This window comes from Corynebacterium sp. KPL2895 (genome assembly GCF_040225815.1).
GTDB classification, from domain to species: Bacteria; Actinomycetota; Actinomycetes; order Mycobacteriales; family Mycobacteriaceae; genus Corynebacterium; species Corynebacterium rhinophilum.
The window spans coordinates 56,410-112,930 of the sequence record NZ_JBEHFY010000005.1; the positions used below are offsets into that span (position 1 = coordinate 56,410).

Here is a 56,521-nt window from a genome sequence, read left to right on the forward strand (position 1 = left end):
GGCTCTGGGGCAGGCGGAATTGGCGGAAAATTCTGTAGAAAACCGTATGGCGGAGGTTCAGCAAGCAGGCATCCAGATGGCCGGCCACTCCCGCTTGGAGCAGATCCGTAGCGAGATGAACTCCACGAAGTCCGTAGAAGCTAACCACACTCAGGCCATCGAGAGCAATAAGGCCTCTGGTTCCGCTGCGGATCAGGCCGCTCAGCCGACGTCGAATGATGACGCCGTCCAGGCCCGCCTGCGCGAGCTACGCGGAGAGTAACTCCCTCACCCCTCGCTCTTCATTACGCAAACTGCGCAAAAGCCTCCGATCTTTCCTTTCCCGCTCCGAGCGGTGGGGGAAGGCGGAGGCTTTTGGCGCTAGTCGGGCGTGTGCCTTTGTTGCCTTAGTCTCCGACGCCGCGGGCCTGGAGGGCCTCGCCAATGGCCTGAGCGCGCCGAATAGAGCGGATGATGACGGGCGTGACAAACGCCGAGGGGGAAAACCCAGCCCCGCGCGCCTTCCGTGCATCGAGAACCTCATAGACCGTTTCGAACATGAGGGGGATGAGGCGGATTGTCAGGGACATCGCCAAGCTGATGTTCTCTACTGGGACGCCGAATCGTTTAAGCGGCTGGAGGGATTCCTCCAGGGACTCCATGATCGCGTCGACCGTTGAGGTAAGAGTTAATAAGAAGGCCAGAATCATGGCGGCCAAGATGTTGAGGAACATCACGGCGGCGTAGCCAAAATCTTTCGCCCACCACTGGAACCCGGCAAGAGGAATGAGGATTATCAGGGGCGGCCAGAGCTGGCTCCACGCAATCCGTGGGGGAATGCGGGCAACGATATACGTCAACGCTGCGGCAATTACCGCGCCGCCAGCCCACGGCAAAGAGTCGAAAAAGATGCTGGTAACCAGGATAAATACCAACAGGATGAGTATTTTCCAACTGGGCTTCATCCGGTGGATTACCGTCGTGCCCGGAACATACACGGAAAGCGGAATATTGGTTTTGCGGCGAGTCATTAGTTGGTGACTTTCTAGAGTGGCCGTTGCGCCATGAGGTCTCGGTAAAAATCGATGACCTCTTGGGGAGCTCCATCGGCGGCAACCTTGTGGTCATCGATGCAGATGACGCGGTCAAAATCCGTGAGAAATTCCAGATCGTGAGTAACCACGATGAGCTGCTGGTCGAGCTGTGCGAACTCGCGCTTAATGCGGTCGCGATTGCGAAGGTCGAGCAGCGTCGTTGGCTCATCGGCGATGATGAGCACCGGGTCAATGACCAGTACGGCGGCTAAGGCGAGTAATTGTTTCTGTCCACCAGATAGCGTGTGCGGGGAACGTTCGGCGAAGTCTAGAAGCCCGAACCGCTCTAGGGCGGCATCGACTCGCGCAGTGCGCTCGGCCTTAGATAACTTGAAACGGCGCAGCGAAAAAGCGATGTCATCGCGCACGTTGGACATGACGATCTGATTTTCTGCATCAGAAAAGACGAAACCCACCTTTTCGCGCACCTTTTTGCCCTGCTCGCTGGGACTTATGCCGTCGACGGTGACGGTACCCGCGGAGGGCTCACCCAGGCCATTGATTAGCCGGGTCAGCGTGGACTTTCCGCCACCATTTTGACCGATGATGCCGATCCTCTGCTCGCTTAAAGTGAGGTTGATGTCATCGAGGACCACCGTCTCATCAAAGGTTACTGTCACCGAGGAAAAGTCGATGGTGGGCACTAGGAGGCCTTCTTACCCATCAGGTCGGGGAATGCGGAGTGAACACCGACGGCGATGATGATGGCCACGATGAGCTTTGCAGTGTCAACGAGGACGAACGGGCCTTGCGCCGCGATGGCCGGGCCGACGTCCAATCCGGAGCGAAGCATCAAGCCGATCGCGCCACAGGTGTACTGCACCAGGAGGCCTGCGATGGCCGCGATAGCGAGAACAATGGTCATGCCGCCCTTTCCGCGTGGGGCGCGGTAAGCAATGGCGCCTGCGACGATTGGGGAGAGCACGTATCCGACGATGTATCCCACGGTGGGGCCGGCGAGCGCGCGGAGCGTGGTGCCACCGCCTGCCAAAACGGGCAATGCCAAACCAAGAAAGAGGAATAGGAGCCCAACGTAGCCGCCGCGTTTGCCGCCTAAGATGAGTCCGGCCAAAATGAGCGCGGCGTTTTGCAAGACGATGGGGACGCCGGCGGTGCCTACGGGGATAGAAACGAAGGCTAAAACGATAACGAGGGCGGTAAATACCGCAACATAGGCAATGGTGGTTGCCACGGAGTTATTCTGCATGGGAAAAGATTAGCATCTTGGGTAAAGGCGCTGTAGACATGCATATTTGAACGTTGTTCAAGTACAACATTTTTAGGGTCCTGGTAAAGGCTTTGGAAAAATTTCCATGGTGGTGGGTAGGATTGCGCGCATGCGATTGACGGAGTACCACCAATTGGTTGTGGATGAATTTGGCGAATCAAAAGGGGCGTGGATTAGCCATTCGCATGTTTTATCTGCGCTCAATGGAACGCCGGATGAACTTATCGAACGTGGCGTCGATCCCCGCCGTGTATGGATAGGGCTGTGCGATGACTTCGATGTCCCCCAAGAGCGCCGTCTCGGCGTAGATTACCCAACCTTATAGGGACTGAGAAAAGCTGAAAATGCGTGTCCATTTTCGATATTCGAACAGATGTATGTACTCTAGTTGGAGTGTCGGTGTGGGCGACTACAGTGGGATTGCAATGAGGGCGGAACCATTTAGGGCTCTGCAGCAGTCTAATTAAGTGTTCACGCAGTGTCGTACGAGATAAGGATTTATAACAATGGCAACGAAAAAGAAATCATCCTCAGCCGCAACCAAGGGAGATGACCGCCAGAAGGCGCTAGATGCAGCTATGGCCATGATCGAAAAGGATTATGGCAAAGGCGCCGTTATGCGCTTGGGCGATGATGACCGCCCGCCCATCAAGGCCATTTCTTCCGGCAACACGGCAATCGACGTGGCACTGGGTATTGGCGGCTTTCCCCGCGGGCGAATTGTGGAAATCTATGGCCCAGAGTCCTCTGGTAAGACGACGGTGGCACTGCACGCAATTGCCTCGGCGCAAAAAGACGGCGGCATTGCAGCGTTTATCGATGCCGAGCACGCCCTCGACCCCCAATATGCACGCCTGCTAGGTGTCGACACCGATAACCTCCTCGTATCCCAGCCTGATACTGGTGAGCAGGCCCTAGAAATAGCAGATATGCTGGTGCGCTCCGGCGCCATCGACATTATCGTTGTGGACTCCGTGGCGGCGTTGACCCCAAAGGCGGAAATTGAAGGCGAGATGGGCGATAGCCACGTGGGCCTGCAAGCTCGCCTTATGTCCCAGGCCTTGCGCAAGATGACCGGTGCGCTATACAACTCCGGTACCACCGCAATCTTCATCAACCAGCTGCGCGAAAAGATCGGTGTGATGTTCGGTTCCCCGGAGACCACCACCGGTGGTAAGGCGCTGAAGTTCTATTCCTCCGTGCGCTGCGATATCCGCCGTATCCAGACCCTGAAGGATGGCCAAGACGCCATTGGCAACCGCACAAAGCTCAAGGTGGTAAAGAATAAGGTCTCCCCACCATTCAAGATCGCCGAGTTCGACATCATGTACGGCGAGGGTATCTCTCGGGAGTCTTCCATCATTGATCTCGGCGTAGAAAACGGCTTCATCCGCAAGTCCGGCTCCTGGTTTACTTACGAAGGCGATCAATTGGGCCAAGGTAAGGAGAAGGCCCGCTCCTTCCTTAAGGACAACCCAGACCTTGCCAATGAGATCGAAAAGAAGATCTTCCAGAAGCTCGGCATTGGGGAAGAGGCGGCAAATGGTGAAGAAGCTACCGCCATGGATGTCCCCGGCTCCGATGACCCATTGACGGATGAATCCGTAGATTTGGTCCCGAACGTCGACTTCGATGACGACTAATCCTGTCCACCTGCAATCCCATCGCTTTTAACCCGCGCTATGAATCAACCCGCCCCTGAAAAGTTAGAGCAACTCCGCCAGGCCCTTGCCGCCTATGAAAAAGGAGAAGCCGGGGGCGGGCTTTTTGATCGGGAGGCGGAGGAGGCAAAATCCAAGGTTCGTTCCCGCGCCTTGGGTTTGCTGGATCAACGTTCGCGATCCCGTCAGGAATTGTATGACCGTCTAGTACAAGCCGAATTCGACCCCGAGGTGGTTGAAGATGTCCTCGATGACTTAGCGCATGCGGGCCTCATTAACGATGCTGCCTTTGCCGCCGAATGGGTGCGGCAGCGGCACAAGCGGAGGGGGAAATCGCGCAGCGTCCTCGACCGCGAGCTCCGAGACAAGGGCGTAAGCCAAGCGGATAGAGACGAAGCCCTCGAGCAGATAGATGCCGCCGATGAAGAAGCTATGGCCCGAGCCTTGGCGGAAAAGAAGGCGCGCAGCCTGAAATCCGTTCCTGCAGATAGGAAGGAACGGGATAAGGAGCTGCGCAGAATCGTAGGCGTATTGGCGCGCCGTGGGTTCAACGAGGGAATGTCTTTGAACATTGCCATTAGCGCCCTCGAGGAGCGTTGCGAGGAGCTGTCTTCTCCTTAAATCCGTACGCCTAGTGGGACACTAACCTAGGCACTCGCGCGCGCATCCCCACGCACAGCGGGTGCGCACCCTAACGCAGTGCACCACGCCCTGGTCTCATCTTCCAGTCTTCATGGGCGCCTAGCAGCGACGGTTATGAGTTGTTCTGGGTGATGGCTAGACTATGCCGACGTGGAGCAGACAATTCCTGAAACCCGTACCTATGAAGTCCGAACCTTCGGCTGTCAGATGAATGTGCACGATTCTGAGCGCATCTCTGGCCTGCTTGAGGAAGCTGGCTACGCGGCCGCCGACGAGGCCACGGAGCCGGATCTCATCGTCTTTAATACGTGCGCAGTCCGCGAAAACGCCGACAAGCGCCTGTACGGCACGCTGGGCGCATTGAAGAAGACGAAGGAGAACCACCCAGGCATGCAAATTGCCGTGGGCGGTTGCCTTGCGCAAAAGGATAAGGACACTGTCCTTGACAACGCACCGTGGGTGGATGCCGTCTTCGGCACCCACAATATGGCGGCATTGCCAACCCTCCTCGAGCGCGCCCGCCATAACGAGGAAGCCCAGGTAGAAATCGTCGATTCGCTAGAGGCGTTCCCCTCGGTTTTGCCCGCTAAGCGCGAATCCGCCTACGCGGGTTGGGTGTCGGTGTCCGTAGGCTGCAATAACACCTGTACTTTCTGCATCGTTCCCTCCCTGCGCGGTAAGGAAGAGGACCGCCGGCCGGGCGATATCCTGGCCGAGGTACAAGCGCTGGTGGACCAGGGCGTCTCTGAGGTCACCCTGCTGGGCCAAAACGTCAACGCCTATGGCGTGAATTTCGCCGATCCAGAAATGCCGCGCGATCGCTTCGCTTTCTCGAAGCTGCTGCGCGAGGTGGGGAAGATCGATGGCCTCGAGCGTCTGCGGTTTACCTCCCCGCACCCGGCAGAATTTACCTCAGATGTTATCGACGCCATGGCGGAAACCCCGGCGGTGTGCCCGCAGCTGCATATGCCGCTGCAGTCCGGATCGGATAAGGTCTTGAAGGACATGCGCCGTTCCTACCGCACGAAGAAGTTCTTGCGCATTCTCGATGAGGTTCGCGAGAAGATTCCAAACGCGGCGATTACTACCGATATCATCGTCGGCTTCCCGGGCGAGACCGAAGAGGATTTCCAGGACACCATGGAGTTGGTTCGCCGCGCTCGCTTCGCCTCGGCGTTTACCTTCCAGTATTCCCCGCGCCCTGGCACCCCCGCGGCAGAGATGGAAAACCAAGTGCCCAAGGAAGTCGTCCAGGATCGCTTCGAGCGGCTCGTTGCGCTGCAGGATAGCATCCAGGCAGAAGAGAATCAGAAGCTCGTGGGCACTGAGGTGGAGCTCTTGGTCCAGGCTGAAGGCGGGCGCAAGAACGATGAGACCCACCGCATGTCGGGTCGCGCTCGCGATGGGCGCCTCGTGCACTTTAGCCCCATCGACGACAACGGCGCGGATATCTCCGCCGAGATTCGCCCAGGCGACGTCGTGCGCACCAAGGTCACCGGTGCAGGCTCGTTCTTCTTGCTTGCCGATGCCGCAGTAGCCACCCACACCCGCACCAAGGCCGGCGACATGTCGGCGGCGGGCCAAACCCCCACTACCGCTCCCATTGGGGTGGGGTTGGGACTGCCGGGCATCGGCAAGCCCGCCGGCGCTGCCACAGCGGATTCCTGCGGCTGCTAACCGGGGGAGTAGGCTAGGGTGCCATGACAGAGCGAAATACCACCAGCGCCGCCCAGGAGGCGGCACAGGCGGAGCGCCGAGCAGCACAAACCATGGATCTGCGTGGGCAGCAGCTGACGCTGTTGATCGCTGTGGCGGCCTATATTGTCTACCTCATCGTTCCTTATGCCGGCTCTGCCCACGGGTGGCAGGTTCTGAGTTTTGGCACCACCGATGACGGGGTGAAGATCTCGCTGATGGAAACCGTCTCCGCGTGGCTCGCGCTACTCGGCGTGGGCGTGCTGACGACGGCGACCTTGCTGACCCGCCGCGCCACCCTCGGGCTGATTGCGTGGATGATGGTGACGGTTTCTTTCTTCGTCAACCTGTGGGGCTTTTGGTACCGCGGCTCCACCGCAGACGGCCCGGCCATTGGCATGTGGGTGGGCATGCTGGCCACCTTCCTGGCCTTCTTGGGCTTTAGCCTCGTCGCCCTGCGCCGCAGCCCGGAGCAACGCGCGGCCGAGGAGAAGGTCCGCGCCTCGGCGGGCCAGCTGGATGAGGTAGGCAAAATCCAGTCCGATATTGCGTCCCCACAGCCGCAGGAGATGCTTATCGATGACCGCCGCAAGAAAGCCGCCGAGCGCCACCGTCACCAGCAGGAGGGCTAAAGGTGCAGCTCCCAGGCTGAGGATTGGGAGATTTCCCGCGCCCCGAGCCGTGCATATAGCGCGTTCATAGCTGCGTCACCGGCGGCGACGGAACAATAGCAGCGGCGCACCTGCGGCCACGCTCGGTGGACCTCGTGCAGGGCGGTGAGTTTTGCCAATTGTGCTAAGCCTTGCCGGCGGTGGTCGCGGTCGGTGACGGTGAGGGTCCATTCGCAGACCTCCGGATCCGCAGCCTCATGGCGCGCCAGTTCCGTGAGCGCCACGATGTCGCCGGCGTCATCAATGAGCGCTACGAGCAACGTATGTCCGCGCCGCGAACGCAGGCGTTGGTGCGCCTCCTCCAATCGCTGCCGAGACCACACGATGGGTTCGGTGGACAGGGTGCCGGTATCGGCATCTGCGGAGGCGACCGTTAAAAGGCGCATGACATCGTCGATGTGTTCTTCCGGAATGGCATAGTCCTGCCATACCGCGGCCGAAAGCCCAGGCGGAAAGAGGGCAGCAGCCGACTGTTCTGGAATATCGATGGTTAGTTGCCGCTCACTATGGCGCTGCGTAAAGCCCAGGGATTGATAGACCTCCGCCATCGCGTCGTACTCCGGCGAAGTCTCCGGCGGGTGCAGCAGACCCACGTGCGCGACGCTGCGGCCGAGCTGTTGGGTGATCTTTAAGGCGGTATCTCCCATCCAGGTAGCCACCTTCTGCCCCTTGGCATCAAGGGGTTCTCCGGGCAGTGGCAGATCGCAGAGGACGCACTCGATTTCCGCGGCATTGCGCTCTTCTAAAAGCGGCAGGCTAATGTGGATAAATCCTACATAGTCCAGCTCGGGGCTCGGTGCGGTGGCGGGGATTTGGGGCAGGCCAAGCTCGGAGACAGGACCGAGCGTCGCCGGCGCATCGACCACGGCGAAAAGGTAGGTCTGCGATTCGCCCGAACCTTGCAGGCGGTGCACCACGCGGCTAGGCGAGGTCGAGGCCGCCGCATCCCCACTGGCTTCCTGCGCCGCCAGGTTTGCCCAGAAAACAAAGGATCGGATGCAATCCGCCGGTTCAGCCTCGGATACCTGGGTGGGGCGCGCAATCTGAACGAGGTGCACTATTTATCGTTGACGGCATTGGCAGCGGCATCGGCAAATTCCTGCCATTGCTCCGCCTGCGCGCGCAGCTCCGCGGCCTTCTTCTCTTTGCCCTTAGCTTCCGCGGCCGCGGACTGGGCCTTGAAGTCTTCCACCTTGGCCTGGAACTGGGCCACGCGAGCCTGCGCTTCAGGGTCGGTGCGCCGCCATTCGGATTCTTCCGCCTGGGTGACGCGCTTTTCTAGCTGCTCGATCTTGGATTCGTACTCGCGCACCTGATTGCGGGGCACAAAGCCGATTTCCTCCCACTTTTCCTGCAGCTCGCGCAGCTTAGCCTTGGCCTTGTCCATGCTTTGCGATGGGTCAATCAGGCTATCGTATTCCGCAAGCAGCGCGTCCTTTGCCTTGGCGTTTTCGGCGAACTCGCGGTCCCGCTCGTCGTTGACGGCATTGCGGGCATCAAAGAAGCGGTCCTGTGCCGCGCGGAACTTTGCCCACAGCTGGTCATCGACCTCGCGTGGGGCGCGGCCAGCCGCCTTCCACTCCGCCATGAGATCGCGGTAGGCGCGGGCGCTAGGGCCCCAGTCGGTGGAGTCCTGGATGGCTTCAGCGCGCTCGACGAGTTCTTCCTTCTTCTTTCGCGCCGCCGCGCGGGCGCGATCGAGTTCTGCAAAGTGCGAACCGCGGCGCCTATTGAAGGCATCGCGGGCGCGAGAGTAGCGTTTCCACAGGCCGTCATCGGTCTTCTTATCGATGCCCTTAATCTGCTTCCACTCTTCCAAAATGGCGCGGATGCGGTCACCGGCGGCCTTCCATTCGGTGGAATTTTCGGCAATCTCTTCCGCCTCGGCGGCGAGTTTTTCCTTCGCCGCAATGGCATCCAGTCGGCGCTTTTCCTTATCCGCCTGCGCCTGCTCCCCGGCCACAACGGAGTGATCGATAACCGCGCCCAGGCGGCGATCCAATGCGGCGATATCGCCAATAACCGCAGCGGTAGGCAGGGTCTCGCGCAATTCCGCGGCCGTCTGCTTGATTCCTGCGGCTTCGCTGGGGTTGGCGCGCAGGCGAGCCTCCAAAAGCTCGATCTCGGTGGCTAGATCGTCATAGCGGGCGCCGAAGTGCTCGAGGCCCTCTTGCGCAGAGCCTGCCTGCCATTCCCCAATCTTGCGCTCGCCCTCGGGGGCGGAAACGAAGACGGACCCATCGGCATCGACGCGCCCCCACTTGGCTGGATCGTTCTTGCTCGGAGATTGAACGGGCACGGGCTTGGCTGTAGGGCGGGGGCCCTTCTTGGGCATGGAACCTGGAGTAGGGGTGGGAGACATGGAAAGCCCTCCTAGACATATATCGCCGCGCGTCACGGCTGCCGGATGAAATCACTGGTTACATTACCGCGAAAAATCGCTGTGTGCCTAGAATCTATTTAATTACCTCCTCTTGGGTAGATAGTATGGAGGAATAATGTTCAATCTCATGGTTATGCCCGCCTCGCCGGCGCTGGCAGTCGAGCTAGCTCCCAACGACGCCGCCTCGCGGGCACTGCTCGCGGCGGCGCGCACGCTCGCGGTTGAAGCCGCTGCCGCCGGCATTAACGAGGCAGAAATTATCGGATCCCGCTCTCCACGCTGGCATACCAGCCATACCGGAAGCCTGCGCGCATGGGGTGCTCACCAGGTGCACGTGGGCGCCGGAAGCTACCTGCCAGAGATCATGGCCCACTACGTCTTATCCACGGTCCCACAGATAACGGTCCGCGATAGCCGCGATCGCCTGGGCGCGCCAGACCCTAAGGTCCTGAGCGTTGTGGTCGCAGACGGCAGCGCAGGTCTTACCGAGAGGGCACCGCTGGCCCTTATCCCCGGCGCGCAGGAGGCGCATCGGTGGTGCGAGGAGGTGCTGATGGGGGCATCGGCAAGCAGCAATGCCGAGTGGCTTCAGCAACGTGGCGTGGAAGAGCCGGAGCTCTGGTTGGAGCTTGCTGGCTGCACGCCCAAGCGCGCGCAGGTGCGGGCGACGGATGCCACCCTCGGAGTAGGCCGCTACGTGGCTGGTTGGGAGGTAATATGCGCCCCATCGCAGTAGTTGGCCCCACCGCCTCCGGCAAATCTGCGCTCGGGCTGGCCCTAGCCCATGAACTGGGTGGGGAAGTGGTCAATGTCGATTCCATGCAGCTATACCGCGGCATGGATATCGGCACCGCAAAGCTTTCCCCCGCAGAGCGCGAAGGCATTCCGCACCACCAGCTCGATGTCTGGGACGTGACGGAAACCGCCTCCGTGGCGCGCTATCAGCAGGCGGCCTTGCGCGATATCGAGGACATCATGTCCCGCGGTAAGACGCCCATCCTCGTCGGCGGATCCATGCTCTATGCCCAGGCGTTGGTGGATGATTGGCAATTCCCGCCCACCGACCCGCAGGTCCGTGCCAAATACGAGGCCCGCCGCGCCGATATCGGAACCGACGCACTCCACGCCGAGCTGGCACGCGTCGATCCGGCCGCAGCCGCCATTATTGAGGACAAAGACCCCCGGCGCACCGTCCGGGCACTCGAGGTCATCGAGCTGACCGGCAAGCCCTTTAAGGCCAGCCAGCCGCCGAAGAATGGCCCGCCTCGGTGGGGAACCAAGCTGCTGGGGCTGCGCACAGATAGCGAGTGGTTGAACCCGCGCATCGAAAAGCGCACGCGCCTCATGTTTGAGCAAGGCCTCGTCGAAGAAGTAGAGCGCCTGCAGGACAAGGGGCTTGTGGCCGATTCCACCGCCGGCCGCGCGATTGGTTATGCGCAGGTGCTACAAGCCCAGCGCGGCGAGCTGACGTGGGAGGATGCGGTAGAACGCACGATTACTGGCACCCGCCGGTACGTGCGCCGCCAGCGTTCCTGGTTCAACCGCGATAAGCGCATTACCTGGCTCGATGCCGCGGGCGATACTACCGCCGAGGCTTTGCACGCGCTTCGGCGCTAGGGTAGAAGGCATGAAATTTGCCAAAGGCCATGGAACTGAAAATGACTTCGTCATCGTAGAAGACTTCGACGCCGACGTGCCGATTGCACCGGAGCGCGTGGTGGCGCTGTGTGACCGCCGGGCGGGCATCGGCGGCGATGGCCTGTTGCGCGTTGTGCGCGCCGGCGCCCTCGTGGACGCGGGCGAGTTGGCGGCACTTCCGGACGGGGTGGATTCCGCCGACTGGTTTATGGATTACCGCAACGCCGATGGGTCCGTGGCGGAAATGTGCGGCAATGGCACCCGCGTCTTTGCCCACTGGCTGCGCTCGCACGACTTGGTTAGCGAGGACGCATTCACCATCGGCACCCGGGCGGGCGCCAAGCAAGTAACGGTGCATTCCTGCGATGCCACTGCCGCTAGCGTCACCGTGGAGATGGGGCCCGCGCGCGTGACCGGGGTATCTACCGCGTCCGTGGGCGGTGAGTCCTACGCCGGCCTCGGGGTGGATATGGGCAACCCGCACCTCGCCGCCGTCATTCCAGGCCTCGAACCGGAAGCATTGGCCGCCAAGGACCTCACGGCGCCGGTCTACGACGAGTCCTTCTTTCCCGGCGGGGTGAATTTTGAGCTGGTGACCCCGCTGCGGGAGGGGCACGTGCATATGCGCGTCTTCGAGCGCGGGGTTGGGGAGACGCAGTCGTGCGGTACGGGCACGGTCGCGGCAGCTACCGCCGCGCTTGCCGATGCCGCCCAAGCCCTCGGCACCGTCCATGTCCACGTTCCCGGCGGCGAGGTCACCGTCGAGGTCTATGATGGCGGCACGCGCTTGACGGGCCCGTCCGCCATCGTCGCGACGGGCGAAACGAGCCTGTAAGGGCCTTAGTTTTCGTCGTCGATCTGCCGCGTGCGGTAATCCGGGCCGAGCCGGAAGGCCGCGCGGCGGGCCGCCAGCCAGGATTCTTTCAGCTCGCGGGCGCGCTCATCGGTGACGCGGAGGAGGGCTTCCAAGTCCTGCGTGCGCATGCCGTGGGCGTGGACGCGGATATTGAGCCGGCGGAGGAAGCGGCGCGCCCCAGCCAATTCGTAGTGGAACGCATCGATGGCGGGGTGGGAACAGTCGAGGTCCAGCAGTGCTGGCCGGTACAGCGTGCGATCCGCAAGCGGCTCGGCCTCCGTGGACGTTTCGAATTCCTCGAATTCGGCGATGACGTCCTGGATATCGTCCGCCGAAAGCGAAATGGAGCTGCGCAGGGCCTTTCTTTCCGCGGTATCGGGGCGCGTGCGCAGCATGAACCAGCCCGCGCCCACCAGCATGGCGGCGATGATGAGGCCGGGCAGTTTTAGCGTTACAACGATCGCGATCGCGCAAAGGACAAGCAGGATAAAGACAAGTATCCTCCGGTTTTGCGGATCGCTAAGGAAAGGCATGGCCTAAAAATCTAGTGTCCGCCGCAGCCGCAACCGCCGGATCCACAACCGCATCCGCCATCGCCGCAGCCGCCGGACGGCATGTCAATAGCGGCGGTGAGCAGGGCCGTACCGGAGATCACGGAATCCTTGGCCGGCAATTCGCCACGGTCCGCCGGCAGGCAGAGATCGAAGGGGAAAAGCCCGTCCATGACGAGGTGCGCGAACTTTTCGCCGGTGAGTTCATTGGTGCGCCATTCGGCTTCCATCACCCGGGCGGCAAAGGTGGCGGCGGGCGTGGGGGCCTGCGCGCCGGAGCCAGAGGCGATGACGCGTGCGCCTTCGGAGTCAAAAAGGGCGGGGTACTCACCGGTCTTGGCCTCGTAGGCAGAAGGGGAGTCGTAGGTGGTGATATCAAGCCCCATTGCGGTCAGCGATACCTGCTGCCAGTCCTGGCGCGGTTCTTCTACCAACAGTGGACCCTGCGCGAGATTCGCCGTGACCTGGGCCAGCGGCGTGCCGAATGGATCGATGATGTCCATGATCGCTAGCACGTCATTAAACATCTCTACGTGGGCAAAACCCTGCGTGACCGCATCGAAACCGATAAAGGTGGCGTAGGGCTCTACCGCCAAGATATTAAGCTGGGCGCCCGAAGGATCACCGTATTGGATGAGCTGGCCACCTCGGACCTCACCGGTTACGGCAAGGCGGTCCGTGGCGATGGCTGCCTCGACCGCGTCCTGCCAGCGTTCGAAATCCAAGCCGATGGCCTGCATTTCGGTATTCTTTTTCTGGGTAGTAGTCGTTGGCCTAGGCTGCGTCGTTTCCATAGCCACCATTGTATCGCTTTGTCCAGTACGCCCGGAAACCGCAATTCCCGTTTAGCCGCCTAACGTGCCAAAATAGATAGCAATATGAACAAATTTTCCCCGCAGAATTCTGATAGCTCCGCGAGCAAGGACGAACTTCTCGCCCAGGCCTTCCGCGACCACGCGGATACCACGCAGGAAACCACGCCGACCAGCGGCGATTTAGATTTGGCCGAGCGCAACGCCTTCCGCCGCGTTACCCGCGAGACCTCCATCCGCGCCGAGGACACCACCGATGGCTACGAGGTGGAATACCGAAAACTGCGCCTCGAGCGCGTTATCCTCGTGGGCGTGTGGACCGAAGGCACCGTAGCGGAGGTCGAAGCCACGATGGATGAGCTGGCGGCCCTAACCGAGACCGCCGGCGCCGACGTAGTCGAAATGATCTACCAAAAGCGCGATAAACCCGACCCGGGCACCTTCATCGGCTCGGGCAAGGTCAAAGAGCTCCACGATATCGTCGAGGCCACTGGGGCCGATACCGTCGTCTGCGATGGTGAGCTAAACCCCGGCCAGCTCACGGCGCTCGAGCGGGCGCTAAATACCAAGGTCATCGACCGCACCATGCTCATCTTGGACATCTTTGCCCAGCACGCAAAGTCCAAGGAAGGCAAGGCGCAGGTCTCGCTAGCACAGCTGGAATACCTCTATACCCACACCCGCGGTTGGGGTGGCAACCTTTCGCGCCAGGCCGGTGGCCGCGCCGGTTCTAATGGCGGCGTGGGCCTGCGCGGTCCCGGTGAAACCAAGATCGAAACCGACCGCCGGCGCATCCGCACCGAGATGGCGCGCCTGCGCAAGGAATTGCGCGGGATGAAAACCGCCCGCGAGGTCAAGCGCTCTCGGCGCCAGTCCTCCACGATCGCTCAGATCGCCATCGCAGGCTACACCAACGCCGGCAAATCTTCGCTCATTAATGCCATGACGAACGCGGGCGTGCTTGTTGAAGACGCGCTTTTTGCCACCTTGGATCCCACCACGCGCCGCGCCTCGCTTGCCGATGGCCGCCAGGTCGTCTTCACCGATACCGTCGGCTTCGTCCGCCACCTGCCCACCCAGCTGGTGGAGGCCTTCAAATCCACCCTGGAAGAGGTGCTCGCCGCCGATATCATGCTGCACGTCGTCGACGGATCGGACCCGTTCCCGCTCAAGCAAATCGAGGCGGTCAATAAAGTCATCTACGATATCGTCAGCGAGACTGGTGAGCAGGCCCCGCCGGAAATCATCGTGATCAACAAGATCGACCAGGCCGATCCGCTCGTGCTCGCGGAGCTGCGCCACGTCCTGGATCATGAGGACGTCGTCTATGTTTCGGCGCGCACGGGGGAGGGCATCGACGAGCTGAGCGCGCGCGTGGAGCTCTTCCTCAACTCCCGCGATAGCCACGTTAAGCTGCAGGTTCCCTTCACCCGCGGCGATGTCGTCTCCCGCGTGCACGCCGAGGGCACCGTGCGCAGCGAGGAATATACCGAAAATGGCACGCTTGTCGATGTCCGCCTGCCCGCCACCACCGCCCGCGAGCTCGCCGAATTCATCGTGGAGGAAGATTCCTAAAATTCGTGCTCCATGGCCCATAATGGTGGTTCGTGAGCATACTAGGTTGGACCGTCCACGGCGACGGTAAGAAGATTGCACCAGGCGCCGTGGTCGCGCCCGAGGAACGACTAAGTTGGGGCCGAACCATTGGCATCGGCATGCAGCATGTGGTGGCGATGTTTGGTGCCACGCTGTTGGTGCCCACCCTGACCGGATTTCCGGTCAATACCACGCTGCTATTTTCTGGCATCGGCACCATCCTCTTCTTGCTGATTACGCGCAATCGTCTGCCGTCCTACTTGGGCTCGTCGTTTGCTTTCATCGCTCCGCTGACCGCCTCGCAGCAATACGGGATTGCGGCGCAGGCCGGATCCATTCTGGTGACCGGTTTGGTGCTGGTGGCGGTCGGTTTCGTGGTCAAGGCTGCTGGCAGGCGGGTGCTCGATGCTGTGATGCCACCGGCGGTTACCGGCGCCATCGTCGCGCTCATCGGGCTCAACTTGGCGCCGAATGCGGCCGAAAACTTCGCCAGCCAGCCGTTGGTAGCAGGCATTACGCTGCTGGTCATCCTCTTGGCCACTGTGGCCGGGCGCGGCATGGTATCGCGCCTGTCCATCCTCATCGGAGTGGTCGTCGGCTGGATTTTCGCCGCCCTGACCGGCAACTTGGGCGAGGATGCCAAGGCCGCCATCGATGCCGCCCCGTGGGTAGGACTGCCCGAATTCCATGCCCCTGAGTTCCATCTTTCGGCCATCGCCGTGGCCCTGCCGGTGCTCGTGGTGCTGATTGCGGAAAACGTCGGGCACGTTAAGGCTGTCTCCGAGATGACCAACCGCGACTTAGACGATCTTGCCGGCGATGCGCTGATTGCCGATGGCCTCGCTTCCTCCCTCGCCGGCGGCTTCGGCGGCTCCGGTACCACCACCTATGCCGAGAATATTGGCGTCATGGCCGCCACGCGCGTCTATTCCACCGCCGCGTATTGGGTCGCCGCCTTAACCGCAATCTTGCTGGCCTTCGTCCCGAAGTTCGGCGCGCTGATTTTCACCATCCCTACCGGCGTGCTCGGTGGGGCAACCCTCGTGCTCTACGGTCTTATCGGCATGCTGGGCGTGCGCATCTGGATGGATAATGAGGTCAACTTCAATAACCCGGTGAACCTGACCGCGGCCGCGGTGGCCTTGATCGCGGGCATCGGTAACCTGACGCTGACCGTGGGCGGGGTGAGCTTGGAGGGCATCGCCTGGGGCTCGGTCGGCATCATCGTTGCCTATCCGATCATGCGGAAGCTGTACGAAACCGTGGGCGAAGGCCACGACGCTAAATACTAAATTCTGTGGATAACTTTGTTGAACCCGCCGCGAAATAGGGCCATAGCGGTACGGTTTGCAGCCTATTCCACAGGCCTTCGTGCGTGCGGTCGCGGCTGCGCCGGGTTCTGCGCTGTACTAGGCGGCATGAACGCACTCGACCGTTACTTATCCGCGCTGGGCCAGGGGATGGACATCATCGCCGCCGCCCAGGGCTTAAGCGAGCGCGACTTGGTGGAGCGCGGTGCCAGCGACGTCGCCGCGCGCGATGTGGTGCAGCTTTGCGATATCTATTTTGGCCGCAGTGCCTTTAGCGCCAAGCAACGCACGGCCCGCTCGACGACGCACCCACTAGACGTGCTCACCCTGATCGAGAAATTCGCACTGCGCGCTCGCACCCAGCGCGATGCCTGGGCCGTGCGCTCCGAGTTGTGTAAATTTCGCGGCAGCGCCACGGCCTTGCGCAAACGGGCGCGCGCCATGTTGCGGGAGCTCCAACCGCCCCGCACTCCCAAGAAAGGAGTGCGCATTACCCGCCGGCCGCGCGGACCGTGGTCGTTGACCATTACCGGGGAATCCGCCGATGTCGCCGATATGCACGCCGCCCTTGATAACCAGAGCCCACTGGACTCAGTTAAGTCCATCTTCTTCGGCGGGAAATCTGGGGCGCGCACCACTGCGAGCACGCAGGTGGTCATCACCTTGGACGAGCTCGATCGCATCGTTGACGGCGATGGCGAGGAAATAACCCTGCAGCTCACCAATGGCTCGCGAATCAGTGGTGCTGACCTCGTGAGCCGGGTTTTAAGCGATCACGGATACATCACGCTTGTGCATCCCGTTGAGGGACCGGTCAATTTGTACCGCACGTCCCGGTTCGCCAACGCGAAGCAGCGGTTGATGGCTGCCGCAGTCAATCCCGTATGTCCCTGGGAAAAGTGCAACTATCCTGCGGATGAGTGCCAGATCCACCACCTAGAAAGCTGGCAGCACGGTGGCAATACCAATGCCGCTAATCTCGCTACCTGCTGCCCGTACCACAACGGCGTTAACGACGATGACCCGAAGGCGCCACCGCGGCGCGGGCGATTGGCCCGAATACAAGGAAAGGTTCGCTGGCTTCCTCCCTGGGCCACGCCTCCCAGAAGCCCTAACGGAAACGACAGGCCATCGAACACTGGCCGCAATTGAGTGCTGCACTAACGAGTTAAATCTGCTCACAGGGGCAGCGAAGAACTGCCTGCGGATCGCAAAAGCTCCCCGCCATCAAGGCGAGGAGCGTACGAATCGTGCTTAAACACTAGTTATGAGCAGCAGCGTTTAGGAAGCATCAAGATCCTGCTCGATGAGGCCCGCGATCTTCTCAACGGCTTCTTCGTTGTCAGAGGTAACGGTGACCTCGTCGCCCTGCTCAGCACCGAGGGCCATGATCATTAGGGAAGAAGCGGCGTCGGTTTCGTTATCGTCATCTTCACCAACAAGGTTCAGGAAAATGTCCTCGTCGAATTCGCCGGCAGCGTCAGCAATGATGGAGGCAGGACGTGCGTGCAGTCCTACGGAGGAGCCGACCTTTACAGTCTTGGAAGCCATGGAATTTATCCTTTCTGTGGTTAATTTATCGTGATCCAGTGTACGAGTGTTTGGTTTATGCCGCCACGTTCTGGGAACCGGTCTTGGACTCTGGAGCAGCCTTTTGAGCAGCTTGCTGGAAGGTTTTATTTGGCCAGAATTGCTTCATGGCCAAGACTGCGACGGTGGATACCGCCACGCCGGCAAGGATTGCGACCAGGTAAGCCCAGAACGGATCGATAGCGAAGGCAACGAAGACACCACCGTGCGGGGCACGGGACTCGACAGACAGCGCCATGGAGATAGCACCCGTCACGGCACCGCCGGCCATCATGGAAGGAATGACGCGGAACGGATCGGCCGCGGCGAACGGAATGGCGCCTTCGGAGACGAAGGACAGGCCGAGCAGCCAGGCGGACTTACCGTTTTCCTGCTCAGCAGGAGTAAACAGTGACTTGCGAATGAAGGTTGCCAAGGACAGCGCGATGGGCGGAACCATGCCGGCGGCCATGACAGCGGCCATGATTTGCATGGAGGCTGCATCGCCAGTGGACAATCCTGCGGTGGCAAAGAGGTAGGCGGCCTTGTTGACCGGGCCACCCAGGTCGACGCACATCATCAGGCCCAAGATGATGCCGAGCACTACGGCAGAAGACCCGGACATGGACGACAGCCAATCTTGCAGGCCCTCCATCAGCGCAGCCAGTGGGGCGCCCAGCAACAGGTACATCGCCAGGCCAACGACCAGGGAGGTCAAAAGCGGAATGATGACCACCGGCATGAGGGAACCGAGCCAGCGCGGGACCTTCCAATTGCCAATCCACAGGGCGATAAAGCCGGCCAACAAACCGGTCACCAAGCCCCCGATAAAGCCCGCGTCGAGCGTTACAGCGATAGCACCGCCGACGAAGCCCGGCGCAATACCCGGGCGCCCGGCCAGGGCGTAGGCGATATAGCCAGAAAGTGCGGCGACAATAAAGCCCATTGCGGCCTGGCCGATGGCAAAGAGCACTGCGCCTATATAAAGCGAGTAGCCGGAATGCTCGAACGACATCGTCTCGCCGTCGACGATGATGTCATTGCCCGGCAGGTTGGACAGGGAGTAATTGGTGGAAAGTGCCTGCCAGCCATTGGCCATATCGGCGCCACCGAAGAGGAATCCGAGGGCGAGCAGCAGGCCGCCGGCGGCAACGAACGGCACCATGTAGGACACACCGGTCATAATCGCCTGTTGGATGCGCTTGCCCCAACCCAGCGACTGGCCCTCTTCTTCGGCGGAGGAAGATGAGGCCGTGCCAGAGACCTTGCGGGCGTTCGGGTTCTTTGCCGCCGCAATGGCTTCATCGAGCATCTTGCCGGGCTCGTTGATGGCGCGCTTGACGCCGGATTCGATGACGGGTTTGCCCGCGAAGCGCTCGCGGTCGCGCACGCCGACGTCCGTGGCAAAGATGACGGCATCGGCAGCATCGATGGTGGACTGCGAGACCGATTCATTATTGGACGAGCCCTGGGTTTCGACGGTGAGATCGACGTCGTCGCGCTCGCCGGCGGTCTGGGTGAGGGCATCGGCAGCCATGTAGGTGTGCGCGATGCCGGTCGGGCAGGCCGTGATGGCAACGATGCGGGTAGCTTGTGCCGAGTCTCCCGCGCTTTCCGATGCCGCTTCCGCTGCCCCACCTGCAGCAGCCTCCGCGTTGTCCTGCTTTTTCTTCTTCGCTTTTTCCGCGTTGACGACGGCGAGGATTTCCTTGACGATTTCTTCCTTCGTCGTCGCGGTGCGCAGGGCCTCTAGGAAGTCCTTGCGCACGAGAGCGCGGGCGAGCTTGGAAAGAATCTGCAGGTGGGCCTTGCCGCCGCCAGCAGGTGCGGCAATGAGAAAGACTAACTGGGCATCGCCGTCGGGGCCGGAAAAATCCACGCCGCGGGACAGGCGGGCGAAAGCCAACGTCGGCTCGGTGACGGCCTCGGAACGGCAGTGGGGGATGGCCACGCCGCCTGGCACACCGGTGCCGGCCTTGGCTTCGCGGTCGATGGCGGGCTGGGCGAGGCCTTCGACCTCGGTTGCGCGCCCGGTATCGTGCACCAAGGTGGCGAGGTTGGTGATTACGGAATCGACGCTATCGCCGAAGTCGGCGTCGAGCGCTACCAGTTCGGTAGTGATGAGATCGGATGCCATGATGGAAGGCTCCTTTAGCTATAGAGCGGAGATGGAGGTGTGGGCGGTATCGAGTTCTTCGGGGTGGGGGAATTGGGTGCCCGGTTTTGCGGCCGCAGCGGTGCCATAAGCCACCGAGAGCGCAAGGGAATCTGCCGGTCCTTTCCCCTGCGTGCGCCCTAATAGGTATCCGGCCAACGCGGCATCACCCGCGCCGACCGTGGATTTCACCGTGGCAGGAGGCGGGGTGGCAGCCCATGCGCCGTCTGCGTTTACCAGCACGGCGCCGGCGCCGCCGAGGGTGACAAGCACTTCCTTGATGCTGCGCTTCACGACATCTCTAGCAGCCTCCACGACCGGGCTATAGTCTCCGGCCGCAGCGGCGCGCTCGAGGGCGAGGCCATCCTGACCGGTGAGCTGCCCCAGTTCGAAGCCGTTGGGTTTGATGAGATCCGGGGCTGCGGAATCGAGCTGCTCGGCGATGGCCTTCATCGGGGCATCGGAGGTATCGACGGCGATGCGCGCCTGCGGGGCGGCAGTGCGGATTTCCTTGATGAGGTCGGTATACCACCCGGCGTCAACACCCTTGGGAAGCGATCCGGCAAGGGCTACCCAATCGGCGGATTGGGCGTGGCGGGTAAGGGTGGCGATGAGGTGGTTTTGGGTGGCATCGGAAAGCAGCGGGCCAGGGCCATTGACCTTGGTGGTCGTGCCATCTGGCTCGGTGATGGTGGTATTGACGCGCACACCGCCATCCATGTCCACGTGGGCGTAGGGGAGGTCGACGTCGTGGATGAGGTTGATGAACGGATCGGCCGCGCGGGCGGGGAAGAGGGCTAGGGTTTCTTTCCCGGCGAGGTGAACCGCGTGGGCGACGTTGACGCCTTTACCGCCCGCAACCTGGGTAACACTGGCGGCGCGGTGAACATCGCCTGAGGTTAAAGGCTGATTGAGCGCCAGGGTGGCGTCGATGCTTGGGTTTGGGGTGAGCGTGAGGATCATCGAGAACTTATCCCTTTCGCAGAGTGCGTATATTGGGGGCCACACGCAGTCGGTCCGGTTGGAACACGCGCTTAAGCCCGCCATTAATGTTTATTCTTGCCCGATTGTGTTGGAAAGTCAATAGAAACCGTGTGGCATACATTGCATTTCTGTTGGATTTGTGATGATCTGGAAATAAATAAGCCGCTATCTTCGAAGGAAGTATCGCCATGGAAAATACGCTTCAGTCCACTGTTAAAGGAACCGGCGTTGTTGCTGGAGTCGCCTATGCAGAAGCCGTATGGGTCCGCCCCCGCCCGGACCTGCCTACTGAAGGAAGTATTGACCAAGAGGCCAACAGCGAAGCCGAATACGATCGCTTCCTCGAGGCAGTCGATATCGTTGCCAGCCGCTTGGAAAACCGCGCCGCAGCCGCGGAGGGCCAAGCCTCGGAAGTGCTGACCGCAACCGCCGGCATGGTCAAGGACCGCGGCTGGCACAAGGCCGTGCGCAAGAACATCCGCTCCGGCAAGAATGCCGAGTTCGCCACGGTGGGAGCCACGGACAAGTTCGTCACCATGTTTGAGGCGGCCGGCGGCGTTATGGCTGAGCGCACCACCGATCTGAAGGACGTGCGCGACCGCGTCATCGCCCAGCTGCGCGGCGAGCAGGAGCCCGGTTTGCCCATGGTGGAAGGCCAAGCGGTACTTTTTGCCGATGACCTCGCGCCTGCCGATACCGCCACCCTGGATACCGCGCATATCCGCGCACTCGTCACCGAGCTGGGCGGGCCCACCAGCCACACCGCGATCATCGCTCGCCAGCTCGATATTCCGTGCATCGTTGCCGTGGGAAACAAGCTGCGCGAGATTGAAAGCGGCACGCTCGTCTTCGTCGACGGTGCGCTTGGAACCGTGACGCTGGGCGCGGACGAGGCAGAATCCACCAAGGCGGTCGAAGAATATCGCGAGCGCGCCGCCCGCGTTGCCGAATGGACTGGACCAGCGCAAACCAAGGACGGCCACCGCGTGCAGCTTTTGGCCAACGTGGCCGATGGCAACGCCGCCCGCATCGCCTCCGACTCGCAGGCAGAGGGGATTGGCCTCTACCGCACGGAGCTGTCGTTCCTATCCGCTAGCGAGGAGCCTTCCGTTGACGAGCAAGCAAAGATTTACAGAAAGGTCTTCAACGCCTACCCCGATTCCAAGGTCGTGGTGCGCACCTTAGATGCTGGTTCCGATAAACCGATTTCTTATGCCACGCTGTCCTCTGAGGAGAACCCGGCATTGGGCGTGCGCGGCCTGCGCATTGCCCGCGATAATGAGTCCCTCTTGACTCGCCAGTTGGATGCCATCGCACAGGCTGCGGAGTCCCGCGGCGAAGCTGCCGAGACCTGGGTCATGGCACCGATGGTGGCGACCTCGAAGGAGGCCCAGTGGTTTGCGGAGCTGTGCCGGGAGCGCGGCCTGACCGCGGGCGCAATGATTGAAGTTCCCGCGGCTGCGCTGATGGCGGATAAGATCATGCCGCACTTGGACTTCGTATCCATCGGCACCAACGATCTCACCCAGTACACGATGGCCGCTGACCGCTTGTCGCCACAGCTTGCTTACCTCACCGATCCGTGGCAGCCGGCCGTGCTTCGTCTGATCCAGCACACCTGCATCGCTGGACACGAATACAACGTCCCAGTTGGCGTCTGCGGTGAGGCCGCGGCCGATCCGCTACTGGCCTGCGTATTGACCGGCCTTGGCGTCAACTCCTTGTCGGCTGCGTCCACCGCAGTCGCCGGCGTCGGTGCCCAATTAGCCGAGTTGACCTTCGACCAGTGCCAGCAGCTTGCCGATGCCGCCCTCAATTCCGAAGGCCCCTCCGCCGCCCGTGCCGCGGCGATGGAGCAGATAGAAAAATTCAACTAGCGGCATAAAGCTTCGCCCTCCCCACCTCGGCGCCGAGGCAGGGAGGGCGAAGTCGTGTGCGGCCTGGATCTATTCGCTGGCTAACACAACGTCTATCTCGCGCTCGCGGAGAGCATCGACGAAGGATTCCGGCGTGCCGGAATCAGTGATGACGACATCGATATCGGCAATGGAAGCGAAGCTCACCAGGTAGTCGTTGCCCAATTTGCTGGAATCGCACATGACCACGACCTTGTGGGCATTCGTGACGAAGGCGGATTTGATGGCTGCTTCTTGGGAATCGGCCGTAGACAAGCCGTGATCGAGGGTCAGGGCATTGGTGCCGATAAAGGCGACATCGGCACGCATGAGCGCCATGGTGCGCAAGGCGGTATCGCCGACGACGGCCTGAGTGATTGCGCGTACGGTTCCGCCGAGGAGCTGGACATCGGGGACGCCACTATTGGCGAGGGACAGCGCAATGGGCAGGCTATTGGAGACGATATTGAACTGCGCTTGCGGGTATTGCTGGCTGATGAGCTCGGCAAAGGTATTGATGGTGGTGCCGGCGTCCAAAAAAATGCTGCCGCCGCCAGGGGGAAGGAAATCGAGCGCGGCATGCGCGATGGCGGCCTTGGCCCCCGATGCGGATCGCTGACGGGTATCGAGCGTGAGCTCTGCGGTTTGGAAGGCTTGCGAAGCAACGGCGCCGCCGTGCACGCGGTGGACAACGCCCTCTCTATCCAGCACAGCTAGGTCGCGGCGGATGGTTTCGGCAGTCACATCGAAACGCTCTGATAAATCGGTGACATTAACGCGACCCTCGACAGCAGTTTGGGACGCGATTTGGCGGCGTCGCTCCTCTGCGTACACGGACCCTCCTTGCTCCTTGCCTTCGGCCGGGCGGTTACTCCATTTGCGTATGCAGGTGCGCGGTGAAAGCTATATGATGTGGGATTTCTTCCTCCATTGTGTCAAAATTCAGCGGTAATCGGACGAAAACAAAAATGCAGGTTTGTGCGGCTGTCCGTTTTTGAACAAAACTTGCTGGTCAGTAAGCAATATTTCACCTTGATGAAAGTCAGACCAATTAGCGGTTAACTTACGGATCCGTTATTTCGGGGGTGCTTTATCAATAGGGAGCCCGAGTTCAAGTTGGTTTTGTGGGGCGTGATTGTATGGATGAACGGTCTTAAACTTCGGTAAAACTGGTACGCCCTGCTCTCCAAGTCGGGGAGACAGGGCTGTGCGAGTGGGTCGAAAGAATGCGTTTCAAGGAAGCGGGCGCAGAATACAGGTAGCGGTTATGGCCGCTGGTGAAGAACCGGCGTACAGCGAGTTCACATCTGCCTGGCGCGACTTAGAGCTTGCGGAAGACGGATACTACCTTGCCCATAATCTCTGCATCGTCGCCGTTGATGGGTGGGTAGGCATCATTGTGGGGAAGGAGCCACACGCCGGAGGAGTCGCGGTGGAATTCCTTGACGGTGGCCTCGGAGTCATCGAGAAGCGCGGCGACAAACTCGCCTTCCTCAGCCACTGACTGCGACCGGATGATGACCCAGTCGCCGTTAAGGATGCCGGCATCCTGCATGGAATCACCCACAACCTGCAACATATAAAGCTCGCCGCCGCCGACGACCTCGTCCGGCATGGGGAAATACGTATCAATATTTTCCTCTGCGGTGATCGGTGCACCGGCGGCAATGCGTCCCACGACTGGAATATAAGCTACGGCAGCGGACTCTTCAGGGCTGCGGGCAGAGGTATCGGTGGCCTCTTTAGATTTACGACCTGGTTTCTTTTCGCCGTCGTCAGTATTGAGGTGACGCACATCGACCGCGCGTGGCTTATTAGGATCGCGGCGCAAGAAGCCCTTTTCTTCCAGCTGCTTGAGCTGATAGGCCACGGACGAGGTGGATTGCAGGCCTGCGGCATCGCCAATTTCGCGGATGCTGGGTGGGTAGCCGCGTAACATCACCGCATCGCTGATGACGTTCAGGATGCGGCGTTGCCTTTCGGAAAGAGAAGCGTAATCGTTCTTTGCGTTGCTTGCTTTTTTGCGGCCCATGTGCGGCTCCTAGCTAGGGGTCTGAGGTTCTGCGGTCGTGGCTTGAAAAGGGGACTGGGTGGCAGTTGCGTGCCATAACCCATTTGTAGCACGAAAAGTACAGGCGTTCGAGATTTGCACACAAAACTGGACAGGTTTTCGAAGGAATGCTATAAATCGAACATAGAATCAATCTCGAACACAGGAGCGACATTATGCTTCTGTCGTGTCAAGGGGCCGCTTTAGACTTACGGCGGTCGTCGAAAGGAAAGAAATGTCTCAACTACTTAACTCTCGCAATAACATGGTTAAACAGCACTCGGTACGTCCACAGATCGTACCTTCAGCCGCTATCTGGGATATTGATGATCGTAGGTGGGGTGCTCAGCATCCCCGCTCTGAAAGAGGAAAAATTAGGACACTAGATTCTGAATATCGAACGAATTCTAAAGGGGATTCGAATATGTGGACTGAAGAGTATTCGTTGCCTAATGTGGCGAACAAGACGATCGAAGAAGACGATGCCCAGAGTTCACGCAAGAATTATCTCCTTGGTGCTGTGTTCGGCGCTGCGGTATTTTTTGGCACGGTCGTCGGCGGATTGATGGGCACGAGCGCTGAGGCACCGACTGAACCTGGCGCTTCGGTACAGCAAGTAGAAGCAGCGCTCGTTCAGTAATGCATCTAGTACTTAAGCGAGCGTTGGGAGGGCTTTAGGCTTGGCGTCTTTTTTGCCATCAGCTTGCCTTCCTCTGATTAGACGAGACCTGCTCACTTAACGAGGCAGGCATGCCGGTAACAGGAGTCTGGTGTATTGGCGTCTGAATCCTGGTTTGGCCTCGGGGTAAACTAAGCCGAGAAGCTAAAATAGCGAAAGGACTAGCGTGTACTGCCCGTTTTGCCATAACGAACAATCCCGCGTTATTGACTCTCGCGTGGTTGATGCAGGCGCATCGATACGGCGCCGCCGCGAGTGTGCTTCGTGTAAAGGGCGTTTTACCACTGTGGAAAAGGCCGTACTGCTGGTCGTTAAGAGAAACGGCCTTGCAGAACCATTTAGCAGGGACAAACTCATTCGGGGTGTCAGGCGCGCTTGCCAGGGCCGAGATGTTAGCGATGATGCCCTTAAGAAGTTGGCACAAGAAGTTGAGGAAACAGTGCGGGGCCATGGGTCATCGCAGGTTAACGCCAACGAAATTGGGCTTGCGATCCTTGAGCCGCTGCGCGACCTAGACGAGGTCGCATATCTGCGCTTTGCCTCGGTATATAAATCTTTCGAGAGCGCGGACGATTTTGAATCGGAGATTCGACTGATGCGGCGACGCGATCGCGGGGACCTTTAAAATGCGGGGCTTATGGCGGTTTCTTAGCAGTTATACGGCCATGCGAGTGCAGGTTTAGAGCAGTTTTAGCTGGCTTTTTGCATCATTATTTCGCTGTGGTCGGCTAATTCTCATGGCGCCGGCGGCCAAGAGAACGGATTTCCTTGTGGTTCGTCGGCAGCGGCGCATGGGCGGCAGTTGTGTTTGGGCTGCGGCGATAGTCGGCTGGCGGTTTTGGTTAGCCAGCCGACCGACCAGCGATGGCGGGAGCGGAGTTCTCAGCGGGTGACGGGGACTCGAGGTGCTGGGAGGTCAGCGCAGTTTATCCACTGCCTTCTGGATCCTCCGCAGGGATACCGCGTGCGCCGTTCCGAGGCGCTGGGCGAATAGCGAGACCCGCAATTCCTCGATCATCCAGTGGAGGTCCTTGACCTCGCGCGTCTTTTCACGACCCGCGGGGAGGTTGCGCAGCCGGTTTGCCAGGTAGGCCATGGCGTTATCTACCTCGGCCTGACGGTCGGCATCGCGATCTGGGTCGAGCGACAGGTCTTCCAAGCGGATCCGCATTGCCTGGATGTAGCGGGGAAGGTGTCGCAGGTGCGCGGCTCCGTGCACGGTGATGGCATTCGGCGGGAGAAGGAAAGCGAGTTGCTTTTCCATATCGTCGATGGCGGGACCGTCCCAGTGAGAAAGCTCGGCGCGGAGATTGGAATACTCAGCCAGGCCGGGGGCTATCGAAACAATTGATTGCCGCACGCGGCCGGGGACCTGTGGTTTTACGGAATCCTTGAGCTCGGTAAACGCCTCTGGGGAGCGCACGGGGCCGCCGGCTTCGAGCATGAGGTCACGGATTGCCGCGACGCGTGCGTCATTGACCAGCCCGTCGGCACCGCCATGCGGATAAGAGTCCACGGCGACGCGCTGTTGCAAGGGCAGCCCCTTGACCATTTGCGCGGTCGAGACAGAAATTTCGCGCATCAAGAGCGTGAGGGTGGTGGTGACCATGGCGGCATCGGCAGCGGCCTTGGTGGGGTGAACCTTAAGCTCCACGCCGTCTTTGGTGGCCACCAGCGCTGGGTAGGCGGTGACTTCGTGGCCGTCAACGGTGGTGGTGACGGTCTCGTCAACGGTGCCGAGGGTATCGTCGGTCCACTCGCTGACTGCGGTCGATTCGGCGGTGCGGCTAACTTGAGAGACGGACGATTTGATGTGCCCGGCCTGGCGCTCGCGCAGGGCGGCAAGGTCCCTATCGGAGTCGATGATGGTGCCACGCTTGTCGATGGCCGCGTAGTTCATCCGCAAATGATCCGGCAACTTGTCCGGTTGGAAGTCGGAGGCGTTGATGCCGTGGCCACCGAGCTCGCGTAGGACATCGGCAAGCTGCTGGGTAAGGGGGCCTTCGAAGGGAATGAGCCGGTCCATGGCGCGTTCGGCAAATTCCGGGGCTGGCACGACCGTGCGCCGCAGGGCCTTGGGAAGGGAACGAATAAGTTCGTTGACGAGCTCGAATCGCAGGCCGGGAACGAGCCAATCGAAGCCTTCGGTATCAAGCCCGGCAAGCATGGGCACAGGCACCATCACGGTGACGCCATCGAGCGGGTCGCCGGGTTCGAACCTATAGGTCAGCTCGTAATCGATGGATCCCTTGCGCCAGTGATCTGGGAAGGAGACTTCGGTTACGTCGTGGGAGTCATCGACAAGCGTGGCTGGGTCGAAATTCAGCAGATCGGGTTCCTGGCGGCGCTTTTTCTTCCACCAGGAATCGAAATGGCGGCCCGTGGTGACCTTGGCGGGAATGCGCTGGTCATAGAAATCGAAGAGGGTATCCTCATCCACGATAAGGCCGCGGCGGCGGGCCTTTTCCTCGTATTCGGCCGCTTCATCAAGGGCCTGCGCGTTTGCCTTGAGGAAGTCGTGGTGCGCGTTCCACTCGCCGGCGATAAGCGCATTGCGGATGAACATATCGCGCGCCGCGACGGGATCCACGCGGTGATAGGGCACGGTGCGATCCGCGACGATGGGCACGCCGTAGAGCGTGGACTTCTGGTGTGCGATGGCGGCCGCGCGCTTGCGGGACCACGTGGGATCGGAATAGTTGTGTTTAAGCAGATCGGCGCCAAGCTTTTCCACCCACGCCGGATCGATGGCGGCAACATCGCGGGCCCAAAGCCGAGAGGTTTCGACGAGCTCTGCTGCCATGAGGAACTCCGGCGGCTTTTTGGCCAAGGCGGAACCTGGAAAGACAAGGAAGCGAGTATTGCGGGCGCCGTGGAATTCCTTGGAATTGCCGTCGCGGGCACCAATATTGGAAAGCAGCCCGGATAGCAGCGCAATATGAATATCGTCGGCGCGGCGCTCGGTGCCCCCTTGGTAGTCCCAACCCAATTGCTTGGAGACGTCTTTGAGCTGGCGGACCAAGTCGAACCACTCGCGGATGCGCATGTAGTGGAGAAACTCCTGCTTCATGCGCTTGCGGAATTTATTGCCTGATTGCTCATTGCGGGTCTGTTTGATGTAATCCCACAACTTCAGCATGGACAAAAAGTCAGAGGTCTTGTCCTTAAAGCGCGCGTGCGCTTGATCAGCTTGCGCTTGGTACTCCAGCGGGCGTTCGCGCACGTCTTGGATGGTCATGGCGGCAACGATGACGATGACATCGTGGAGGCAGCCGTTGGTATGGGCCTCGATAAGCATGCGTGCCATGCGGGGATCGAGTGGGATGCGGGCCAAATTGCGGCCGGTTTCGGTCAGCGCCGGTTTCTCGTGCTTGTCTTGGAGGGCACCGAGCTCGTGGAGGAGGTTGAGGCCATCGCGAATGGCCTTGAACTCGGGTGGCTGGAGGAAGGGGAATTTCTCGATATCGCCGAGCTTGAGCGAGACCATCTGCAAAATGACGCTGGCCAGGTTGGTGCGCAGGATTTCCGGATCAGTAAACTCTGGTCGGCTTTGAAAGTCTTGCTCGCTGTAGAGGCGGATAGCGATGCCATCGGCGACGCGGCCGCACCTACCCGAGCGCTGATTGGCAGAGGCCTGCGAAATGGGCTCGATGGGCAGGCGTTGTACCTTGGTCCGCGTGGAATAGCGCGAGATACGCGCGGTGCCGGTATCCACGACATAGCGGATTCCGGGTACGGTCAGCGAGGTTTCGGCGATATTGGTAGCCAAAACGATGCGCCGCCCGCGGTGATTGCTAAATACGCGGTGTTGTTCCTGGTTGGATAGGCGCCCGAAGAGGGGCGCGACCTCGACGTTCTTCCATTTTTTGGCCTCGATTGCTTCCATGGCATCGCGGATATCGCGCTCGCCTGGGAAAAAGCAGAGGATATCGCCGTCGCCTTCTGCCATGAGCTCCTCGATGGCCTCGGTTAAGCCATCGAGCGGGTCTTGATCCACCAGCTTTCCACCGGCCTCGAATTCGAGGGGACGGTAGCGGATTTCTACCGGGTATGTGCGCCCGGAGACTTCAATGATGGGCGCGGGGGTGCCATCGGGTTGGGCGAAGTGCTCGGCAAAACTTTCCGGATCGATCGTCGCGGAGGTGATGATCACTTTGAGATCGGGCCGCTTGGGAAGCAACCGCTTGAGATACCCCAAGAGGAAGTCGATATTCAAAGAGCGCTCGTGTGCCTCATCGATAATGATGGTGTCGTACTTATTAAGGAAGCGATCGCGCTGCATTTCCGCTAGCAGGATGCCGTCCGTCATGAGTTTTACGGCGGTGGTATCAGAGACCTGGTCATCGAAGCGGATGGCGTAGCCCACCGACTCCCCAATGTCTTGGTCGAGCTCGGAGGCGATGCGCTCGGCGACGGTCCGCGCGGCGATGCGGCGCGGCTGGGTGTGGCCGATGAGTCCGCGGCGGCCTCGGCCGATGTCGAGGCAGATCTTGGGGATCTGCGTGGTCTTACCAGAACCGGTTTCACCGGCAATGATGACTACCTGGTTTTCTTCAATCGCGGCGGCAATATCGTCCTTGCGGCCGCTGACCGGCAGGGAATCGGGGTAGGTGAGTGGGGGAACGGCGGCATCGACAAGCGCGAGGCGATCTGCGGCGGCCTGGATATCCTGGCCAATTTCGCGCAGGGCCTTGGGGGCGCGTGCCTTCGATAGGCGGCGGCGGAAGCTGCGGGCCTCGGCGATGGTGACGTTGTCTAATGCTGCAAAAAGTTCATCGCGGCTAGGGGCCGGCGACGTCGTGGTTTCATGCTGTGTCATGGCTAATTAATGAGCTTACCCCGGTTACGTGGAGTGGAAAAAGTTGCTATTGTGAAAATACTTGTCTAAAAGATATTTTTCTCGTTGCACCCAACCCGAATATAGAAGGAAGGCACCGCTGATGAACGACAAAAACTCCGGTGGAAATGACGATTTTCCCCGCTATGAACCGACTGATCACCCGGAGGATCAGCCGAGCTACGGAAGCCTGCCGTCCTATGGCGGCAGCCACGAGAGCGGCAGCTACGAAAGCTCCGGCAATCAAGGATATGCGGGCTACCAAGCACAGGACAATACCGTAAATTCCGGCGGATTTACCGGAAAGCCCTCGGCCATTGATTCGATTTCGTGGGCCTTTCGCACGGTGTTTAAGAACTGGAAACTGTGGATACTCGGTGCCTTGCTCGTTGGCGTCATTGTCATAGCAGTCTCCGGAGTGAGCCTGGCCGTTGCTCCCGCAGAGGGCGCGGATGCCTCCGGTGCGGGATCCATTGTGCAAATCGTGTCCTACGTGATCATGGTCGTCGTCAGCTTGTTGGCGATGCGACTGGCGCTTTTCCAGATCGATGACCCGCGTACTGGGTGGAGCTATGTGGGCAAGGACGTGCGGTGGTGGCAGCCACTGGTGATCATGATCATCATCGGTATTATTTCCTCGGTAGTAATGTTCATCTTCGTTGGTGGCTCGATCTTCCTCGGCCCAGACGCGGGCGCCGACGCCACCGAGGACGAGGCGTTGGAAGCCATGGCGAGCTTTTTCGGAGTCATGGCTGTAGTGGCTCTCATCGGCCTATTCATCCAGCCGCTTTATATGCTGATGCAATGGTTTGCAGCCGACGGTGACGGGGTTGGCCAAGCCATTAAGAACGGTTTTAAGGCCGGTAAAGGAAACTACGGCCAGCTCCTGCTGCTGACGGTGCTCAACGCGCTGATTATGATTGCCGGCGGCATCCTGTTGCTGGTTGGCTTGATTGTGGCCGTACCGGTTACCTTACTGGCTACGGCTTACTTGTTCCGCCAGTGTGCAGGCCGCGCGACCGGCCAAACTGCGTAAGCGCTTTAGCATTATTTAAGGCCACCGAGGCATTGCTTCGGTGGCCTTAATCGTGTGTGGCGGTTTTATCCCTCCAGCGAGCGTGCGAGGGCATTTTCATAAGCGGCGGTAATCAGGGTGCCGAATTCGCGGAACTCTTCACTGCGTGCGGCAGAGGAGCGGAAGACGAGGCCGATTTCGCGCTCAGCGGTGACATCGGGATCGAAGTAGGCGATGCCGAGGTTCTTGCCGTGGCATTCGGTGGCCAATGCGGACTTGGGGATAAGGGTGCAGCCGAGCCCGCCCATGACCAGCTGCATAATGGTGGTAAGCGATGAGGCACGCGTGACGGAATTGGTTGCTTCCGCCGGGTTGACGTGGGCGTGCCGGCAGAGATCGACGATTTGGTCGCGGAGACAGTGGCCATCGTCAAGCAGCAGCAAATCCAAGTCCCGCAGCTCCGCCACCTGGACGTCCGTACGCCCGGCGATGGGGTGATCGGGCGGGCTGACGATGGCGAAGTCCTCGGTGTACAGCGGGCTGTCGACCATGCCCGTGGCCTCTGAAGGCAGCGCAAGGACGGCTAAATCGAGGTTGCCGTTGCGCAGGCGCGCGATGAGGTGCTGGGTTTGCTCCTCCACAAAGCGCGGCTCAAGCTCCGGGTAGGTCTCCGTAATCTTCGCCAACAAATCCGGGAGGATATACGGGGCGATGGTCGGGATAACGCCAATGGTAAGCGGGCCGGACAGCGTGCCGTGGGCGCCGCGGGCGTGCGCGAGAAAGGTATCGGCGGCCTCAAGTGTGGATTTGGCATAAGGCAATAGGGTTTCACCGGCCGAGGTTACGATGACCTTGCGGGTAGAGCGCTCGATGAGCTGCACGCCGAGCCCCTGCTCGAGTGCCACGAGGCCCTGGGAGAGGGAGGGCTGAGAGATCTCCAGCTTGGCGGCAGCGGTGCCGAAGTGCTTGTTTTCCGCCACGGTGACAAACGTGCGCAGCTGGGCAAGTGTTGGTCGATACTCTTTATTATGCATGCCTATCACTCTAACATTTATCTATAGGATTAGCTATTGACGTGACCGGAATTAATGGTATTGTCTTTGGTGTTGGGCCGGAGAGGGTCCGGCCCGTGGTCCTCGGTACGGGACCGTCAGAAACTTGAAAAAGATTACCCTTTTAAGAAGGAGTTGAAGAACATGCCTATCATGACCGTTGGCGAAAAGTTCCCAGAATTCGACCTCACCGCCCTGACCGGCGGCGACCTGCACGACGTTAACGCTAGCCAGCCAGAGGACTACTTCGAGCAGGTTTCCTTGGACAAGTACGAGGGCAAGTGGAAGGTCGTCTTCTTCTACCCCAAGGACTTCACCTTCGTTTGCCCGACCGAGATCGCTGCCTTTGGCAAGCTGGATGAAGAATTCCAGGACCGCGACACCCAGGTGCTGGGCGGATCCACCGATAACGAGTTCGCTCACTTCAATTGGCGCGCAACCCACCCGGACCTGAAGGACGTTCCGTTCCCGATGTTCTCTGACGTGCGCCACGACCTGATCCGCGCCCTGGGCGTAGAAAACGCTGACGGCGTTGCTGACCGCGCAACCTTCATCATCGACCCAGATGGTGTTATCCAGTTCGTCTCCGTTACCCCGGACGCTGTGGGCCGTAACGTTGACGAGGTTCTGCGCGTTCTCGACGCCCTGCAGTCCGAAGAGGTCTGCGCCTGCAACTGGGAGAAGAACGACCCAACCAAGAACATCGACAAGATGGACGTTGTTCAGTCCCAGCTTTAAGCCTTAGTTATCAGTAGGTGCTTCCCCCGCCGTTCTGGCGGGGCACGCACTTGCCTTGCAATTTAAGTTACTGAGAAAAAATTTAGAAGGAGAAAAACTGTGTCTATCGAGAACTTGAAGTCAGCACTGCCTGAGTACGCCAAGGACCAGAAGCTCAACCTCGGCGCGCTGACCCGCACGACCGAGCTGAATGAAGAGCAGCTGTGGGGCACCCTGTTGGCTTCGGCGGCAGCTACCCGCAATGACACCGTGATTTCTGAAATCGCGGAAGAGGCACAAGAGCACCTCTCTGAGGAAGCTATCAACGCCGCTTACGGCGCTGCCACCGTCATGGCGATGAATAACGTTGCCTACCGCGCCAAGGGTTGGTTGGGCGATGACTATGCACAGGTTAAGTTCGGCCTGCGAATGAACTTCATCTCCAAGCCTGGCGTGGAGGACGCTAACTTCGAGCTGTGGAATATCGCCGTTTCCGCCATCAACGGCTGCGAGCACTGCTTGGGTGCACACACCCAGAAGCTCAACGATACTGGTGCGACCAAGGAGCAGGTCTGGGAGGCCATCAAGGTTGCTTCTGTCATTCAGGCAGTCGCACAGGCTGTTCAGATTGAGGCTGCACGCTAAAAGCGCTGCTTAATCAGCCTTTAAACTAAGCCACCCCCGCCCACTGTTTGTCTCGGCGTCCCCCACAGGACGCCGAGTGCAGCGGAGGGGGTGGCTTAAGTCGTTTTACCCAACCCGCGCGTTCCTAATACTCGACGCGCAACTCTGACAGGCGGACTTCGCCGGCTTCATCGGAGGCGTCCAGATCGACGGTGGCGACGAATTGATAGGCGCGATCGCCTGCTGGGTCCTTAATGATTTGCCGCACGGGCCAGCTGCGGGAGCTGGATTCTTCCAACCGGAAGTACTCGGGTCCGCGCGCCTCAGGGCCGGTATCAATATCGTCGTATTCGTCAAAGTAGTCATCCAAGACGACGCCAAAATCGGGGACCTCGTCCAGATAATCCAATACCTCGGCGAGGCGGTCTTCTTCCTCCAACGCGAAGAGTTGCGCGAGGCGGAACATGTAATTGCGGACCATAATGCCAAAGGCGCGGCGATTGGTGGTAAGGGCTGTTGGGTCTTCGACGCCAAAGGCCAGCTCGCGGTCGAGCGTATCTTGATCGATGGGGGAGTCTTCACCGGCCATCTGCGCCCATTCATCGACAAGCGAGGAATCCACCTGGCGGATAAGCTCACCTAACCAAACAATGATGTCTTCAATTTGGGGCGTCGTATATTCATCAGGGATGGACTGCTTCAGGGTCCGCCACGCGTCGGTGAGATAACGGAGGATAACTCCCTCAGACCGGGCTAGGCCGTAGGTGGCCACCAAATCCGAGAATGTCATGGCATTTTCTACCATGTCTCGCACTACGGATTTGGGCCGCAGCTGGAATTCCTTTACCCAAGCATTGGTCTCCGCAAAGGTATCGTAGGCCTGCTCGAGCAGCTCCTCTAGCGGCTCGGGCCAGGTGATATCCTCCACGATATTCATGCGGTCGGTATAGTCCACCCCGTCCGCCTTGAGCGCGGCAATTTCTTCCCCGCGCCGCTTCTTCTGTTGGGCCTGCAGCACCTGCCGGGGATCATCGAGGATCGCCTCAAAGACCGAGATCACATCAAGGTGATAGCTCTCAGCCTCCGGGTCCAACAGAGATAGCGCAGCCAAGGCAAAGGGGCCGAGTGGCTGGTTCAAGGCAAAGTCTCGCGGCAACTCCCGCACGAGGTGGTACGGGCGGCCGTAAATATCGAGCCCCTTCGTGGATTTTTGGACCACGCCGGAATCCACCAATCCGCGGAAGAGGTCGAGGGCGGTGAGGATGTCCTTGTTCTGCTTGCTGCGGGGATCGTGATTATCGCGCAAGAGGTGGCGCATATGCGCATAACCATCGCCGTGGCGGGCTAAGACATTGAGCAGCATCGAATTCGAGACCCGGAATTGCGAGGTCAACTGCTCTGGTTCTGCTTCTGTTAGCCGCGCAAAGGTCTTCTCGGACCACGAGACTTCGCCCTCGCGTGCGGATTTCTTCTTGAGCTTTTTGAGACGCTTTGGATCATCGCCAATGCGCCTGCGGGCCTTGGCATTTTCAATCTCGTGCTCTGGGGCCTCAACGACGACGGTACCTTCCGTGTCATAGCCCGCACGCCCGGCGCGACCTGCAATCTGGTGGAATTCGCGGGACTTCAAGATGCGCTGGCGTTGCCCATCAAACTTGGCCAGGCCAGTCATCAATACGGTGCGGATGGGCACATTGATGCCCACGCCCAAGGTATCGGTGCCGCAAATAACCTTGAGGAGGCCGCGTTGTGCGAGGCGCTCCACAAGTCGCCGGTACTTGGGCAGCATTCCCGCATGGTGGATGCCAATGCCCTTGCGAAGTAACTTTGAGAGGTCCTTGCCAAAGGCGGTGGTAAAGCGGAATCCGCCGATTTCTTCAGCGATATCCTCTTTTTCCTCTTTGCTAATAATTCCAGAAAGCGAGGTCAGGGCTTGGGCCCGCTCGGCTGCCTCGCGCTGGGAAAAGTGCACGACATAAATGGGTGCCTTATTATCGGCGAGCAGCTCCTCGATGGTTTCGTGCACCGCGCTAAAAACATAAGAAAAGTTAAGCGGCACCGGGCGAGTAGAGCCGGCCACTAAATTAGTCTCGCGCCCCGTGCGGCGGGTGAGATCTTCCTGCAGCCAATCGGTATCGCCGAGCGTGGCAGACATTAAGAGGAATTGCGCCTTGGGCAGCTCCAAGAGCGGAACCTGCCACGCCCAGCCACGATCAGGATCAGAGTAGTAGTGGAATTCGTCCATGACCACCTGGTTGATGTTGGCCTCGGCACCATCGCGAAGCGCGATATTAGCAACGATTTCGGCGGTGGCGGCGATGATGGGGGCGTTGCCGTTTACGGTGGCATCGCCAGTCATCATGCCCACATTCTCTGCGCCGAAGATTTCACACAGCGCAAAGAACTTCTCGCTGACCAGCGCCTTAATGGGCGCGGTATAAAAACTCCGCTGCCCGCGGGCTAGGGCGATGAAGTGGGCGGCGTTGGCCACCATGGACTTTCCGGAACCCGTGGGGGTCGCGAGGATGACATTATCTCCGGCCAAGATGCCGAGCGAGGCCTCCTCTTGCGCGGGGTATAAATCGATTCCCTTGCTGGTGGTCCATGAGTTAAAAGTATCCCAAATGGCCTCATCGATGAGGGACTCGGGGACTTCCGTTAAATCTGGCAGCTGTTGAGATAAGTTCACCCCCACCACCTTAGCGGCGATGGGGGCGGGTTCGTTAGATATCGTCGCCTAAGTCTCTGTCATCGTTATCGTCGGCAGAGTCTTCGCGGTCATCGATATCCGTGTGGATAATCTCCTCGCTATCGTCTTCATCGAGCGAGGCGAGGAAGGCTTCGAATTCTTCGCTGATTTCCTCCGCGCTGGGCACGGCTTCCTCGCCCGGCATGATGGCCTGCGGGTGCTCTTCGCGGTAGCGTTCCATGAAGGCATCGTACTGTTGCTCCAATTGCTGGACCACGCCCTCAATCTCTTCCGAGCCATTGACCTGCTCATCCAGCTGGCCCTCGACGCGGGAAATATCCGCCTCGATGCTGCCCAGCGGAATATTGAGCTGGGCGGCTTTAGCCACGGAGTCAAGGAGCTCCAAGGTGGCCTGCGGGTACGGGGACGCGGCCAAGTAGTGCGGCACGTGCGCGGTATAGCCCGCCACCGTCCGGCCCTTATCCGCTAAGGCCTTTTCTATATAGAGCGCCGCGGCTCCCGGAACCATCATCGTTGAGTCCATCTTGACCATGCCTTCCGTCAGGCGGGAGGCAGTACCGTGCGCGGTGACCACGGTGGGGCGGGTGTGCGGCACGGGCATCGGCGCGGCGTAGAGCATGATGGTGTCTTCAATATCGAATTTCTCCACCAGCTTGACCACCGCCGTAGTAAAGGCTTCCCAGCGCATATCCGGCTCAGGACCGGAGAGAAGGAGGAAAGACTTGCCGGAATTATCCCGGAGGACCTTCAAGCCCAAATCCATGGGTTCTACCTCTAGGGCCCGGTCATTATCGATGGTGACGGCGGGGCGGCGGGAGCGGTAATCGATGAGCTCATCAGAGTTAAAGGAGGCTAGCTGGCGGTTTTCCAGCGCCGCCTTGAGATGATCGGCGCTCGACTCAATAGCCTGGCCTGCATCGGCATAGCCGTGCATGGCAACAATCATGGTGGGGCCTTTTCCTTCACCGGAATTGTCCTTGACCACCGGAGCGGGGTACTCCAATTCGTACATGCTGCGCTCTTCTTCGTGCATGATGTGTTACCTCCTTGGTCTCTTAATCTAGATCAACGACCGCCAGGACCGTACTATTCCCACACGCACTCAGTTCAGTGTTCGCGGAGTAGTTAAATAACCCATTATGCCCTAACTCGGCAACCCTCGCTAGGCCCGGTGCGATGGGGTTGTGCATAACTGCTTGCCGATGCCCCCTTCCACCCACCTTATCCACAGATTTCGGCCCTCTGCCTGTGGTGGGCTTTCGGTACTTGCCGCAGGCCCCGAAGCTAGGAGCCATGAAGATCACAACACCACAACAGCCCATCCGTACACCCGGCGATATCCTTGCCAATATTCCAGGAATCCTCGGATTCTTCCCAGCAGAATCCATCGTCCTCATCTCCATCGAACCAACTCCAGCAGGCCGCACCATGGGGCCAGTCGCGCGTGTAGACCTGTCCGATGTCCCTGCGGCCCTTCCAGAGATCATGAGCGCCTTTCATTGTGGGAACCCGGAAGTCGTCCTCGGCTTTATCATCTCCCAGCGCGAGGAAGTAGAGCTCTGGGAGATGATCGAGTCGCTCTACCACTTCGAAGATGACCAGGGCACCGGAATTGATGCCTGCTGGCTGGTGGAGGAAATTGCCACAGCCACTGCCTACGACCTCGTATTCGGCTTTAGTACCGGCAACGGCAAGGGCCCCATGCAAGCCTGGACCGAAGGAACTATTCCCGCTATTTCCACTAGCTCTTCCATGCGCGCCTGCGTAGAAAACGGCACTTTGCCGGAACTTTCCCGCAATGAGCTGGTCCAGCAATTCGCCCCGCACAATCCGTACTTCGGGCACGAAGAAATCGCGTCCATGCAGCGCTGCTCTGAGGAATTGTCCCGACAGATGCGCGCCGGCCACGGCTACGGCACAACGGATCCAACTCGTGTAGTCCAGAACCTCATCGCGGATGCGCAATATGTATTAAACGAGGTAGAAACCCTGGAAGAGACGTTGGATAACGAAGAATTACTTTGTGTGGGAGCAATGTGGATGTCGACGACATGGATGCGAGACCTGGTCATCCGGGACCTCGTCGAATCCCCGCACGCGGCCGGCACCTTGCTTTTGGCCACGGCGCGCACCTTTGGCGGCCCCATCCGCTATAACGCCCTAGCGTTATATGCGGCGACCCAGGTGGCGCAGAAATTCGGACTCTATGCCGGCCCGGCGCTGACCGTCGCCATCGATGAGGCGCCGGGGCACAATTTGAGTCAGCTCATCGCCCAAGCCTATCGCAGCGGAATGGGGGAACGCCTCATTACTAGCTTGAGCCGCGGTTGCGACGCCGCGCGGGAGGCAGCGGGGATTGATGCCGATGGCTTTGTTTAGCCCCGCGTTTTAGCGCCGTGCCGAATGCGCCCGGTCGCCCAGCTGCCGAGTGAAATTCCACGCGTCGGTCACGATGGTCTCCAAGTCCGTGCGCTGGGGATTCCAGTCAAGCTCCCGCTTGATTTTTTCTGAGGATGCAATGAGTGTGGCTGGGTCTCCGGCACGGCGCGGGGCGATTTCCGCCGGAATCTCGTGGCCGGTGACTTTCCGGCACATCTCGATGACCTGCTTGACGGAGTATCCCTCGCCGGAACCCAAGTTATAGATTCGGTGGGTCCCGGGGGTATTGCTGTGGAGGGCGAGCACGTGGGCATCGGCAAGATCGCGGATATGGATGTAGTCGCGCACCGGCGTTCCATCCGGGGTATCCCAATCCGTGCCAAACATGAAAATCTTATCGCGGTGCCCCAGAGCAACCTGCAGGACAATGGGGATAAGGTGGGTTTCAATCTCGCGGTTTTCGCCGATGGAACCGTACGCGCCGGCAACGTTGAAATAGCGCAGGGACGTAGCCGCGAGCCCAAACGCCTGGGAAAAAGACGAAATCATGTAGTCGATAGCTAGTTTGCTAGCGCCATAGGGATTCGTGGGCTGGGTCGGCATGTCCTCAGTAATAGGAACCTGCTCCGGCTCGCCGTAGGTGGCCGCGGTGGAAGAAAAGACGAGGCTTTTCACATCGTTATCGCGCATGGCATTGAGCAGGCGCAGCGTGGTCACGACGTTGTGCTGCCAGTATTCGTCCGGCTTTTCCACGGATTCACCGACGAGCGAGCGGGCGGCGAAGTGTAGAACGCCCTCGAAACCGCCTTCGCCCAGCACCTCTGCGGCCTTGTCTGCCACATCGCCTTCTACTATGCGGGCCGAGTTCGGTACTGCATCTCGGTTTCCCGTGGAAAAGTTATCGATGATGGTGACATCGTGGCCTTGCTCAACGAGGACTGCGGAGCACACGCTGCCGACATAGCCGGCGCCGCCAGTAACCAAGAGTTTCATGGCCTAGACCTCCACGCGCACAGCGTGCGCCAGATCATCTGCCAAGGTGATGACCTTACCCGAGGGAGTGGTAAGCGAAATGGTGCCGCCATTATTGACCACGGTGACCTCGGTGCCGATGCGGATTCCAGCCTCTGCGAGGTCCCGGAAGGTAGCCTCATCTACCTGCAGAATCTCATTGATCTGGATAATCTTGGCGGACTTCTCTTCGCCATCCGGGAGATCGATAGCCCGCGTCCCAATCGCTGGTTCGGGGACCTGGAAGCCCAGCTCTGCCAGCGCCGGAATCGGATTGCCAAAAGGAGAACGGCTGGGATCATCGAGGACCGTGACCATGCGCTTTTCCACCTCTTCGCTCATCACGTGCTCCCAGCGGCAAGCCTCGTCGTGGACTTTGCTGATATCGAGCCCGAGGACATCAGTAAGCAAACGCTCTGCAAGGCGGTGCTTGCGCATAACAGCCGTAGCCAATTCGCGTCCCTTTTCGGTAAGGTCCAAGCTCCGATCCGAACGGACGTGGAGGAGACCATCGCGCTCCATGCGGGCAACGGTTTGGGATACGGTAGGTCCGGACTGCTCTAGGCGTTCGGCAATCCGAGCGCGCAGGGGAGTGATGCCTTCTTCTTCCAATTCATAAATGGTCCGAAGGTACATCTCAGTAGTATCAACGAGGTCCCTCACGTGGGCATACCTTTCTTTGAGAAACAGTAATGCGTGCCGTGCGCAATGCAGACAGCGCCTTTTACATTCTGTATCCAGACTAGCTTAAGTTGCCCTAAGTTTGCTGGAGAGATTTTCGGAGACGAGTTCGAGCTCGCCGCTTGCATAGAGAACGCGACCTCGAAAGCACACTGGAAAAAATTCTCGGCAGTACAGGCGAGGTCGCGATTAATGAAGGTTCAGGAGGCGAAAAGTTTTATAGCGCGTACTCGCGGAGGCGATCGGCGCGGTTGCCATCGCGCAACTTGGCCATGACCTCACGCTCGATTTGGCGTACGCGTTCGCGGGAGAGCCCGAACCGGCGACCAATCTGGTCAAGGGTGCGTGGCACGCCGTCATCCAAGCCGTAGCGCAGGCGAATAACGTCCTGCTCGCGCTTTTCTAGCGTGTCAATGACACCGCGAATATCGGAGTGCCGCATGGAGGCCACGACGGCGGTCTCAGCATCGGTAGCCTCAGCATCCTCGATGAAGTCGCCCAATGGGGCTTCCTCGTCGGTGCCGACGGGCATGTCGAGCGAGACGGGATCGCGGGACTGGCGCAGCAGCATCTCGATTTTGTTTTCATCGATGCCGGATTCCTCCGACAGCTCCTCATTGGTCGCCTCGCGGCCCAGGGACTGATACATCTCACGCTTGATGCGGGAAAGCTTATTTACCTGTTCCACCAGGTGGACCGGGAGGCGGATGGTACGCGACTGATCGGCCATACCGCGGGTAATGGCTTGGCGGATCCACCACGTGGCGTAGGTGGAGAACTTAAAGCCCTTGGCATAATCGAACTTTTCCATGGCGCGGATAAGGCCAAGGTTGCCCTCTTGGATGAGGTCCAATAGTGGCATGCCGCGGCCGGTGTAACGCTTGGCCAAGGAGACTACGAGGCGGAGGTTTGCCTCCAGCAGGTGGGAGCGGGCCTTCTTGCCTTCGCGAGCCAAAATTTTCAGGTCGCGCTTTTCTGCGCGCGTCAGCTTCTCTGCGTTATTGAGCTTGTATTCTGCATACAGGCCCACCTCAATGGTTTGCGCGAGTTTAACCTCGTCCTCGGCGCTGAGCAGGGCGGTCTTACCGATTCCGTTGAGGTAGACGCGTACCAAGTCCGCAGAGGGATTGTCATTGGTTTGATTGCGGCGAGACCCGCGGTCTACTTCCTGTTCCTCATCAGTAGCGGCAGTCGAAGTGCCATTGGCGGTGTTGGCAGATGGATTCGTCATCTTTCAGCCTCCTGAAATTGTCGCCTGTTTCAAAAAGTACAACGGTGTTAGGCCGCATTTAGTTCCCACGCATCCTGAAATCTTTAAAACGGCGACGTGCCGGGCGTTTTGCCCCACCTTTTTGGGGGCGTCGACAAGCGCATGCGCCACGTGAACGCGGTAAAACCGCTCATCCACGTGGCGGGGCGTCTTAGCCGCGGACTTGTACGAGGTAGCGATATACCGTGGGCTCAGACACGCCGAGCCGGGCGGCCGCGGCGGCGATGCCGCCCTTGAGCAGGAAGAAGCCAGCGTATTCAAGGGAAGCGATGACTTCGAGCCGTTCGTTGCGCTGCATCGCCTCGACCGGAGTGGAGTGCGTGGAAATCGCGGAATCCAGCATGGAGTCCAGAAGGTGCTCGACGTTGGAACGCAGTGATTCGCTATAGGGCGCTTCCGGCTTTTTATTCGCCGTCGCTTCAGATGCCGGAGTTTTTGGCGGTGTGGTGGTGTCGGGGTAGCCACCGAAGGCCTTCGTCTTATCGATGGCCGGTTCAGTGCCACCGATCATCGCGTTAGCGGCATCGCGGATTTGGATCAGCTCGGATAATTCCACATTGATACAAAGCATGCCGCGCATATGGCCGGTGGTATCGCGCAGGAAATAGCTTGAGGAGCGGCACACTTTCCCCTCGCCATTGACCGCGCGGTATCCCGTCATCATTGGAACGGCCGCCGCGTCGCCCTGTTTCATGAACCAGAGGGCAAAGTCTGTGACCGGGCCGCCTAGTTCGCGTCCAGAGATGTGGCCGTTGGCAATGGCAATGATGGATTTATCGGGTACATCGAGATCATGAAGCACGATTTCGGTGTTAGGGCCCATGGCCTGACCGAGGAAATCGACGAGTGGTATGTACTGCTCGAGGAAGTTTTCTTCGGGGGCATGGCTGCTAGAAAGGTTCATTAGCTGAAGCATGTCCTTATAATTCCTGTCAGATTATTGATAAGGTACCACAAAGTAACGACAAAAGGAGGCGAATAACCGGCCGCGGCCAAGTACTCACCTCCTTATATGGCGCTCTTTCCGGAGCCTAGGGTGCCGATATTAACCACATACCGGAATGGGCGGGTGCACCGCTAGGGCGAGGCCGCCTTGTGAGGTTTCCCGGTATTTGGCGTTGATGTCCTTGCCGGTGTTGTACATGGTCCAGATCACCTCATCGAGGCTGACACATGGCTTGCTTTCGCGGTCCAAGGCCATGCGCGCGCTGGTAATCGCGTCTACCGCGGCTACGGCGTTGCGCTCGATGCAGGGGACTTGCACCTGGCCTAGGACCGGGTCACAGGTCAGGCCCAATTTGTGTTCCATGCCGATTTCGGCCGCCACGCAGACCTGTTCCGGCGTTGCCCCCATCAGTTGGGCCAACCCGGCCGCGGCCATGGAGCAGGCGACGCCAATTTCTCCTTGGCAGCCAACTTCCGCACCGGAAATGGAGGCGTTCATCTTGTACAGCGCGGCAATGTGGTTGCAAGCGAAGATATAGTCCGCGAACATGCTCGGAGTAACTGGCTCGACGAATTCATCGAAGTAGGCCAGGACCGCAGGCACGACGCCGCATGCGCCGTTGGTGGGTGCGGTGACGACGCGGCCACAGGCGGCATTTTCCTCCGAAATGGCCAGGGCAAACATGTTTACCCAGCTCAAGATGTTGAGGCCATCGTGGGGGTCGGATTGTTCCAGCCTGCGCTTCAGGGCGGCGGCGCGGCGCGGCACGAGCAGGGCGCCGGGCAAGGGGCCATCGGTTGTGGAGCCGCGCTTGATGCCGGTGTACATGACATCGCGGACCTTGCGCAGGTGCTCGTCGATGTCCCCCTCGCTGCGCAGTGCTCTTTCATTGGCCCTGCCGAGCTCCGGAAGTGTCATATTATTTGTTTCGCACAGCGCCAGTAGTTCTTCCGCGCTGGCATAAGCGAATGGGACGTCGACGGTATCTTGGGTGCGTATGGCGAAGTCTTCTTGCTTGACGATGAACCCGCCGCCCACTGAGTAGTAGGTCTTGTGCAGGATGTCTTCCTCGCCGGCAAAGGCGATAAGGCACATGCCGTTTTCATGCATGGGGAGGTATTCGTCGTGGAAGTAGAAGCCGCCGTCTTTGGGGAAGCTCACCTTGTGCGTGCCACCGAGAAGGAGCGTTTCGCTCTGGTTGATCTCTTTCATGAAGGCGGAGATGCCGTCGATATCGACGGTTTCTGGTTCTTCGCCGGCCAGTCCCAACAGGATGGCTTTATCGGTGGAGTGGCCCACACCGGTCAAGGATAGGGAGCCGTAGACGTTGGCCTGGACGCGGGTGACCTTATCCATGAGGCCTTTTTCTTTGAGTTCGTTAACGAAGGCCTTGCCGGCTTTCATTGGCCCAAGGGTGTGTGAGCTTGAGGGGCCTATGCCGATCTTGAACATATCGAAGATGCTGATGAACATGGTTTTCTCCTGGAAAATCCTGAGAAGCAAGTGCTGCTTAGAAAGCCTGCACGATGGAGTAGATGATGGTGGCCAGGGCAACAAGGCCCATGATGAAGACGAAGTAGTTGGAGGCCTTGCCCTTGAAGCGGGCGAGCGCTGGGACCTTGTGGATGGCAATCATCGGAATGAGGAACAGCATGATGGCGATGGTCGGGCCGCAGAGGGTTTCAATCATGCCGAGGATGGAAGGATCCGCCCAGGCGACGAGCCATGCGGTTACCAGCATGAAGACGAGCGTGATGGTGTCGAGCTTGTGGCTGGATTCTGCATCATCTTTATTGGCATTTTTGCTGCCTTTGACCAGGAGGCCTTCAAAGCCTTCTGCAGCGCCGAGGTAGTGGCCCAAAAAGGACTTGGCTACGGCAATCATGGCGATGATGGGGGCAATCCACTGGATGACGGGGTTATCAAAGTGGTTGGCCAGGTAAGACAAGATGGTGATGTTTTGTTCCTTGGCCTCGGCCATATCCGCAGGCGATAGGCTGAGCGCGCAGGAGAAGACGAAGAACATCACGACGACGACCATGAGGATTTCCGCGCGGAGCAAGATCTTGCGGGACTTGTATTCCGCGTACTTGCCGTAGGTCTGGCGGCGGTCAACGGCGAAGGAAGAAATCATGGGCGAGTGGTTGAAGGAAAAGACCATAACTGGGACCAAGAGCATCAAGGTAATACCCATGCCGTGGCCGGAAGCTTCGCGCGCGACGTCGAGGTCGAAGCTATCAAAGAGTGCGGTATTCCACTTGGGGATGAGGTACAGCGAGAGCAGGACCAGGATACCGATGAACGGGTATACCAAGTAGGACATAACGTGGACGACCACGCTTTTGCCCATGCGTACGACGAGGGTGAGTCCGCCTACGAGAACCAACGAGGTAAGCCACCGCTCCGGTGGAGTGATACCTAGCTGGTGTTCCAAGAAGGAATTGACCGTGTTGGTGATGGTTACCGAGTACACCAACAGGATGGGGTAGACGGAAAGGAAGTAGAGGATATTCATCAGCACGCCGGCTTTAACGCCGAAGTGTTCCTCCACGACGTCGGTGAGATCGCCATCTGGCTTCGAGCTTGATAGGACCAAGCGGGTCATGCCGCGGTGGGCCCAGTAGGTCATCGGCAAGGCGACGACGGTCATGATAAGAAGCGGGATGATGCCGCCGATACCAGCGTTAATAGGAAGGAAGAGCACGCCGGCACCAATGGCGGTGCCGAATAGGGAGAGCATCCAAACGGTGTCTTCCTTGTTCCACGCCGGGGCGCCTTCTTGGCCTGCAAATGGGGTCTCTATGCCGTCAGCAGGTGGCTTTTCTTCTGCGGGTAGTTGTTCCGGAATTTGCGCACTGTGTTCCGGGTGTTCGACTTGTCCGTGGCGCAAGAGCTTGTGGGACATTTTCTTTCCTCCTCTGCATGGGGTTGACCGAAGCTTGAGGGCTCCTGTCACCCTGGAGTGAGAAAATATTTTCTCTCACCAGCGTGTGCGGGCAAGGGCCTGAAACTAAACTTTCAGCTTGTATCCAGCCCATTCACTTCGTTACGCGTTAAGTATAAGCCTGCGGTAATGCCACGTGATAATAATTTATTACATTTTGGGATAGGTTAATTATCACTCTAAAAAAGCTTGCGCGGCACCCAGCGATATGCATTGTTGAACAATATCGAACTCTCTGCGATCTAACTCATAAATAATCGTGGGTGTGAGTGAGCGCTCGTGCAGGTAATTGCCAGATGATGAGAAAAATGCGTTAGAGGAGATTAGGTCTCGACCAAAACCGTAAACGGGCCTTCGTTGACGGAAGATACGCGCATCATAGCCCCGAATTGGCCTGATTCAACCGCGATATTGCGCTCGCGAAGGTGCTCGATGATGTACTCGATGACCGGCTCGGCCTCTTCCCCCGGGGCCGCATCGGCCCACGATGGGCGCCGCCCCTTGGCGGTGCGGCCATAGAGCGTGAATTGGCTGACTACCAATACCGGTGCTCCAGCATCAGCGACCGATACTTCACCTTCCAGGATGCGCAGCTCCGCGATCTTGCGGGCCATCTTTTCCGCGCGCGGTGCCCAATCGTCCAAATCCTCCCTGGAAACACCGACGAGGGCTAAAAGTCCGCCGGTCTCAGGGCAATCGATGGCGCCGACGGTTTCGCCTGCAACCGTGACCGCGGCTTCGGATACGCGGGTTAGTACTGCGCGCATAAAAGTCTCTTCCTTTCTCAGCTATACGGCGCTATTCGGTGTTAATCGGCGTGGGTAGCCGGGGAAGCGTCGTCCTCGAGCAGCAGATCGGCAGGGATGAGCAGGCCGTGGCGGACCATATCGATAATGGCGGGAAGCGCCGCCGCGGTCAGTTCTGCTTCATCGAAGCCGTGCGCGGCCGCATAAAGGCCCACGGTCTCGGCAAGGTTGAGCCCGTAGGGAGATAGGCCCGCAACGATTGCGGCCAAGTGCTCATCAACTTCGTGGCTCCACCGGGGCCCATCGGTACGGGTTAGCCGGATTACCGCCCGGTTAAATCCTTGTTTGTTATCGGTATCGGCCACACTGACTTCTTCCTTGGCCACCTGTGGGCGTACCTGGAAGTGCTTGCCCTCCAGCTCACCAGGAACCAAATCGCGCAGCCACGCCACGCGGGCGAAGTATTCTTCTACCTCGGGTCCCAAAGGATCACTAAAGTGCTGCGGCATTTCTTCGGCCAAGATATCGGAGGGCTCATCATCGGCGATTTTTTGGATGGCGACGAATCCAAACCCGATACCCGTGACATCGTGGTCGTGGAAATGATCCAGCCACGCCTTGGAGCGAGCCTTGCCCTCATCGCTGCGCACATCCAACGATTCATCCTTGAGCCACGTAGATACGTAGAGGGAAGGATCGGCGATATCGCGCTGAATGATCCAAGCGGCTATACCCTTATCCGGCAGCCACGAGGCCACGCGTTGCTGCCAAGTCTGCCCACTGGTATGTACCCAGGCGGCGAGCAAGTGTGCGGTTCCGCCCGGGGTGAGGTGATCCACCGCCTGGGATACCACCAATTCGCTGGCCCCATCCAAGTTCAGGCCAGAATCGCGGTAGACATGGCCCACCTCAGGAAGACCAACGACGAATGGGGGATTGGCAACGATGCGGTCAAAGGTGCGCCCCGCAACGGGCTCGAACCACGAGCCCTCAATTAGCTCTACCTCGGTGCTGGACCCCGCGGCAGCGACGGTGGCACCGGCCAAATCAAGCGCGCGCCGGTGGACATCCGTCGCGGTAATGCTGCGCGCGCACTCGAGCTGACCCAACAATTGCACTCCCGAACCGGTGCCCAGATCGAGCACCGTTGATACCGGGCTTACCGGCGTCGATTGCAAGAGTGAGAGGCTTGCCGCCCCGACGCCCAAGACGTGATCCGCGCCGGGGACGTGGTCCACCAGCGAGGCATCGACATCGGAAAAGACGAGGCGGTTGGAGCCGACGATGATATGGGGCCGGATATCGAGGGCCATGTAGATGCTGCCGCGATCATCGGAAAGCGCCACGCCGGCATCCAGGAGCTTGGTGGCAAGGCGGGCCCCGAGGGCATCGGCAAGCAGCGTGGCAGGCAAATGTTCATGCAGCAGGAAGAAGCGGATGAGCGTATCCAGCTGGGAATTACCGGCGGTGCCGCGCGCCACCGCGGCAGGCTCACCGCGGTAGAGGGCCTCCGTAAGCTCCGGGCCCAAATGCCCCGCTAAACCATCGGTAGTAAAACCAGCCTGCGAAAAAGCCTCCGCTAATTCTGGGGCAAGATCGCGCAGCGCGGCGGCATCGAAATGAGGGCCAAAGGACGTCATGCTGGGAGAAGTTCCTTTCCAGTCGTGCTATTCATGCGGGTTATGCGCCTAATCGGAGGCAGTATCGTCATGGTCAATAACGGAATACTGAGATTCGATTGCCTTGGAGCCACCGCGGGAAATCTGTTGGTTCTGATACTGCGAATATAGCTGACGATTCATCGCGGGTTTATAGACATTTTTATCCCGCTTGTCCTTCTTCTCACCGCGGCTATTGCCAATGACCACGGCAATCCACGGCAAAGGAAAAGTCACGCCCACGATGATCGCCGCGAGCAACCACCAATGCAGGTACAAAAAGACCCCGGCAATGAGCAGCGATGGCACGCGCAGGAATTGGAAAAATCCGTACCACAACTCCCGGCGCCTGCGATCTTGTGCGGGCGAGAGCTTGGCATCCGTGATGAGAAAACGTTCCTTTTTGCCAAACACTTAAATTACGCACCTCCCTGGAGCGCGGCGCGTAACCCTACAACAGGGGACGGGAAAGCCGGCGTTGGAGTGCGTAGAGTGTGCATGCTCTCCAAGGGTAGACGCATGACTCGCAAAGTTCGATGCTGATGCGGCAAAATGGGGTGCGTGACTACGACTACGAAGACAATTGAACGGCCAGATATTCGTGAAGACACTTCGACGACGGATAATGACACGCCGAAGTTCTTCCACTACGTCAAAAAGGATCAGATTCTCGATTCCGCGGTCAACGGCAAGTACGTCGTTGCCCTGTGCGGTGAGACCTTCCCGGTAACCAAACAGGCAAAGCCGGGCTCGCCGGTCTGCCCCGATTGCGAACGCGTTTTTAAGGGTCTTCGCCGCAAGTGAGGACGTTTAAGAAGACGAACCTCCGCGCGTGGCAGCAATCAGCCCTCGATAAATTCCTCGCCACCAAGCCACAAGATTTTATGGCCGTGGCGACCCCAGGTGCGGGTAAAACCACCTTTGCTCTGCGCATCGCGACGGAGCTTATGGAAGACCGCACGGTAGAGCGCGTCATCGTCGTGGTGCCTACCGAGCACCTGAAGACGCAGTGGTCTGCCGCCGCCGCGCGGGTGGGATTGGCCTTGGATCCTGCCTTCACGAACTCCTCTGCGGTCAATCCCAGCATGGACGGCATCGTGGTGACCTATGCCCAAGTGGGCATGCACCCCTTCAAGCACCGCGCCGTTGCCTCCGCTCGGCGCACCTTGGTGATCTTGGACGAGATCCACCATGCCGGCGATGCCAAAAGCTGGGGCGATGGCGTCAAGGAGGCCTACGACGACGTCAACCACCGCCTCGCGCTGACCGGTACGCCGTTTCGCTCCGATGAATCGCCCATCCCCTTTGTGCGCTATGAGGACGATGGGGAAGGCCATAAGGTCTCGCGCGCCGACCACACTTATGATTACGGCGATGCGCTTGCCGATGGCGTCGTGCGCCCCGTCGTCTTCCTGTCCTACTCCGGCGAGGCTCGCTGGCGGGACTCCGCCGGGGAGGAGCACTCCGCGCGACTGGGTGACATCATGAACGTGGAACAAACCGCGCGCGCCTGGCGCACCGCGCTCGACCCCAAGGGCGAATGGATCCCCGCCGTGCTGCAGGCGGCGCATACCCGCTTGATGCAGATGCGGCGCAATATGCCGGATGCCGGCGGGCTCGTGCTCGCTTCCGATACCACCACCGCCCGCGCCTACGCGAAAATCCTCAAGCAACTCTCCAATACCCCAGTCTCGGTCATTTTGTCCGATGACCCAGGTTCCTCAGACCGTATTCAAGAATTTGCGGACTCCACCGATGAATGGATGGTTGCCGTACGCATGGTGTCCGAGGGCGTCGACGTACCCCGCCTCGCGGTGGGCGTCTACGCCACCTCCGCGTCAACCCCCTTGTTCTTCGCCCAGGCAATCGGCCGCTTCGTGCGCTCCCGCATGCCTGGCGAAACCGCCTCGGTATTCTTGCCCTCCGTCCCCGTGCTGCTCGGCCTTGCTGAGCACATGGAAAAATCCCGCGACCACGTCTTGGGCAAAGAAAAGACCGAGAAAGAAGGCTGGGACGACGAGCTACTCGAGCAGGCAAACCAGAAAAAGACCGAACCGGACATGCTGGAAAAGTCCTACGAGTCTTTAGGCGCCGAAGCCGAATTCTCTGGCCTGCTCTATAACGGCTCGCAGTTTAATACCGGCGACATGACCTCTGATGAGGAGGCCGATTTCCTCGGCATCCCCGGGCTCCTCGACGCCGACCAGGTCAAAGACCTCTTGCGCAAGAAGCAATCTGAGGAGATGGACCGCCGCGAGGCCGAGGAGAAGGCGCGCCGGGCCGCCGAGGCAGAAGAGGCCCACCGCCGCAAGATCTACGGCATGGGTCATGCGCCCGCCGCGAAGCAGCAAGAGTCCGATGCCGCAGAGGATACCGGCGTGGTGGATGAGCTCGGCGCGCTGCGCAAGGAGCTTAACACCGTGGTCTCCATCGCCGCGCAGAGCTCTGGCCGGCCGCACGGTGCCATCCACACCGAGGTCCGCAAGGCCTGCGGTGGACCGCCCACCGCGTTATGCAGCGCGGAGCAACTGCGCGAGCGTATCAATTACCTGCGCAAGTGGTAGAGCGCCTCTCCGTCGCTGGTTGGCTGCTGGCCGGCGGTTGGCGCTGCGCCCCTTTCGTCGCGCCAGCCCGCAGGAGGGAATTAGGCACATAAAAAGGCCGCACCATGGTGGTGCGGCCTTCATTTTGTGCAGGACGGGCGAGTTATCTAGTCGAGGTAATCGCGCAATACCTGCGAACGAGAGGGGTGGCGCAGCTTCGACATCGTCTTGGACTCGATCTGGCGGATGCGCTCGCGGGTAACGCCGTAGACTTGGCCGATCTCGTCTAAAGTGCGCGGCATGCCATCGGTAAGCCCAAAGCGCAGGCGCACGACGCCGGCTTCGCGCTCGGACAACGTCGTCAGCACGTCCTGGAGCTGGTCCTGCAGCAAGGTGAAGGACACGGCATCGACGGCGATGACGGCCTCAGAATCCTCGATGAAATCACCCAGCTGGGAATCGCCCTCATCACCGATGGTCTGGTCCAGCGAGATGGGCTCACGCGCATACTGCTGAATCTCCATCACCTTTTCTTCAGTGATGTCCATTTCCTTCGCGAGCTCCTGTGGAGTGGGCTCGCGGCCCAAGTCCTGGAGTAGCTCGCGCTGGATGCGGCCCAGCTTGTTGATGACCTCCACCATGTGAACCGGGATGCGGATGGTGCGGGCCTGGTCAGCCATGGCGCGGGTAATAGCCTGACGAATCCACCACGTGGCGTAGGTAGAGAACTTATAGCCCTTGGTGTAGTCGAACTTTTCCACCGCACGGATAAGGCCCAAGTTGCCTTCCTGAATAAGGTCCAAGAAAGCCATGCCGCGGCCGGTGTAGCGCTTGGCCAAGGAGACCACAAGGCGAAGGTTGGCCTCCAACAGGTGGTTTTTAGCCTTGCGCCCGTCCCTTGCGATGCTGCGCAGGTCGCGCTTTTCCATGGGGGAGAGCTTGGCAGCCTTATCGCCCTCCGCACGAGCCTTTTCCATCTCATCCATGCGGTGCTGCGCGTACAGGCCAGCCTCAATGCGCTTTGCCAAAGAGACCTCCTGCTCCGCATTCAGCAAGGCAACCTTACCGATCTGCTTAAGGTACGCGCGGACGGAGTCGGCGGAGGCGGTCAGCTGTGCATCCTTGCGCGCCTGGCGCAGGGCGACGGATTCTTCCTCATCCCAGACCGAGGACGTATCTTCTGCTTCGTCCTCGTCTTCTTCTTCGCCCAACTCTTCCTGGATATCGTCTTCATCCAGGTCAGTGGGGGCATCGAATTCATCTTCTTCGATGTCCTCATGGGTGGGCTCGAAGTCGACGTCATCCGCAGGGGCGTCTTGCTCAACGGCGTCGAGCTGATCCTCTGCGTCCTCAGCTTCCGACGGTGCTTTCTCCGCGGAGTTTGCGGGGGAGTCTTGCGGTTCTGCCGCAGAGGCTCGCACGGTCTTTTTGACAGCTTTTTTGGCTGATTTCTTCGCCGACTTCTTGGCGGTCTTCTTAGCCGTTTTCTTGGCAGTCTTTTTCGCCGTCTTTTTAGCTGTCTTCTTGGCGGTTTTCTTCGCCGTTTTCTTTGCCGTCTTTTTGGCGGTCTTCTTTGCAGGAGTAGATGCCTCGACTGACTTGTCGTCCTCGCCGAGTGCCTGGTCTGAAGAATCAGTGGCTGCCACGTACGCCCTTTCGACTTACTACTTGATGGAAATAGCTCACCGCACCCGCACAGGGTGGCAATAGCATTATGAATGCTAGCGGGTGTAGGCCTTATGCAGGTCAGACACGCCCGAGAGCCATGCAATTTTGGATCGACCGCCCAGTATAGGCGATTTTTGCACAATGCCGGTAGATAGGGTTAATGCAACGGTGAATTTATGGCTCTAGGCCTTCCAATACAGCCATCGCTGCACCTACAATACCTGCACGATTTTGCAGTTGTGCAGGCATAACGGGGGTATCAATAGTTAAGTGGGGTCCCCATTTGTGGAATTTGCGAGATATGCCACCCCCGATGAGGAAAGCTTGGGGGTTAAATAACTTCTCGTATTCCTGCAGCACGCGATCGAGCCGAACCGCCCACTCCTTGTACTTCAACCCTTCGCGTTCTTTGGCTGCGGAGGATGTGATCGCTTCGGCCTCGTCAGTTCCCACAGTGAGGTGTCCAAGCTCAGTATTGGGAAAGAGCTGCCCGTTGAGGAAGAAGGCCGAGCCGATGCCGGTTCCCAGCGTCAAAAAGATGACTGGCCCGGTTTTAGCCAACTCGTTTCCATACGCGACTTCCGCAAGGCCTGCGGCATCGGCATCATTTAAGACCACAAAGTCAACGTCTAGATAACGAGAAAACAACTCAGTGGTATCCACACCGACCCACTCAGGTGAAATATTGGCTGCGGAGTTCACCGTGTGGTTGGACACCACCGAGGGCAAGGTGATGCCGACGGGCTTGTCCCACTCTTTTTCGCCCACAATCTGGGCCACTACCGTGGCTACCTCATGTGGCGTGGACGGCTGTGGGGTGGGGATCTTTAGCCGTGGGCCCACGAATTCACCGTTTTTGAGGTCGACTTCGGCGCCCTTAATGCCGGAGCCGCCAATATCGATGCCAAAAGAGTGGCCAGTATGAGTAGTCATGCTCGCAAGTGTAGAAGAAGGCACAATGGATGGCATGGATCATGACATAGATTTTCTGCAGCTGCGAGATTTTGCGGAATCTACCGCAATGCGTGCGGCGGAACTTATTCGCGCCCGACGTGCGGACTTGGTGGCTGGAGACGGTATTGCGGCACATACTCAGACAAAGTCGAGCGCCGTCGACCCCGTTACGGAGGTCGATACCGCCACCGAGGAGTTCATTACGCGCACGATTAAGGAAAGCCGCCCTGGCGATGGCCTATTGGGTGAGGAAGGCGCGAGCTTCGACGGGACGACCGGGGTGAGGTGGATCGTGGATCCCATCGACGGAACCGTCAATTTCCTTTACGGCATTCCGGACTATGCGGTCTCGATTGGCGCGGAATACGACGGCCGCTTGGTAGCGGGTGCAGTAGTCAATGTGGCACGGGGGCAAGTGTATTCCGCAGCAGCAGGCCAGGGTGCCACGGTTACCGCTGCGGATGGCACGCGGTCCTCACTACGGTGCGGTGAGCAAGACGATCCCGCGCTTTCCTTGGTAGCGACGGGATTTGGTTACGGCGCACAGCGGCGCAAGCAACAGGCGGAACTGCTGGCTAAGTTGTTGCCGCAGGTCCGCGATATCCGCCGCATCGGCGCAGCCGCCCTTGATTTGTGCCGCGTGGCAGAGGGGAGTGTTGATGCCTATTTCGAGCACGGTATTAACGCCTGGGATTTTGCCGCCGGTGCTCTCATCGCTCGCGAGGCAGGAGCTAAAGTCCATCACCCAGGGCTGGACAAGGGGTCCGCTGATGGTGAATTAACCTGGGCCGCGGGGGTGAAATTGGCACCCGCATTTGAGGAACTTTTGGCAGAACATGGCGCTAAGGAGGCGATGCGGGGGTGAAGGGTTAAAGAAATTTTTAGCAGCAGGATGACATATCGGTATTTGTCCTTTACTATGCGCGATCGATAAACAACTATTCCTAAAGCAACTCGACTTATAGGGGCGTGCAGTATGGCCACCGATTATGACGCACCGCGCCGCGGCGCAGAAGAAGAACTTGAAACTGACTCTTTAGAGGGACTGAAAGCAGCTGAACCCGAAAGCAATGGCATGGATGACGATGGCGAAATCGTCGAAGCATTCCAACCGCCATCAGTTGATCTGACCGGCGAGGAACTCAACGTACAGGTCGTTCCCCGCCAAGAAGACGAATTTACCTGCGGATCTTGCTTTTTGGTTCAGTCCAATAAGCGTTATTCGCACGAAGAAGATGGCATGCCCATCTGTAAGGATTGTGCCTAAGCAGCCGGTATTGGCCTAGCTAGTCGTTATTGCGCACAACCCAAATAAAGATTCATCCCGCCGCAGTTTGCAAAGGCAAGCGCGGCGGGGTTTGAAGTTTTCCTTGTTTAGCAGACACCCGATGTGCGCGGCACCTAACTGCGCGGGGTGTCTACTTTTTGAGGGTGCAAATCTTTTCAGTCATCCAGTTCTATCTAAGGCTGCTCGTCTTTGCCCTTCTTATCCGGATCGCTTCCTTGCTTTTGCTGTTTCTCCCATAGATATCTACGCACCAGAAAGATGGGCAATACTAAAACGAAGTAAAAAGCCATGTACCCCACTACGTGAAGGACGATGCCGTCAGAGCTCACTTCGCTCCAGGCAACCCCCTCCACGTTTGATGAGGACACTCCACGCCAACCGGTTACTTGACTGACGTAGAATTCAGCGATGACCATGAGTGGCAGTATCACAAAGGAAAACCACCACGGAGGTATCCAGGGTTTCCCATCTTTCTGAGTTCTGCGTAGAGCTCCTCCGAAACCCATTGTGATCTCCTCCTAGTCCAACTTTTCACTGATGGTACAAGAACCCGCGTAAGGTGCGACCGAAAGTCTTCTTTAATGCTGTCATGCGGGGGCTTGCTCTGGGGATGCAGTAGCACTGAAAACACTAACGGCACTCTCACAGGCGACGCCTTCTAAAAAGCAGCGACCCCTAGAATCTACGAGCCTTCTGCGTGCTGCTCTGGCAGAAAGGCGCGGAGCAGTTGGTCTGGATCTTTCGAGGCAATGAGCCAATATGGGGTGTCATCCTCCGGATCATTGAGGACCATCATGGCGTGCTCGTCAATCCACGCATGAGAGACCAAGAATGCGGCCGGATCGAATTGCGGGCCCAGTGCGTTATGGCGCGCAGACTTTGGAACGGTAATCGAACGAGAGACAACCTCATTGGGTAGCTGTGCGTCTTTGACGAGCAGCCACCGCGTGCCATCTTCATCTTGTTCTACTTGCACAACGGTCCCAGACCACGTGATGAGCACCCAGATAGCGATGGCTCCGAGCAGGACCGCGGGAATGATGGTCCACCACACAGAGCGGTTGAGTCCGGCCGTAGCTGAGGTTAAAGCCACAACGATTGCTGCAAAAATCCAGAAGTACCACGGCACCCATTGGCGTTCGCGATACAACACTTTCGGGTCAGCGGGTTGAGGAGCAGAAATATCAGACACGTCTAGGCAGTCTAGTCCACTCCAGGCGCAGAATGAACCGGCTGGGGCAGGTAGGATTGGCTAAGTGACTGATTCGAATTCGCTACCGCAGGAACTAACGCCAGTAGGAGACGTCAAAATTAAGCGCCTCGATAAAGGGCTGCCGATGCCATTTCGGGCCCATCGGGGTGACGCCGGCGCCGATCTTTATGCTGCCGAGGCGCTTACCCTCCAACCTGGCGAACGCGCCCTCGTTGGCACCGGTATAGCCATGGCCTTGCCGCTGGGCACCGTCGGCTTAATCCATCCGAGGTCTGGCCTAGCAGCTAAACACGGGCTGTCCATTGTCAATACGCCGGGTACCGTGGATGCTGACTACCGCGGGGAGATCAAGGTGTGCCTGATCAACCACGATTCCCACACCCCGATCGAGATCGAGCGCGGCATGCGCATCGCTCAACTCGTGGTACAGCGTGTAGAGCTAATGGATTTTAGCGAAGTAGAAGACTTGGATGAGACCGACCGCGGTACCGGCGGCTACGGATCAACCGGGGTATAGAAAGGTTTAAACACATGGGTATTTGGCCATTTGGCAAAAAGAAAAACGATGACAACCGGAAGGAAGAGCCGGAGGCCTCACGGCAATCGCAGCCGCAAGAGCCTGCCGCTGATTCCGCAGGATCGGCTTCGGCTGAATCGAATTCCTTTGCATCCGTAAAAGATACGGCTGCCGATGCCGCCGCAGCTTCGGGACAGGTGCCAACGGAGTTTGCCCACGACGCCGTAAATGGCGAAACCGGCCCCTTCGATGGCGATTCCGTCAATATCGAAGACTTTGACTTTTCTGATTCTTCCATCG

At 59.2% G+C, this 56,521-nt stretch carries 54 protein-coding genes (2 of these 54 running past the window's edge); 25 read left to right on the top strand and 29 right to left on the bottom strand.

The features are described 5' to 3' along the window. Nucleotides 1–262: the 3' end of a PspA/IM30 family protein gene (locus tag ABRP95_RS03370; RefSeq protein ID WP_349838946.1), read on the top strand. It extends 596 nt beyond the left edge of the window; 262 of the gene's 858 nt are visible here — the last part of the coding sequence; its start codon lies off the left edge, out of view; it ends in the stop codon at nt 260–262. A gap of 124 nt (nt 263–386) precedes the next feature. Here ABRP95_RS03370 and ABRP95_RS03375 read toward each other — a convergent pair whose 3' ends face one another. From ABRP95_RS03375 to ABRP95_RS03385, 3 genes are read right to left on the bottom strand one after another with little or no spacing between them, the layout of a single operon-like run. Further along, on the bottom strand, nt 387–1,010 hold the full coding sequence (locus tag ABRP95_RS03375) for an energy-coupling factor transporter transmembrane component T family protein (protein WP_284852006.1): 624 nt from the start codon (nt 1,008–1,010) through the stop codon (nt 387–389). A gap of 14 nt (nt 1,011–1,024) precedes the next feature. Further along, nucleotides 1,025–1,717 (bottom strand): energy-coupling factor ABC transporter ATP-binding protein, encoded by a 693-nt coding sequence (locus ABRP95_RS03380; RefSeq protein WP_284769641.1) that lies wholly within the window; start codon nt 1,715–1,717, stop codon nt 1,025–1,027. Beyond that, nucleotides 1,717–2,280 (bottom strand): biotin transporter BioY, encoded by a 564-nt coding sequence (locus tag ABRP95_RS03385; protein WP_349838947.1) that lies wholly within the window; start codon nt 2,278–2,280, stop codon nt 1,717–1,719. The genes ABRP95_RS03380 and ABRP95_RS03385 overlap by 1 nt, the downstream gene beginning before the upstream one ends. Before the next feature lie 130 nt (nt 2,281–2,410). Here ABRP95_RS03385 and ABRP95_RS03390 point away from each other — a divergent pair, with 130 nt between their 5' ends. The 5 genes from ABRP95_RS03390 to ABRP95_RS03410 all read left to right on the top strand — a co-directional run bounded on the left by ABRP95_RS03390 (nt 2,411) and on the right by ABRP95_RS03410 (nt 6,931). Further along, nucleotides 2,411–2,626: a DUF3046 domain-containing protein gene (locus ABRP95_RS03390; protein ID WP_284769643.1), complete on the top strand. Its 216-nt coding sequence runs from the start codon at nt 2,411–2,413 to the stop codon at nt 2,624–2,626. Nucleotides 2,627–2,807: 181 nt separating this feature from the next. Beyond that, complete coding sequence (gene recA, locus ABRP95_RS03395; RefSeq protein WP_005283473.1) at nt 2,808–3,944, top strand: recombinase RecA; 1,137 nt, start codon at nt 2,808–2,810, stop codon at nt 3,942–3,944. A gap of 39 nt (nt 3,945–3,983) precedes the next feature. Beyond that, a complete protein-coding gene (recX, locus tag ABRP95_RS03400) occupies nt 3,984–4,583 on the top strand; it encodes a recombination regulator RecX (protein ID WP_349838948.1) in 600 nt (199 codons plus the stop codon). A 171-nt stretch (nt 4,584–4,754) separates the two neighbouring features. After that, complete coding sequence (miaB, locus tag ABRP95_RS03405; RefSeq protein WP_349838949.1) at nt 4,755–6,281, top strand: tRNA (N6-isopentenyl adenosine(37)-C2)-methylthiotransferase MiaB; 1,527 nt, start codon at nt 4,755–4,757, stop codon at nt 6,279–6,281. Nucleotides 6,282–6,304: 23 nt separating this feature from the next. After that, nucleotides 6,305–6,931: an Rv2732c family membrane protein gene (locus ABRP95_RS03410; protein ID WP_284853255.1), complete on the top strand. Its 627-nt coding sequence runs from the start codon at nt 6,305–6,307 to the stop codon at nt 6,929–6,931. On the opposite strand, the gene ABRP95_RS03415 is transcribed toward ABRP95_RS03410, so the two are convergent. Further along, complete coding sequence (locus tag ABRP95_RS03415; protein ID WP_349838950.1) at nt 6,928–8,028, bottom strand: GNAT family N-acetyltransferase; 1,101 nt, start codon at nt 8,026–8,028, stop codon at nt 6,928–6,930. The genes ABRP95_RS03410 and ABRP95_RS03415 overlap by 4 nt on opposite strands. Next, a complete protein-coding gene (locus tag ABRP95_RS03420; RefSeq protein WP_349838951.1) occupies nt 8,028–9,332 on the bottom strand; it encodes a DUF349 domain-containing protein in 1,305 nt (434 codons plus the stop codon). Before ABRP95_RS03420 ends, ABRP95_RS03415 begins: the two co-directional genes overlap by 1 nt. A gap of 136 nt (nt 9,333–9,468) precedes the next feature. Here ABRP95_RS03420 and ABRP95_RS03425 point away from each other — a divergent pair, with 136 nt between their 5' ends. From ABRP95_RS03425 to dapF, 3 genes are read left to right on the top strand one after another with little or no spacing between them, the layout of a single operon-like run. Then, nucleotides 9,469–10,089 (top strand): protein-L-isoaspartate O-methyltransferase family protein, encoded by a 621-nt coding sequence (locus tag ABRP95_RS03425; RefSeq protein ID WP_284782123.1) that lies wholly within the window; start codon nt 9,469–9,471, stop codon nt 10,087–10,089. After that, a complete protein-coding gene (gene miaA / locus ABRP95_RS03430; protein ID WP_284769650.1) occupies nt 10,071–10,970 on the top strand; it encodes a tRNA (adenosine(37)-N6)-dimethylallyltransferase MiaA in 900 nt (299 codons plus the stop codon). The genes ABRP95_RS03425 and miaA overlap by 19 nt, the downstream gene beginning before the upstream one ends. Nucleotides 10,971–10,980: 10 nt before the next feature. After that, entirely contained in the window at nt 10,981–11,826 is an 846-nt protein-coding gene (gene dapF / locus ABRP95_RS03435) for a diaminopimelate epimerase (protein ID WP_349838952.1), read from the top strand. 5 nt (nt 11,827–11,831) lie between these two features. On the opposite strand, the gene ABRP95_RS03440 is transcribed toward dapF, so the two are convergent. Together ABRP95_RS03440 and ABRP95_RS03445 are read right to left on the bottom strand one after the other, a co-directional pair. Then, entirely contained in the window at nt 11,832–12,380 is a 549-nt protein-coding gene (locus tag ABRP95_RS03440; RefSeq protein WP_349838953.1) for a hypothetical protein, read from the bottom strand. A gap of 11 nt (nt 12,381–12,391) precedes the next feature. Then, the gene (locus ABRP95_RS03445; protein WP_349838954.1) at nt 12,392–13,201 is read right to left on the bottom strand and encodes a hypothetical protein; all 810 of its coding nucleotides are present in this window, start codon (nt 13,199–13,201) and stop codon (nt 12,392–12,394) included. Between the two features lie 75 nt (nt 13,202–13,276). On the opposite strand from ABRP95_RS03445, the gene hflX reads away from it, so the two are divergent. The 3 genes from hflX (at nt 13,277) to ABRP95_RS03460 (ending at nt 17,268) form a co-directional block, all read left to right on the top strand. Then, complete coding sequence (gene hflX / locus ABRP95_RS03450) at nt 13,277–14,785, top strand: GTPase HflX (protein WP_284769654.1); 1,509 nt, start codon at nt 13,277–13,279, stop codon at nt 14,783–14,785. 32 nt (nt 14,786–14,817) lie between these two features. Continuing rightward, nucleotides 14,818–16,098 (top strand): uracil-xanthine permease family protein, encoded by a 1,281-nt coding sequence (locus tag ABRP95_RS03455; protein WP_284782114.1) that lies wholly within the window; start codon nt 14,818–14,820, stop codon nt 16,096–16,098. A gap of 126 nt (nt 16,099–16,224) precedes the next feature. Next, nucleotides 16,225–17,268, top strand: a complete 1,044-nt coding sequence (locus tag ABRP95_RS03460; RefSeq protein ID WP_349838955.1) for an HNH endonuclease signature motif containing protein — start codon at nt 16,225–16,227, stop codon at nt 17,266–17,268. Between the two features lie 129 nt (nt 17,269–17,397). Here the strand turns inward: ABRP95_RS03460 and ABRP95_RS03465 are convergent, their stop codons facing one another. Genes ABRP95_RS03465 through ABRP95_RS03475 form a run of 3 tightly spaced genes read right to left on the bottom strand, consistent with a single transcriptional unit; the run spans nt 17,398 to nt 20,803 of the window. Further along, nucleotides 17,398–17,667 (bottom strand): HPr family phosphocarrier protein, encoded by a 270-nt coding sequence (locus tag ABRP95_RS03465; RefSeq protein ID WP_023022720.1) that lies wholly within the window; start codon nt 17,665–17,667, stop codon nt 17,398–17,400. A 55-nt stretch (nt 17,668–17,722) separates the two neighbouring features. Further along, nucleotides 17,723–19,822 (bottom strand): PTS fructose transporter subunit IIABC, encoded by a 2,100-nt coding sequence (locus ABRP95_RS03470; protein WP_349838956.1) that lies wholly within the window; start codon nt 19,820–19,822, stop codon nt 17,723–17,725. Nucleotides 19,823–19,840: 18 nt separating this feature from the next. Further along, on the bottom strand, nt 19,841–20,803 hold the full coding sequence (locus ABRP95_RS03475; RefSeq protein WP_284769658.1) for a 1-phosphofructokinase family hexose kinase: 963 nt from the start codon (nt 20,801–20,803) through the stop codon (nt 19,841–19,843). Nucleotides 20,804–21,012: 209 nt separating this feature from the next. On the opposite strand from ABRP95_RS03475, the gene ptsP reads away from it, so the two are divergent. Then, nucleotides 21,013–22,701 (top strand): phosphoenolpyruvate--protein phosphotransferase, encoded by a 1,689-nt coding sequence (ptsP, locus tag ABRP95_RS03480; RefSeq protein ID WP_296087142.1) that lies wholly within the window; start codon nt 21,013–21,015, stop codon nt 22,699–22,701. Nucleotides 22,702–22,770: 69 nt separating this feature from the next. Here the strand turns inward: ptsP and sugR are convergent, their stop codons facing one another. Continuing rightward, nucleotides 22,771–23,553 (bottom strand): transcriptional regulator SugR, encoded by a 783-nt coding sequence (gene sugR / locus ABRP95_RS03485; RefSeq protein ID WP_296087144.1) that lies wholly within the window; start codon nt 23,551–23,553, stop codon nt 22,771–22,773. Between the two features lie 487 nt (nt 23,554–24,040). Further along, nucleotides 24,041–24,751: a transcriptional repressor LexA gene (lexA, locus tag ABRP95_RS03490; RefSeq protein WP_296087146.1), complete on the bottom strand. Its 711-nt coding sequence runs from the start codon at nt 24,749–24,751 to the stop codon at nt 24,041–24,043. Nucleotides 24,752–25,004: 253 nt separating this feature from the next. Here lexA and ABRP95_RS03495 point away from each other — a divergent pair, with 253 nt between their 5' ends. Together ABRP95_RS03495 and nrdR are read left to right on the top strand one after the other, a co-directional pair. Next, nucleotides 25,005–25,409 (top strand): hypothetical protein, encoded by a 405-nt coding sequence (locus ABRP95_RS03495; protein WP_296087147.1) that lies wholly within the window; start codon nt 25,005–25,007, stop codon nt 25,407–25,409. A gap of 205 nt (nt 25,410–25,614) precedes the next feature. Further along, on the top strand, nt 25,615–26,073 hold the full coding sequence (nrdR, locus tag ABRP95_RS03500) for a transcriptional regulator NrdR (RefSeq protein WP_023017363.1): 459 nt from the start codon (nt 25,615–25,617) through the stop codon (nt 26,071–26,073). A 291-nt stretch (nt 26,074–26,364) separates the two neighbouring features. On the opposite strand, the gene hrpA is transcribed toward nrdR, so the two are convergent. Further along, a complete protein-coding gene (gene hrpA, locus ABRP95_RS03505; protein WP_349838957.1) occupies nt 26,365–30,267 on the bottom strand; it encodes an ATP-dependent RNA helicase HrpA in 3,903 nt (1,300 codons plus the stop codon). 121 nt (nt 30,268–30,388) lie between these two features. Here hrpA and ABRP95_RS03510 point away from each other — a divergent pair, with 121 nt between their 5' ends. Beyond that, entirely contained in the window at nt 30,389–31,321 is a 933-nt protein-coding gene (locus ABRP95_RS03510) for a hypothetical protein (protein WP_296087153.1), read from the top strand. 65 nt (nt 31,322–31,386) lie between these two features. On the opposite strand, the gene ABRP95_RS03515 is transcribed toward ABRP95_RS03510, so the two are convergent. Beyond that, nucleotides 31,387–32,334: a LysR substrate-binding domain-containing protein gene (locus ABRP95_RS03515; protein WP_284782100.1), complete on the bottom strand. Its 948-nt coding sequence runs from the start codon at nt 32,332–32,334 to the stop codon at nt 31,387–31,389. A gap of 162 nt (nt 32,335–32,496) precedes the next feature. Here ABRP95_RS03515 and ABRP95_RS03520 point away from each other — a divergent pair, with 162 nt between their 5' ends. Next, nucleotides 32,497–33,090 carry a peroxiredoxin gene (locus ABRP95_RS03520; protein ID WP_023022697.1) on the top strand — a complete coding sequence of 198 codons (594 nt, stop codon included), beginning with the start codon at nt 32,497–32,499 and terminating at the stop codon, nt 33,088–33,090. Nucleotides 33,091–33,189: 99 nt separating this feature from the next. Continuing rightward, nucleotides 33,190–33,714 (top strand): alkylhydroperoxidase, AhpD family, encoded by a 525-nt coding sequence (gene ahpD, locus ABRP95_RS03525; RefSeq protein ID WP_284782098.1) that lies wholly within the window; start codon nt 33,190–33,192, stop codon nt 33,712–33,714. 124 nt (nt 33,715–33,838) lie between these two features. Here the strand turns inward: ahpD and ABRP95_RS03530 are convergent, their stop codons facing one another. Both ABRP95_RS03530 and ABRP95_RS03535 read right to left on the bottom strand, forming a co-directional pair. Next, a complete protein-coding gene (locus ABRP95_RS03530) occupies nt 33,839–36,382 on the bottom strand; it encodes a DEAD/DEAH box helicase (protein WP_349838958.1) in 2,544 nt (847 codons plus the stop codon). A gap of 34 nt (nt 36,383–36,416) precedes the next feature. Beyond that, a complete protein-coding gene (locus ABRP95_RS03535; RefSeq protein WP_296087160.1) occupies nt 36,417–37,436 on the bottom strand; it encodes a proteasome assembly chaperone family protein in 1,020 nt (339 codons plus the stop codon). Between the two features lie 260 nt (nt 37,437–37,696). Here ABRP95_RS03535 and ABRP95_RS03540 point away from each other — a divergent pair, with 260 nt between their 5' ends. Beyond that, entirely contained in the window at nt 37,697–38,782 is a 1,086-nt protein-coding gene (locus ABRP95_RS03540; RefSeq protein WP_349838959.1) for a DUF4192 domain-containing protein, read from the top strand. 9 nt (nt 38,783–38,791) lie between these two features. On the opposite strand, the gene galE is transcribed toward ABRP95_RS03540, so the two are convergent. From galE to ABRP95_RS03585, 9 genes are all read right to left on the bottom strand, one after another. Continuing rightward, nucleotides 38,792–39,775: a UDP-glucose 4-epimerase GalE gene (gene galE, locus ABRP95_RS03545; RefSeq protein WP_284796054.1), complete on the bottom strand. Its 984-nt coding sequence runs from the start codon at nt 39,773–39,775 to the stop codon at nt 38,792–38,794. A gap of 3 nt (nt 39,776–39,778) precedes the next feature. Next, nucleotides 39,779–40,456 carry a metal-dependent transcriptional regulator gene (locus ABRP95_RS03550; RefSeq protein WP_284796056.1) on the bottom strand — a complete coding sequence of 226 codons (678 nt, stop codon included), beginning with the start codon at nt 40,454–40,456 and terminating at the stop codon, nt 39,779–39,781. Nucleotides 40,457–40,691: 235 nt separating this feature from the next. After that, entirely contained in the window at nt 40,692–41,705 is a 1,014-nt protein-coding gene (locus tag ABRP95_RS03555) for a sigma-70 family RNA polymerase sigma factor (protein WP_349838960.1), read from the bottom strand. A gap of 190 nt (nt 41,706–41,895) precedes the next feature. Beyond that, complete coding sequence (locus ABRP95_RS03560; RefSeq protein ID WP_410755708.1) at nt 41,896–42,660, bottom strand: helix-turn-helix transcriptional regulator; 765 nt, start codon at nt 42,658–42,660, stop codon at nt 41,896–41,898. 129 nt (nt 42,661–42,789) lie between these two features. Further along, complete coding sequence (locus tag ABRP95_RS03565; protein WP_349838961.1) at nt 42,790–44,163, bottom strand: L-serine ammonia-lyase; 1,374 nt, start codon at nt 44,161–44,163, stop codon at nt 42,790–42,792. A 37-nt stretch (nt 44,164–44,200) separates the two neighbouring features. Continuing rightward, nucleotides 44,201–45,595: an SLC5/6 family protein gene (locus ABRP95_RS03570; RefSeq protein ID WP_349838962.1), complete on the bottom strand. Its 1,395-nt coding sequence runs from the start codon at nt 45,593–45,595 to the stop codon at nt 44,201–44,203. Nucleotides 45,596–45,957: 362 nt separating this feature from the next. Beyond that, the gene (gene dtd / locus ABRP95_RS03575; protein WP_284769675.1) at nt 45,958–46,401 is read right to left on the bottom strand and encodes a D-aminoacyl-tRNA deacylase; all 444 of its coding nucleotides are present in this window, start codon (nt 46,399–46,401) and stop codon (nt 45,958–45,960) included. A gap of 41 nt (nt 46,402–46,442) precedes the next feature. Further along, nucleotides 46,443–48,020: a DUF7782 domain-containing protein gene (locus tag ABRP95_RS03580; protein WP_284852022.1), complete on the bottom strand. Its 1,578-nt coding sequence runs from the start codon at nt 48,018–48,020 to the stop codon at nt 46,443–46,445. Nucleotides 48,021–48,068: 48 nt separating this feature from the next. Next, complete coding sequence (locus tag ABRP95_RS03585) at nt 48,069–48,452, bottom strand: DUF3099 domain-containing protein (protein WP_284769677.1); 384 nt, start codon at nt 48,450–48,452, stop codon at nt 48,069–48,071. Nucleotides 48,453–48,590: 138 nt separating this feature from the next. On the opposite strand from ABRP95_RS03585, the gene ABRP95_RS03590 reads away from it, so the two are divergent. Both ABRP95_RS03590 and ABRP95_RS03595 read left to right on the top strand, forming a co-directional pair. After that, nucleotides 48,591–48,842: a DUF3039 domain-containing protein gene (locus tag ABRP95_RS03590; RefSeq protein ID WP_005278940.1), complete on the top strand. Its 252-nt coding sequence runs from the start codon at nt 48,591–48,593 to the stop codon at nt 48,840–48,842. After that, the gene (locus tag ABRP95_RS03595) at nt 48,839–50,602 is read left to right on the top strand and encodes a DEAD/DEAH box helicase (protein ID WP_284769678.1); all 1,764 of its coding nucleotides are present in this window, start codon (nt 48,839–48,841) and stop codon (nt 50,600–50,602) included. Before ABRP95_RS03590 ends, ABRP95_RS03595 begins: the two co-directional genes overlap by 4 nt. Nucleotides 50,603–50,748: 146 nt before the next feature. On the opposite strand, the gene ABRP95_RS03600 is transcribed toward ABRP95_RS03595, so the two are convergent. Further along, nucleotides 50,749–52,227 (bottom strand): RNA polymerase sigma factor, encoded by a 1,479-nt coding sequence (locus tag ABRP95_RS03600; protein WP_284769679.1) that lies wholly within the window; start codon nt 52,225–52,227, stop codon nt 50,749–50,751. 196 nt (nt 52,228–52,423) lie between these two features. After that, nucleotides 52,424–53,182: a polyphosphate--glucose phosphotransferase gene (ppgK, locus tag ABRP95_RS03605; RefSeq protein ID WP_349838963.1), complete on the bottom strand. Its 759-nt coding sequence runs from the start codon at nt 53,180–53,182 to the stop codon at nt 52,424–52,426. On the opposite strand from ppgK, the gene ABRP95_RS03610 reads away from it, so the two are divergent. Together ABRP95_RS03610 and ABRP95_RS03615 are read left to right on the top strand one after the other, a co-directional pair. After that, nucleotides 53,181–54,068, top strand: coding sequence for an inositol monophosphatase family protein (locus ABRP95_RS03610; protein ID WP_284769681.1), 888 nt, complete (start codon nt 53,181–53,183; stop codon nt 54,066–54,068). The two genes, ppgK and ABRP95_RS03610, sit on opposite strands and share 2 nt — an antisense overlap. Before the next feature lie 111 nt (nt 54,069–54,179). Continuing rightward, nucleotides 54,180–54,470, top strand: coding sequence for a DUF4193 domain-containing protein (locus ABRP95_RS03615; RefSeq protein ID WP_023022651.1), 291 nt, complete (start codon nt 54,180–54,182; stop codon nt 54,468–54,470). 194 nt (nt 54,471–54,664) lie between these two features. Here ABRP95_RS03615 and ABRP95_RS03620 read toward each other — a convergent pair whose 3' ends face one another. Both ABRP95_RS03620 and ABRP95_RS03625 read right to left on the bottom strand, forming a co-directional pair. Further along, nucleotides 54,665–54,907 (bottom strand): cell division protein FtsW, encoded by a 243-nt coding sequence (locus ABRP95_RS03620; protein ID WP_284769682.1) that lies wholly within the window; start codon nt 54,905–54,907, stop codon nt 54,665–54,667. A gap of 266 nt (nt 54,908–55,173) precedes the next feature. Continuing rightward, nucleotides 55,174–55,644, bottom strand: coding sequence for a DUF3093 domain-containing protein (locus ABRP95_RS03625; RefSeq protein ID WP_349838969.1), 471 nt, complete (start codon nt 55,642–55,644; stop codon nt 55,174–55,176). 103 nt (nt 55,645–55,747) lie between these two features. On the opposite strand from ABRP95_RS03625, the gene dut reads away from it, so the two are divergent. Together dut and ABRP95_RS03635 are read left to right on the top strand one after the other, a co-directional pair. Then, nucleotides 55,748–56,221 (top strand): dUTP diphosphatase, encoded by a 474-nt coding sequence (gene dut, locus ABRP95_RS03630; RefSeq protein WP_023017381.1) that lies wholly within the window; start codon nt 55,748–55,750, stop codon nt 56,219–56,221. A 14-nt stretch (nt 56,222–56,235) separates the two neighbouring features. Further along, nucleotides 56,236–56,521, top strand: the 5' portion of a protein-coding gene (locus ABRP95_RS03635) for a DUF3710 domain-containing protein (protein WP_005278949.1). Its footprint extends 686 nt past the window's final position; 286 of the gene's 972 nt are visible here — the first part of the coding sequence; its start codon is at nt 56,236–56,238; its stop codon lies beyond the right edge, outside the window.

Excerpts from the sequence above, each read along its gene's own strand:
- ABRP95_RS03460 (WP_349838955.1), top strand. The coding sequence starts at position 16,225 with ATGAACGCACTCGACCGTTACTTATCCGCGCTGGGCCAGGGGATGGAC.
- ABRP95_RS03495 (WP_296087147.1), top strand. The coding sequence starts at position 25,005 with ATGTCTCAACTACTTAACTCTCGCAATAACATGGTTAAACAGCACTCG.
- miaA (WP_284769650.1), top strand. The coding sequence starts at position 10,071 with ATGCGCCCCATCGCAGTAGTTGGCCCCACCGCCTCCGGCAAATCTGCG.
- ABRP95_RS03560 (WP_410755708.1), bottom strand. The coding sequence starts at position 42,660 with ATGCTTCAGCTAATGAACCTTTCTAGCAGCCATGCCCCCGAAGAAAAC.
- ABRP95_RS03475 (WP_284769658.1), bottom strand. The coding sequence starts at position 20,803 with ATGATCCTCACGCTCACCCCAAACCCAAGCATCGACGCCACCCTGGCG.
- ptsP (WP_296087142.1), top strand. The coding sequence starts at position 21,013 with ATGGAAAATACGCTTCAGTCCACTGTTAAAGGAACCGGCGTTGTTGCT.
- ABRP95_RS03375 (WP_284852006.1), bottom strand. The coding sequence starts at position 1,010 with ATGACTCGCCGCAAAACCAATATTCCGCTTTCCGTGTATGTTCCGGGC.
- ABRP95_RS03570 (WP_349838962.1), bottom strand. The coding sequence starts at position 45,595 with ATGTCCCACAAGCTCTTGCGCCACGGACAAGTCGAACACCCGGAACAC.
- ppgK (WP_349838963.1), bottom strand. The coding sequence starts at position 53,182 with ATGACTACTCATACTGGCCACTCTTTTGGCATCGATATTGGCGGCTCC.
- ABRP95_RS03555 (WP_349838960.1), bottom strand. The coding sequence starts at position 41,705 with ATGACGAATCCATCTGCCAACACCGCCAATGGCACTTCGACTGCCGCT.
- recX (WP_349838948.1), top strand. The coding sequence starts at position 3,984 with ATGAATCAACCCGCCCCTGAAAAGTTAGAGCAACTCCGCCAGGCCCTT.
- ABRP95_RS03510 (WP_296087153.1), top strand. The coding sequence starts at position 30,389 with ATGAACGACAAAAACTCCGGTGGAAATGACGATTTTCCCCGCTATGAA.
- ABRP95_RS03610 (WP_284769681.1), top strand. The coding sequence starts at position 53,181 with ATGCTCGCAAGTGTAGAAGAAGGCACAATGGATGGCATGGATCATGAC.
- ABRP95_RS03515 (WP_284782100.1), bottom strand. The coding sequence starts at position 32,334 with ATGCATAATAAAGAGTATCGACCAACACTTGCCCAGCTGCGCACGTTT.
- ABRP95_RS03410 (WP_284853255.1), top strand. The coding sequence starts at position 6,305 with ATGACAGAGCGAAATACCACCAGCGCCGCCCAGGAGGCGGCACAGGCG.
- ABRP95_RS03580 (WP_284852022.1), bottom strand. The coding sequence starts at position 48,020 with ATGACGTCCTTTGGCCCTCATTTCGATGCCGCCGCGCTGCGCGATCTT.
- ABRP95_RS03620 (WP_284769682.1), bottom strand. The coding sequence starts at position 54,907 with ATGGTCATCGCTGAATTCTACGTCAGTCAAGTAACCGGTTGGCGTGGA.
- recA (WP_005283473.1), top strand. The coding sequence starts at position 2,808 with ATGGCAACGAAAAAGAAATCATCCTCAGCCGCAACCAAGGGAGATGAC.
- galE (WP_284796054.1), bottom strand. The coding sequence starts at position 39,775 with ATGAAACTCTTGGTTACTGGCGGCGCCGGCTATGTCGGCAGCGTGTGC.
- ABRP95_RS03540 (WP_349838959.1), top strand. The coding sequence starts at position 37,697 with ATGAAGATCACAACACCACAACAGCCCATCCGTACACCCGGCGATATC.
- ABRP95_RS03445 (WP_349838954.1), bottom strand. The coding sequence starts at position 13,201 with ATGGTGGCTATGGAAACGACGCAGCCTAGGCCAACGACTACTACCCAG.
- ABRP95_RS03520 (WP_023022697.1), top strand. The coding sequence starts at position 32,497 with ATGCCTATCATGACCGTTGGCGAAAAGTTCCCAGAATTCGACCTCACC.
- ABRP95_RS03465 (WP_023022720.1), bottom strand. The coding sequence starts at position 17,667 with ATGGCTTCCAAGACTGTAAAGGTCGGCTCCTCCGTAGGACTGCACGCA.
- ABRP95_RS03565 (WP_349838961.1), bottom strand. The coding sequence starts at position 44,163 with ATGTTCATCAGCATCTTCGATATGTTCAAGATCGGCATAGGCCCCTCA.
- ABRP95_RS03590 (WP_005278940.1), top strand. The coding sequence starts at position 48,591 with ATGGGGTGCGTGACTACGACTACGAAGACAATTGAACGGCCAGATATT.
- ABRP95_RS03470 (WP_349838956.1), bottom strand. The coding sequence starts at position 19,822 with ATGGCATCCGATCTCATCACTACCGAACTGGTAGCGCTCGACGCCGAC.
- ABRP95_RS03420 (WP_349838951.1), bottom strand. The coding sequence starts at position 9,332 with ATGTCTCCCACCCCTACTCCAGGTTCCATGCCCAAGAAGGGCCCCCGC.
- dtd (WP_284769675.1), bottom strand. The coding sequence starts at position 46,401 with ATGCGCGCAGTACTAACCCGCGTATCCGAAGCCGCGGTCACGGTTGCA.
- hflX (WP_284769654.1), top strand. The coding sequence starts at position 13,277 with ATGAACAAATTTTCCCCGCAGAATTCTGATAGCTCCGCGAGCAAGGAC.
- ABRP95_RS03535 (WP_296087160.1), bottom strand. The coding sequence starts at position 37,436 with ATGCACGAAGAAGAGCGCAGCATGTACGAATTGGAGTACCCCGCTCCG.
- ABRP95_RS03615 (WP_023022651.1), top strand. The coding sequence starts at position 54,180 with ATGGCCACCGATTATGACGCACCGCGCCGCGGCGCAGAAGAAGAACTT.
- ABRP95_RS03390 (WP_284769643.1), top strand. The coding sequence starts at position 2,411 with ATGCGATTGACGGAGTACCACCAATTGGTTGTGGATGAATTTGGCGAA.
- ABRP95_RS03440 (WP_349838953.1), bottom strand. The coding sequence starts at position 12,380 with ATGCCTTTCCTTAGCGATCCGCAAAACCGGAGGATACTTGTCTTTATC.
- ABRP95_RS03425 (WP_284782123.1), top strand. The coding sequence starts at position 9,469 with ATGTTCAATCTCATGGTTATGCCCGCCTCGCCGGCGCTGGCAGTCGAG.
- ABRP95_RS03385 (WP_349838947.1), bottom strand. The coding sequence starts at position 2,280 with ATGCAGAATAACTCCGTGGCAACCACCATTGCCTATGTTGCGGTATTT.
- lexA (WP_296087146.1), bottom strand. The coding sequence starts at position 24,751 with ATGGGCCGCAAAAAAGCAAGCAACGCAAAGAACGATTACGCTTCTCTT.
- hrpA (WP_349838957.1), bottom strand. The coding sequence starts at position 30,267 with ATGACACAGCATGAAACCACGACGTCGCCGGCCCCTAGCCGCGATGAA.
- dapF (WP_349838952.1), top strand. The coding sequence starts at position 10,981 with ATGAAATTTGCCAAAGGCCATGGAACTGAAAATGACTTCGTCATCGTA.